The 55654-nt window shown below is 58.6% G+C and carries 53 protein-coding genes and 11 tRNA genes (2 of these 64 only partly in view); 37 read left to right on the forward strand and 27 right to left on the reverse strand.

Annotated elements, in window-relative coordinates:
• Positions 1 to 287, forward strand: partial view of a hypothetical protein gene (locus tag ACZ9W6_RS04860; protein ID WP_465189954.1) — the 3' portion only. 58 nt of this gene lie to the left of the window's left edge; only the last 287 of its 345 coding nucleotides appear in the window; its start codon lies beyond the left edge, outside the window; it ends in the stop codon at positions 285 to 287.
• A gap of 43 nt (positions 288 to 330) precedes the next feature.
• On the opposite strand, the gene ACZ9W6_RS04865 is transcribed toward ACZ9W6_RS04860, so the two are convergent.
• On the reverse strand, positions 331 to 903 hold the full coding sequence (locus ACZ9W6_RS04865; protein WP_465189955.1) for a hypothetical protein: 573 nt from the start codon (positions 901 to 903) through the stop codon (positions 331 to 333).
• 5 nt (positions 904 to 908) lie between these two features.
• Positions 909 to 1769 carry a formyltetrahydrofolate deformylase gene (gene purU / locus ACZ9W6_RS04870; RefSeq protein WP_465189956.1) on the reverse strand — a complete coding sequence of 287 codons (861 nt, stop codon included), beginning with the start codon at positions 1767 to 1769 and terminating at the stop codon, positions 909 to 911.
• 342 nt (positions 1770 to 2111) lie between these two features.
• Here purU and ACZ9W6_RS04875 point away from each other — a divergent pair.
• From ACZ9W6_RS04875 to ACZ9W6_RS04895, 5 genes are all read left to right on the forward strand, one after another.
• Positions 2112 to 2188 (forward strand) — tRNA-Pro (locus ACZ9W6_RS04875).
• Between the two features lie 16 nt (positions 2189 to 2204).
• Positions 2205 to 2281, forward strand: a tRNA-Arg gene (locus ACZ9W6_RS04880).
• A gap of 30 nt (positions 2282 to 2311) precedes the next feature.
• Positions 2312 to 2387 (forward strand) — tRNA-His (locus ACZ9W6_RS04885).
• A 46-nt stretch (positions 2388 to 2433) separates the two neighbouring features.
• A tRNA-His gene (locus tag ACZ9W6_RS04890) sits at positions 2434 to 2509 on the forward strand.
• Positions 2510 to 2645: 136 nt separating this feature from the next.
• Positions 2646 to 3320 carry a GntR family transcriptional regulator gene (locus tag ACZ9W6_RS04895; protein WP_465189957.1) on the forward strand — a complete coding sequence of 225 codons (675 nt, stop codon included), beginning with the start codon at positions 2646 to 2648 and terminating at the stop codon, positions 3318 to 3320.
• Between the two features lie 31 nt (positions 3321 to 3351).
• On the opposite strand, the gene ACZ9W6_RS04900 is transcribed toward ACZ9W6_RS04895, so the two are convergent.
• Complete coding sequence (locus ACZ9W6_RS04900) at positions 3352 to 4530, reverse strand: ABC transporter substrate-binding protein (protein ID WP_465189958.1); 1179 nt, start codon at positions 4528 to 4530, stop codon at positions 3352 to 3354.
• A gap of 76 nt (positions 4531 to 4606) precedes the next feature.
• On the opposite strand from ACZ9W6_RS04900, the gene ACZ9W6_RS04905 reads away from it, so the two are divergent.
• Together ACZ9W6_RS04905 and ACZ9W6_RS04910 are read left to right on the forward strand one after the other, a co-directional pair.
• Positions 4607 to 7255: a PAS domain-containing sensor histidine kinase gene (locus ACZ9W6_RS04905; protein ID WP_465189959.1), complete on the forward strand. Its 2649-nt coding sequence runs from the start codon at positions 4607 to 4609 to the stop codon at positions 7253 to 7255.
• Positions 7245 to 7880: a response regulator transcription factor gene (locus ACZ9W6_RS04910; protein ID WP_465189960.1), complete on the forward strand. Its 636-nt coding sequence runs from the start codon at positions 7245 to 7247 to the stop codon at positions 7878 to 7880. The genes ACZ9W6_RS04905 and ACZ9W6_RS04910 overlap by 11 nt, the downstream gene beginning before the upstream one ends.
• Positions 7881 to 7967: 87 nt before the next feature.
• On the opposite strand, the gene ACZ9W6_RS04915 is transcribed toward ACZ9W6_RS04910, so the two are convergent.
• Together ACZ9W6_RS04915 and ACZ9W6_RS04920 are read right to left on the reverse strand one after the other, a co-directional pair.
• Positions 7968 to 8552 (reverse strand): DUF5610 domain-containing protein, encoded by a 585-nt coding sequence (locus tag ACZ9W6_RS04915; RefSeq protein ID WP_465189961.1) that lies wholly within the window; start codon positions 8550 to 8552, stop codon positions 7968 to 7970.
• 73 nt (positions 8553 to 8625) lie between these two features.
• Positions 8626 to 10410 (reverse strand): acyl-CoA dehydrogenase C-terminal domain-containing protein, encoded by a 1785-nt coding sequence (locus tag ACZ9W6_RS04920; protein WP_465189962.1) that lies wholly within the window; start codon positions 10408 to 10410, stop codon positions 8626 to 8628.
• Between the two features lie 132 nt (positions 10411 to 10542).
• Between ACZ9W6_RS04920 and ACZ9W6_RS04925 the strand changes: the two genes are divergently transcribed.
• From ACZ9W6_RS04925 to ACZ9W6_RS04950, 6 genes are all read left to right on the forward strand, one after another.
• Positions 10543 to 11118, forward strand: coding sequence for a DUF2062 domain-containing protein (locus ACZ9W6_RS04925; protein ID WP_465189963.1), 576 nt, complete (start codon positions 10543 to 10545; stop codon positions 11116 to 11118).
• Positions 11087 to 11644, forward strand: coding sequence for an NUDIX domain-containing protein (locus ACZ9W6_RS04930; RefSeq protein ID WP_465189964.1), 558 nt, complete (start codon positions 11087 to 11089; stop codon positions 11642 to 11644). The genes ACZ9W6_RS04925 and ACZ9W6_RS04930 overlap by 32 nt, the downstream gene beginning before the upstream one ends.
• Positions 11631 to 11942, forward strand: a complete 312-nt coding sequence (locus tag ACZ9W6_RS04935) for a PilZ domain-containing protein (protein WP_465189965.1) — start codon at positions 11631 to 11633, stop codon at positions 11940 to 11942. The genes ACZ9W6_RS04930 and ACZ9W6_RS04935 overlap by 14 nt, the downstream gene beginning before the upstream one ends.
• Before the next feature lie 197 nt (positions 11943 to 12139).
• The gene (locus ACZ9W6_RS04940; protein WP_465189966.1) at positions 12140 to 14068 is read left to right on the forward strand and encodes a PrkA family serine protein kinase; all 1929 of its coding nucleotides are present in this window, start codon (positions 12140 to 12142) and stop codon (positions 14066 to 14068) included.
• Between the two features lie 69 nt (positions 14069 to 14137).
• Positions 14138 to 15409 carry a YeaH/YhbH family protein gene (locus tag ACZ9W6_RS04945; protein WP_465189967.1) on the forward strand — a complete coding sequence of 424 codons (1272 nt, stop codon included), beginning with the start codon at positions 14138 to 14140 and terminating at the stop codon, positions 15407 to 15409.
• Positions 15410 to 15446: 37 nt separating this feature from the next.
• Positions 15447 to 16958, forward strand: a complete 1512-nt coding sequence (locus tag ACZ9W6_RS04950) for a SpoVR family protein (protein WP_465189968.1) — start codon at positions 15447 to 15449, stop codon at positions 16956 to 16958.
• Positions 16959 to 17038: 80 nt separating this feature from the next.
• On the opposite strand, the gene dapB is transcribed toward ACZ9W6_RS04950, so the two are convergent.
• Positions 17039 to 17845 carry a 4-hydroxy-tetrahydrodipicolinate reductase gene (dapB, locus tag ACZ9W6_RS04955; RefSeq protein WP_465189969.1) on the reverse strand — a complete coding sequence of 269 codons (807 nt, stop codon included), beginning with the start codon at positions 17843 to 17845 and terminating at the stop codon, positions 17039 to 17041.
• A gap of 21 nt (positions 17846 to 17866) precedes the next feature.
• On the reverse strand, positions 17867 to 18154 hold the full coding sequence (locus ACZ9W6_RS04960) for an outer membrane protein assembly factor BamE (RefSeq protein WP_465189970.1): 288 nt from the start codon (positions 18152 to 18154) through the stop codon (positions 17867 to 17869).
• A 161-nt stretch (positions 18155 to 18315) separates the two neighbouring features.
• On the opposite strand from ACZ9W6_RS04960, the gene fur reads away from it, so the two are divergent.
• From fur to ACZ9W6_RS04975, 3 genes are read left to right on the forward strand one after another with little or no spacing between them, the layout of a single operon-like run.
• Entirely contained in the window at positions 18316 to 18753 is a 438-nt protein-coding gene (fur, locus tag ACZ9W6_RS04965; protein WP_465190117.1) for a ferric iron uptake transcriptional regulator, read from the forward strand.
• Complete coding sequence (gene aat / locus ACZ9W6_RS04970; protein ID WP_465189971.1) at positions 18750 to 19445, forward strand: leucyl/phenylalanyl-tRNA--protein transferase; 696 nt, start codon at positions 18750 to 18752, stop codon at positions 19443 to 19445. The genes fur and aat overlap by 4 nt, the downstream gene beginning before the upstream one ends.
• Positions 19432 to 20154 (forward strand): arginyltransferase, encoded by a 723-nt coding sequence (locus tag ACZ9W6_RS04975; RefSeq protein WP_465189972.1) that lies wholly within the window; start codon positions 19432 to 19434, stop codon positions 20152 to 20154. The genes aat and ACZ9W6_RS04975 overlap by 14 nt, the downstream gene beginning before the upstream one ends.
• A gap of 1 nt (position 20155) precedes the next feature.
• On the opposite strand, the gene ACZ9W6_RS04980 is transcribed toward ACZ9W6_RS04975, so the two are convergent.
• The 7 genes from ACZ9W6_RS04980 to ACZ9W6_RS05010 are packed head-to-tail and all read right to left on the reverse strand — an operon-like array spanning position 20156 to position 25558.
• The gene (locus ACZ9W6_RS04980; RefSeq protein WP_465189973.1) at positions 20156 to 21175 is read right to left on the reverse strand and encodes a quinone-dependent dihydroorotate dehydrogenase; all 1020 of its coding nucleotides are present in this window, start codon (positions 21173 to 21175) and stop codon (positions 20156 to 20158) included.
• Positions 21176 to 21223: 48 nt separating this feature from the next.
• Positions 21224 to 21814 (reverse strand): malonic semialdehyde reductase, encoded by a 591-nt coding sequence (locus ACZ9W6_RS04985; RefSeq protein ID WP_465189974.1) that lies wholly within the window; start codon positions 21812 to 21814, stop codon positions 21224 to 21226.
• Between the two features lie 36 nt (positions 21815 to 21850).
• A complete protein-coding gene (gene motD / locus ACZ9W6_RS04990) occupies positions 21851 to 22648 on the reverse strand; it encodes a flagellar motor protein MotD (protein WP_465189975.1) in 798 nt (265 codons plus the stop codon).
• Positions 22649 to 22666: 18 nt separating this feature from the next.
• Complete coding sequence (locus ACZ9W6_RS04995) at positions 22667 to 23599, reverse strand: S49 family peptidase (RefSeq protein ID WP_465189976.1); 933 nt, start codon at positions 23597 to 23599, stop codon at positions 22667 to 22669.
• Positions 23600 to 23631: 32 nt separating this feature from the next.
• Complete coding sequence (locus ACZ9W6_RS05000; protein ID WP_465189977.1) at positions 23632 to 23982, reverse strand: Rieske (2Fe-2S) protein; 351 nt, start codon at positions 23980 to 23982, stop codon at positions 23632 to 23634.
• Positions 23961 to 24617, reverse strand: coding sequence for an HAD-IA family hydrolase (locus tag ACZ9W6_RS05005; protein ID WP_465189978.1), 657 nt, complete (start codon positions 24615 to 24617; stop codon positions 23961 to 23963). The genes ACZ9W6_RS05000 and ACZ9W6_RS05005 overlap by 22 nt, the downstream gene beginning before the upstream one ends.
• A complete protein-coding gene (locus ACZ9W6_RS05010) occupies positions 24614 to 25558 on the reverse strand; it encodes an RluA family pseudouridine synthase (RefSeq protein WP_465189979.1) in 945 nt (314 codons plus the stop codon). The genes ACZ9W6_RS05005 and ACZ9W6_RS05010 overlap by 4 nt, the downstream gene beginning before the upstream one ends.
• A 508-nt stretch (positions 25559 to 26066) precedes the next feature.
• Here ACZ9W6_RS05010 and ACZ9W6_RS05015 point away from each other — a divergent pair.
• The 9 genes from ACZ9W6_RS05015 (at position 26067) to crcB (ending at position 30338) form a co-directional block, all read left to right on the forward strand.
• Positions 26067 to 28982, forward strand: a complete 2916-nt coding sequence (locus ACZ9W6_RS05015) for an Rne/Rng family ribonuclease (protein WP_465189980.1) — start codon at positions 26067 to 26069, stop codon at positions 28980 to 28982.
• Positions 28983 to 29076: 94 nt separating this feature from the next.
• Positions 29077 to 29152 (forward strand) — tRNA-Asn (locus ACZ9W6_RS05020).
• 49 nt (positions 29153 to 29201) lie between these two features.
• A tRNA-Asn gene (locus ACZ9W6_RS05025) sits at positions 29202 to 29277 on the forward strand.
• 49 nt (positions 29278 to 29326) lie between these two features.
• Positions 29327 to 29402: transfer RNA gene (locus tag ACZ9W6_RS05030), tRNA-Asn, on the forward strand.
• Between the two features lie 48 nt (positions 29403 to 29450).
• Positions 29451 to 29526: transfer RNA gene (locus ACZ9W6_RS05035), tRNA-Asn, on the forward strand.
• A gap of 49 nt (positions 29527 to 29575) precedes the next feature.
• A tRNA-Asn gene (locus tag ACZ9W6_RS05040) sits at positions 29576 to 29651 on the forward strand.
• A gap of 49 nt (positions 29652 to 29700) precedes the next feature.
• A tRNA-Asn gene (locus tag ACZ9W6_RS05045) sits at positions 29701 to 29776 on the forward strand.
• A gap of 50 nt (positions 29777 to 29826) precedes the next feature.
• A tRNA-Asn gene (locus ACZ9W6_RS05050) sits at positions 29827 to 29902 on the forward strand.
• A gap of 58 nt (positions 29903 to 29960) precedes the next feature.
• The gene (gene crcB / locus ACZ9W6_RS05055) at positions 29961 to 30338 is read left to right on the forward strand and encodes a fluoride efflux transporter CrcB (protein WP_465189981.1); all 378 of its coding nucleotides are present in this window, start codon (positions 29961 to 29963) and stop codon (positions 30336 to 30338) included.
• Positions 30339 to 30447: 109 nt separating this feature from the next.
• Here the strand turns inward: crcB and alaS are convergent, their stop codons facing one another.
• From alaS to recA, 3 genes are all read right to left on the reverse strand, one after another.
• Positions 30448 to 33078 (reverse strand): alanine--tRNA ligase, encoded by a 2631-nt coding sequence (gene alaS, locus ACZ9W6_RS05060; protein ID WP_465189982.1) that lies wholly within the window; start codon positions 33076 to 33078, stop codon positions 30448 to 30450.
• Positions 33079 to 33348: 270 nt separating this feature from the next.
• Positions 33349 to 33810 carry a recombination regulator RecX gene (gene recX, locus ACZ9W6_RS05065; protein ID WP_465189983.1) on the reverse strand — a complete coding sequence of 154 codons (462 nt, stop codon included), beginning with the start codon at positions 33808 to 33810 and terminating at the stop codon, positions 33349 to 33351.
• Positions 33810 to 34871: a recombinase RecA gene (gene recA, locus ACZ9W6_RS05070; protein ID WP_465189984.1), complete on the reverse strand. Its 1062-nt coding sequence runs from the start codon at positions 34869 to 34871 to the stop codon at positions 33810 to 33812. The genes recX and recA overlap by 1 nt, the downstream gene beginning before the upstream one ends.
• Before the next feature lie 240 nt (positions 34872 to 35111).
• Here recA and hrcA point away from each other — a divergent pair, with 240 nt between their 5' ends.
• The 7 genes from hrcA (at position 35112) to gstA (ending at position 41585) form a co-directional block, all read left to right on the forward strand.
• Positions 35112 to 36128 carry a heat-inducible transcriptional repressor HrcA gene (hrcA, locus tag ACZ9W6_RS05075; RefSeq protein ID WP_465189985.1) on the forward strand — a complete coding sequence of 339 codons (1017 nt, stop codon included), beginning with the start codon at positions 35112 to 35114 and terminating at the stop codon, positions 36126 to 36128.
• Between the two features lie 90 nt (positions 36129 to 36218).
• Complete coding sequence (gene mltB / locus ACZ9W6_RS05080) at positions 36219 to 37250, forward strand: lytic murein transglycosylase B (protein WP_465189986.1); 1032 nt, start codon at positions 36219 to 36221, stop codon at positions 37248 to 37250.
• A gap of 53 nt (positions 37251 to 37303) precedes the next feature.
• Positions 37304 to 39307 (forward strand): DNA polymerase III subunit gamma/tau, encoded by a 2004-nt coding sequence (gene dnaX, locus ACZ9W6_RS05085; protein WP_465189987.1) that lies wholly within the window; start codon positions 37304 to 37306, stop codon positions 39305 to 39307.
• A 6-nt stretch (positions 39308 to 39313) separates the two neighbouring features.
• Positions 39314 to 39652, forward strand: coding sequence for a YbaB/EbfC family nucleoid-associated protein (locus ACZ9W6_RS05090; RefSeq protein WP_465190118.1), 339 nt, complete (start codon positions 39314 to 39316; stop codon positions 39650 to 39652).
• A 74-nt stretch (positions 39653 to 39726) separates the two neighbouring features.
• On the forward strand, positions 39727 to 40242 hold the full coding sequence (locus ACZ9W6_RS05095; protein ID WP_465189988.1) for a GNAT family N-acetyltransferase: 516 nt from the start codon (positions 39727 to 39729) through the stop codon (positions 40240 to 40242).
• Positions 40239 to 40841, forward strand: a complete 603-nt coding sequence (gene recR / locus ACZ9W6_RS05100) for a recombination mediator RecR (protein WP_465189989.1) — start codon at positions 40239 to 40241, stop codon at positions 40839 to 40841. The genes ACZ9W6_RS05095 and recR overlap by 4 nt, the downstream gene beginning before the upstream one ends.
• Positions 40842 to 40976: 135 nt before the next feature.
• Positions 40977 to 41585 carry a glutathione transferase GstA gene (gstA, locus tag ACZ9W6_RS05105; protein WP_465189990.1) on the forward strand — a complete coding sequence of 203 codons (609 nt, stop codon included), beginning with the start codon at positions 40977 to 40979 and terminating at the stop codon, positions 41583 to 41585.
• Positions 41586 to 41604: 19 nt separating this feature from the next.
• On the opposite strand, the gene ACZ9W6_RS05110 is transcribed toward gstA, so the two are convergent.
• Positions 41605 to 41730 carry a hypothetical protein gene (locus ACZ9W6_RS05110; RefSeq protein WP_465189991.1) on the reverse strand — a complete coding sequence of 42 codons (126 nt, stop codon included), beginning with the start codon at positions 41728 to 41730 and terminating at the stop codon, positions 41605 to 41607.
• Between ACZ9W6_RS05110 and ACZ9W6_RS05115 the strand changes: the two genes are divergently transcribed.
• Together ACZ9W6_RS05115 and ACZ9W6_RS05120 are read left to right on the forward strand one after the other, a co-directional pair.
• Complete coding sequence (locus tag ACZ9W6_RS05115; protein WP_465189992.1) at positions 41729 to 43627, forward strand: bifunctional 2',3'-cyclic-nucleotide 2'-phosphodiesterase/3'-nucleotidase; 1899 nt, start codon at positions 41729 to 41731, stop codon at positions 43625 to 43627. The two genes, ACZ9W6_RS05110 and ACZ9W6_RS05115, sit on opposite strands and share 2 nt — an antisense overlap.
• A 335-nt stretch (positions 43628 to 43962) precedes the next feature.
• Positions 43963 to 44988 (forward strand): serine hydrolase domain-containing protein, encoded by a 1026-nt coding sequence (locus ACZ9W6_RS05120; RefSeq protein ID WP_465189993.1) that lies wholly within the window; start codon positions 43963 to 43965, stop codon positions 44986 to 44988.
• A 105-nt stretch (positions 44989 to 45093) separates the two neighbouring features.
• On the opposite strand, the gene ACZ9W6_RS05125 is transcribed toward ACZ9W6_RS05120, so the two are convergent.
• The 5 genes from ACZ9W6_RS05125 to ACZ9W6_RS05145 form a co-directional block, all read right to left on the reverse strand.
• On the reverse strand, positions 45094 to 45639 hold the full coding sequence (locus ACZ9W6_RS05125) for a DUF6630 family protein (RefSeq protein WP_465189994.1): 546 nt from the start codon (positions 45637 to 45639) through the stop codon (positions 45094 to 45096).
• 118 nt (positions 45640 to 45757) lie between these two features.
• Complete coding sequence (locus tag ACZ9W6_RS05130) at positions 45758 to 46051, reverse strand: hypothetical protein (RefSeq protein WP_465189995.1); 294 nt, start codon at positions 46049 to 46051, stop codon at positions 45758 to 45760.
• 145 nt (positions 46052 to 46196) lie between these two features.
• Positions 46197 to 46640: a hypothetical protein gene (locus ACZ9W6_RS05135; protein WP_465189996.1), complete on the reverse strand. Its 444-nt coding sequence runs from the start codon at positions 46638 to 46640 to the stop codon at positions 46197 to 46199.
• Between the two features lie 142 nt (positions 46641 to 46782).
• Positions 46783 to 47613 carry an HNH endonuclease gene (locus ACZ9W6_RS05140; RefSeq protein ID WP_465189997.1) on the reverse strand — a complete coding sequence of 277 codons (831 nt, stop codon included), beginning with the start codon at positions 47611 to 47613 and terminating at the stop codon, positions 46783 to 46785.
• A gap of 127 nt (positions 47614 to 47740) precedes the next feature.
• Entirely contained in the window at positions 47741 to 48394 is a 654-nt protein-coding gene (locus ACZ9W6_RS05145; RefSeq protein WP_465189998.1) for a GntR family transcriptional regulator, read from the reverse strand.
• Positions 48395 to 48654: 260 nt separating this feature from the next.
• Between ACZ9W6_RS05145 and ACZ9W6_RS05150 the strand changes: the two genes are divergently transcribed.
• Both ACZ9W6_RS05150 and ACZ9W6_RS05155 read left to right on the forward strand, forming a co-directional pair.
• Positions 48655 to 49992, forward strand: a complete 1338-nt coding sequence (locus ACZ9W6_RS05150; RefSeq protein WP_465189999.1) for a glutamine synthetase family protein — start codon at positions 48655 to 48657, stop codon at positions 49990 to 49992.
• Positions 49993 to 50035: 43 nt separating this feature from the next.
• A complete protein-coding gene (locus ACZ9W6_RS05155; protein WP_465190000.1) occupies positions 50036 to 51400 on the forward strand; it encodes an aspartate aminotransferase family protein in 1365 nt (454 codons plus the stop codon).
• 88 nt (positions 51401 to 51488) lie between these two features.
• On the opposite strand, the gene ACZ9W6_RS05160 is transcribed toward ACZ9W6_RS05155, so the two are convergent.
• From ACZ9W6_RS05160 to ACZ9W6_RS05175, 4 genes are all read right to left on the reverse strand, one after another.
• On the reverse strand, positions 51489 to 52787 hold the full coding sequence (locus tag ACZ9W6_RS05160) for a CitMHS family transporter (protein WP_465190001.1): 1299 nt from the start codon (positions 52785 to 52787) through the stop codon (positions 51489 to 51491).
• 221 nt (positions 52788 to 53008) lie between these two features.
• Entirely contained in the window at positions 53009 to 53551 is a 543-nt protein-coding gene (locus tag ACZ9W6_RS05165; RefSeq protein WP_465190002.1) for a hypothetical protein, read from the reverse strand.
• A gap of 195 nt (positions 53552 to 53746) precedes the next feature.
• Entirely contained in the window at positions 53747 to 55033 is a 1287-nt protein-coding gene (serS, locus tag ACZ9W6_RS05170) for a serine--tRNA ligase (protein WP_465190003.1), read from the reverse strand.
• Between the two features lie 3 nt (positions 55034 to 55036).
• Positions 55037 to 55654: the 3' end of a replication-associated recombination protein A gene (locus tag ACZ9W6_RS05175; RefSeq protein ID WP_465190004.1), read on the reverse strand. It continues 702 nt past the right edge of the window; the window shows 618 of its 1320 coding nt (coding positions 703-1320); its start codon lies off the right edge, out of view; its stop codon occupies positions 55037 to 55039.

Below are 55654 nucleotides of genomic sequence, written 5' to 3' on the forward strand. Positions count from 1 at the left end.
GATGTGATGGCTGGCTATTGCTGATGTATGGTCAGCCGGCCTGCGGTGCCTGTCGTGGCTGGTACCGCTGCGTGCCGCAATGGCTGCCGGCTGGATGGTCGCTGGCTTATGTAGATGTCGTTGCTGATGCCGCTCAGGCGGCGCGGCACGAGATTTTCCATCTGCCTGCCTTCATGCTTTATCGTGATGGCGAGTTTCATGCGCAGCTTGAGGCGCCGATGGCTCAGCAAGCCTGGCTGGAAGTCTTGCAGGCTGCCTGTGCTGCCCCGGCACAGGAAGAGCCGTGAGGCAGCAAAAAAAAAGAGCCCGGATTATCCGGGCTCTTGTCATTCAGGGGTTCTGTTCTTGTTGCTGCTCTATCGCGGCCTTCAGTTCTTGCGGAATATTGACCAGCCCCATATTGGTGGCGCTGCTGATCATCAGGAAGGATAGTGCCAGCGCCAGTGGCGTAAACAGCAGCATGCCCAGCACGATGCGCCGTCTGGCCTGCTGGCTGCCAAAGGCGAGGGCGCAGACGGTGATCCACACGCTGGCAAGGCTGATGGTCATATTGGCGATCATGGCCATATCGTCAGGCAGCCAGCTGCTTAGAGGCTCCAGCACCTGGATGGCGCTGGCCACCACCAACGTGCCCAGCAGGGCGGGTGGTGACATCATGCCACCACGCTGCAGCCACCAGTGCATGAAGCGCGACAGCAGCCAGATCTCGGTGCCGATATACAGGCTGAAAAACAGTACGAGATTGAGCGGTTCGCCCATGCCGGACGGTGCGCCGGCTGCGGCGGTAACGCCCAGTGCCAGAATGCCCAGCAGTAAATGGCTTGCCGGGTACTGGTATTGATCCAGTGGCTTGAACTGCATGCGCAGCATGGCAATGGCGTCGTTGATCAGTGGCTGACTCATGGTTCTCAGTCGAAAATAACGGTCTTGTTGTTGTAGGCAAGGATGCGGTTTTCCAGATGCCAGCGCACTGCGCGCGACAGAACGATGCGTTCGAGATCACGGCCTTTCTGGATCAGGTCGTCGACATCGTCGCGGTGCGAGATGCGGGTGACTTCCTGTTCAATGATAGGTCCGTCATCCAGCACTTCGGTCACATAGTGGCTGGTGGCGCCGATCAGCTTCACGCCGCGGGCAAAGGCGCGATGATAAGGCTTGGCACCATCAAAAGCCGGCAGGAAACTGTGGTGGATGTTGATCACGCGGTGCGGATAGCGTTCGACAAACTTTTGCGACAGAACCTGCATATAACGAGCCAGTACGATCAGATCAACGCCGGCTTCTTCCAGTAGTGCCCATTGCTGTGCTTCGGCTTCGACCTTGTTTTCCTTGGTCACATTAATGACGTAATAAGGGATGCCATGGAATTCGGCCAGGCGGCGACAGTCTTCGTGGTTGGAGATGATCAGCGGGATTTCGCAGTCCAGCTCGCCAATGCTGTGGCGATGCAGCAGGTCAACGAGGCAGTGTTCGTACTTGGAGACAAAGATCGCCATACGTGGCTTGCGCACCGACAGCGAGACTTCCCATTGCATATTGTGTTTTTCGGCGATGGGAGCGAAAGCTGCCGCAAAGCTTTCCATTGGCAGGCTGAAGCCATGCAGATCCCATTGCACCCGCATCAGGAACAGGTTTTCCACGGCGTCCTGATGCTGGTCGGCATGCAGGATGTTGGCGTTATAGGTCAGCAGAAAGTTGGCAATGGCAGCGACCAGCCCGTGGCTGTCGGGGCAGCTGATCAGCAAGGTGGCAGAGTGACGGTTACTCATGATTTGCTCTTCAATAAAAGTATGGTTATGTGGTGTTGCCGGCAAGCTGGGGTGGCAGGTGTGACCTGTCTTGTCTTGCCTGTCGCACTGCAGCGAACTTGATCTCCAAGAGTGGCGGAATCTCGTGTCGAGTGCAACTGTGTGTCGTGCTCGGGAGGCCTTGCCGTGAGGCTATCGGGCGCAGGTCATCACTTTGGCTCAAGGTTGGCCGCAAGCTTGTGCGGTGCAATGTGTTGTGGGTGAGTCAGCGCTTTCTGGGTGCGGTTTCTCGCTGAAATGAAAAAATTGCATTGTAGGTGTTGACAGGGGGTAAGGGGTCACGTATATTTCGCCTCCTGTCGTCGGGGCGTAGCGCAGTCTGGTAGCGCATCTGCTTTGGGAGCAGAGGGTCGTGAGTTCGAATCCCACCGCCCCGACCACTTTCACACCGATAGAGCGTCCGTAGCTCAACCGGATAGAGCACCGGCCTTCTAAGCCGGGGGTTACGGGTTCGATTCCTGTCGGGCGCGCCAGACACTTGTGAAGGTGGCAGACATTTTGTGGTGGATATAGCTCAGTTGGTAGAGCCCCGGATTGTGATTCCGGTTGTCGTGGGTTCGAGTCCCATTATCCACCCCATCAATTTTGCATGTGGCTTTATGGCGGCATGCTTCACCGCTCAGTGGTGGATATAGCTCAGTTGGTAGAGCCCCGGATTGTGATTCCGGTTGTCGTGGGTTCGAGTCCCATTATCCACCCCAGATTAAACCCCGCTTCGGCGGGGTTTGTCTTTTTTACGCGCCGCTTTGGTGATTTCACTGTTTTTAAGCTTGTTGTCAGGGGAAATCACCGTATAATCGAATACATTTGCATGTATCCGATAGCCAGAGCGTGACCATGACCATCCTGCAGCCGATCAAGCGACAAACCCTGACCAGTGCCGTAACCGAGTCTTTGCGCCAGCGCATTCTGTCTGGCGAATTTGCCGATGGACAGCAATTGCGGCAAGAAGCCCTGTCCAATGAGTACGGTGTCAGTCGCGTGCCGGTGCGTGAAGCGCTGCGTCAGCTGGAGGCCGAGGGTTTGATCCAGATTATCGACCACAAGGGTGCGCTGGTATCCAAATTGTCGCTGGATGATGTACTGGAGCTGCTGGAGATTCGCGCGATGCTCGAAAGCGAGCTGCTACGGGCGGCCATTCCCTGTCAGGACGCGGCCGATCATGCAGCCGCGGCAGAAACCTTGCATGAATTCGAAGAAGCACTGAAAGGGAATGACATCCGCCATTGGGGCGAGTTGAACTCGCGTTTCCATCTGGCGCTGTATCGCGCTGCCAAGCGCCCGAATACGCTGGCACTTATCGAACAGCTGCATAACAAGACAGATCGCTATACCCGCATGCAGATCCTGTTCACGCGCACCATGGAGCAGGCGCACCAGGAACATACCCAGTTGCTGCAGATGTGCCGGGATGGCAAGGCCGATGAGGCTGCCGACTTCATCCGCTTCCACATCCTGTCGGCGGGGCATGCCCTGGAGGCCTATCTGAGCTCAGCCGAGAAGCGTGTCTGATCTTCCGGATTGAATACAAAACGCCATCCATTTACGGGTGGCGTTTTTTCATGGCCTCATCTGGGTAGGCATAGACGATGCGACCTTGCCTCAGTTCGCCGATAACCGGGGTTTTCATGTCGATTGCCTCATGGTTATCGGGTGAGAAAGGGCGCTGATAGCTGGTGATAACGCCCTCGACTGGCATCTTCAGATCTTCCAGTGCACTCACAATCGCCTTGCCTTCGGTTTTTCCTGCCTGACGGATGGCTGCGGCCAACAGTTTCATGCTGTCGTAGCCCTGTGCGGCAGACATGGGTGAAGGTATGCGGCTGCCGCCATGCATGGTCAGGTAATTTCGGACGAAGCGCTGGTGTGTCGGGTTTGGGCTATCACTGATGAATGTCTGAATCATGCGCGCACCTTCACCATTCGGCCCGGCATTGTCGATAAAGTTGGACATGGACAGTGTCCAGCTGCCGATCAGGCGTGGACGCCAATCCATCTGCGCCAGCGAGTTGGCAATCTGCGTCAGCTCGGGGCCGATGGCATAGGTGAGAATGGCCTGTGCTCCACTGTCTTTGGCAGCTTGCAGCTGTGGCAACATGTCGCGCTCGCCAAGGCGGAACTGCCCGACAAATACCGGTGACATTCCGTAGCTGTGCAATGCCTTTCTCAGCTCGTCCTCACCCTGTCGGCCGTAATTGGTCTGGTCGCGAAAAATGGCGAGCTTGTTCAGCTTTTGCCGGCGAGCCTCTCGCACGATCAGTGGTGCCTGACGGCCATCGGATAGCGCGACGCGGAACACAAAATTCTGTGGGTATTGCGGCGGCAAGAACTGCTGGGTAATACGCGATGCTGTTCCGCCGGCCGTGATGGCAGGAATGCCAGCGCGCTGGTAATAAATTTGTGAGCTGAGCGCCACACCACTGTTAACGAAACCGATGGTGGCAGCCACGCGTTGCTGGACAATCAGCTCTTGCGCAACCTTGATGCCGCTATCTGACTGGCCGCGATCATCGCGCTCGATCAACCGGATCTGGCGGCCGTTGATACCGCCTTGCGCATTGATTTCCTGGGTAGCCATGCGCACGCCATTGCGCATGCTGATGCCCATCGGGGATGAGCCGCCGGTGTAGGGGCCGGACAGGCCAATGAGGATGTCGTTCTGGCTGGCAGCGACTGGTTGCGTCATTGCCATCAAGGCCAGCAAGGAGATGAGGGCTTGCACGCTGACTGGATGATCGGTAAAACGCCTTTATTACCACATTCCTGACGGTTTTGCTGCCTGTCTGGCCGCCAAGTTCATGAGAAACCTGCAATTTTATCAATCATTGCGTCGTAGTCGTTATTACCGGCTGATGCCCAACAGTACCATTGTGCTGTTTTTCCTGACCATGGCCGTGATGCTGTGGACGCTGGATGCCAGGGAGAGCGAGCAGATGCGTGTCGACCTGGCCAAGGACACGCTGTGGGCTGAACAGACGCTGCGGCTGCGCATGGATGAGCAGCGCAACGAACTGATGCGGCTAAGTCGCGACATTGGGCGCGAAGCCATCGACGAGGGCGAGTTCCTGATTCAGGCCTCGCAATTGCTGGCGAATACGCCGGAAATGTCGGCAGCCGTCTGGGTGGACAACAGCTTTATCGTGCGCTGGATTGCGCCTTACGAGGAAAGCGAGCTCAGCTATGGCTCCAGTCTTAGCGGGCCTTCTGCGACGGCTTTTCTGACGGCGCGCGATGAGGGGCGGGTGGTTATGGGGCGCCCTTACCAGCTGGATTCCGGCGAGTGGCGTTTTGACTTGATGGTGCCCGTGTATCGTGACACCCAGTTTCGCGGCATGGTGGTCGGGATTTATCAGGCGAATGCCTTTATCCGCCGCGCCCCGCCCAGCTGGTTCACCGAAAAGTATTTTCTCGAGCTCGAATCAGCTGGCAAATTTCTGGTACGCAATGCACAAAGCCAGCCTTCATCGCGACTGTCGCATCGTATTGCACTAGGCCAGAGTGGCCTCCAGCTGGTGGTCAGGCCGGTGCGAGGGGATCACGACAAGAGCCGCCAGCTGCAGCTGGGGCTGATCATCGGCCTGTCATTGTTGACCCTGCTCAGTCTGTTAAGCCTGTCGCGCCATATCCAGCGACGGGTGGCGGCCGAGCGTGAGCGTGATCGTGTATATGGTTTGTCACGCGAGTGGCTGGGGGTGATGCGCGAGGATGGCTATCTCTTGCAAGTGAACCCGGCTTTTGTGGCGGGCTTGGGTTATCAGAGTGCGCAGATTCAGGGCACCTCCTTGTTGAACTACCTGCATCCACAAGATCGCGAGCCAACGCTAGGCCTGATCCGGCAGCTGATGGAGGCAGGTAGTGTCGACCGTTATGTCGAAACCCGCGTGATCAACAAGGCCGGCGAGGCGCGCTTCATCGCTTGGGCGATGAGTCCCTTGCCCGATAGTGGCGTGATTTATCTGTCTGGCCGCGACATCACCAGCGAAAAACAGAGTGAAGAGGCCTTGCGGCACGAATCGATGTTCCGCAAGGCAATGGAAGATTCACTGGTTGTCGGTATTCGGGCGATTGACCGCAATGGCCGCATTACTTATGTGAACCCGGCTTTCTGTCGTATTACCGGCTTTGCCGAAGATGAGCTGATCGGCGTGTCGCCACCTTATCCTTACTGGTCGCCCGATATAGCCAGTTACAACTCGGAGTCACTGCGTCAGACGCTGGCGGGTGAGCAGACCCAGCAATTGTTTGAATCCATCATGCGGCGCAAGAGTGGCGAGACCTTCTACGCACAAATGCTGATTTCGCCATTGATAGACGCTGATGGCGAACAGACCGGCTGGATGGCGGCCCTGACCGACATGACCGAGCAGCGGCAGGCGCAGCAAATGCTGGAGGCGGCCAACGAGCGTTTCATCGCCGTTATCGAAGGCCTGGATGCGGCAGTGGCCGTGGTGCGCAGCGAAACCCAGCAGCTGCTGTTCTGCAATCATCGCTATCGGCAATGGTTGGCCGCACCCGACAATGTCGATGGCAGCGAGTGCTGCGATCTGCGTCTGCATCATCTGTTGCAGCATGCCGTGACTGATCAGGAATTATGGCTGGATGATCTGCAGCGCTGGTTCTTGCTGCGCAACCGGCCGGTGCGCTGGGTGGATGGCGAGATGGCGCAGATGCTGATCCTTACCGATATTTCCGAGCAGCATGAAGCCGAGCAGCGTTACGAAGAGCAGATGGCCAAGCTGCAGGCAACCTCGCGTCTGATTACCATGGGCGAAATGGCGTCAACGCTGGCGCACGAGCTGAATCAGCCCTTGTCGGCGATTGCCAACTACCAGGCCGGTTGTGTCGAGCGTTTGCGCCAAGGACGGGCGACGCCGGAGTCATTGATACCAGTGATGGAGAAAATTACAGCCCAAGCCGAGCGGGCCGGCAAGATCGTACGTCGGGTGCGCGAATTCGTGAAGCAGAGCGAACCGGTGCGCAAGCGTTGTCTGGTCAACGAGATTATCGAGGCCTCGTTGTCGATCGCCGAAATCGAGGCGAGGCGCCTGGGTTCGACAATCCGCGTAAGCCTCGCAGAAAATCTGCCGGCCTTGCTGGTAGACCCGATCCTGATCGAGCAGGTGCTGTTGAACCTGATCAAGAATGGTATGGAGGCGATGCAGCAACTGCCGGTGAATGAGCGCGAATTGCTGATCAGCGTGCAAAAACAGAGTGCCAGACGAGTAGAGGTAGCGATTGTCGATCGCGGCCATGGCGTACCGGACGAAATCAAGAGTCATCTGTTTGATGCATTCTTCACCACCAAGAGCGAGGGGATGGGCATGGGTCTGAACATTTGCCGCTCGATTGTCGAGTTTCATCAGGGTCAACTCTCAGTGGAAGATCATCCGCTAGGTGGTACCATTTTCCGATTCACATTGCCGGTAGACGACACTCATGACAGCTGATGCTCCTATCATTCATATCGTTGATGACGACGAGGCTTTTCGCGATTCGATGTTGTGGTTGCTGGAAAGTCATGACTACCAGGTAATCGTGCATGACAGTGCCGAGAGCTTTCTGGCGGATTTTCGACCGATGGCTCGCCCCGGTTGCCTGATTCTTGATATTCGTATGCCCGGGATGAGCGGGCTGGAACTCTATGAAGAACTGCAGGCGCGGCAAAACCGTTGGCCGGTGATTTTTATTACTGGCCATGGCGATGTGCCAATGGCGGTGCAGGCGGTCAAGCGTGGTGCTTATGATTTTCTGGAAAAGCCCTGTAGCCAGGAGGCTTTGCTGACGGCTATCAGCAGTGCATTGCAACTGGCGCTCAGCCGGGTGCAGGATGCGGTGCAGGCGGATGATTGCGAAAGTCGCTTGCAAAGCCTGACAGCGCGTGAGCGCGAAGTGCTGGAGCGGGTGATCGAAGGCAAGATGAACAAGGTGATTGCCGATGATCTGGGCATCAGTATCAAGACGGTTGAGGCTCACCGCGGCAAGATGATGGACAAGATGGGCGTACGTTCCATTGCCGATCTGGTGCAGCTGGTGGTGAACTATCGACAGCAGAAGGGTGCAAATACTGCCTGAGGCAGGCTGGTGATTGTCGCTGTATATAAGTGAAAAGCCGTTGCGGCCAAGGTTGGCCGCAACGGCTTTTTTCATGAGGAGAGCCGGTCAGGCAGCCTGCGCAGTTTCTGGCGTTTTTTCCTTGTCCTGCTTTAGCGCATCCAGCTTGCTTTTCAGGAAGTCATCAAAGCCCTTGCTGACCAGATCATAGGTTTTCTGGATGCCGCTTTCAACATCACCCTCAAGTACCTTCAGGCCTTTGAGGATGTCTTTAGCCTCGTTGAAGCCCTTTTCAAAGCCGCCGCGAACCAGCTCGGTGAAATCCTTGGCCAGCGTTTCGGGGTCTTTGTCAGGGTGTTGCTTGGCGTAAGCATCGTAAAACGCCGTGGCACCATCCAGAATACGCTTGGCGGTGGCTTCGGCGGAGTTGTCTTGCTCGTCCGCAGCCTTCTGCAGTACGTTTTCACCGGTTCCACCGGCCAGCAATTCATTGATCTTGTCGAGAGCGGCACGCCAGACCAGACCTTGGGCATCGTTGCCCGCGCTGATATTGACGTCCATTGTCGCGACGATGCCGGCGTTGAGATCGTCCTTGGGGCGCATGTCCTGATAGGCTGCTCTGGCTTTGCTATTGGCCTGGGCGGCGCTGTTTTGCTGGACGGCTTGGGAGTTGGTGCTGCTGCTTATCTGCATGATGGCTCTCGGGCAAACGCGGTCATGTCAATGTTATAGACCGGTTTGCCCGATTTGTCGCGCGTGGTGTCGATCAGAAGGCGAAGTGATCGGCATCCAGTTGCATCAGTGGTTGGGCGCCGGCCTTGATGCTGGCTTTCAGCGATTCTACCTCGGTAAACAGCTTGGAGAAGTAGAAGCGTGCTGTCGCAATCTTGGCTTCATAGAACGGATCCTTGCCGGCTTCCAGCTTGCTGTAGGCCACCTCGGCCATGCGCGCCCACAGCCAGCCATAAGTCAGGTGGCCGATCAGACGCAGATAGTCGGTAGCGGCGGCGCCGGCTGCATCGCGATCCTGCATGGCAGCCATGCCGATCCCCATGGTGACATCGCCGATTTCTTTCAGCAGTTTGCCAAGCGGCACCACAAACTCGGCCAGCTGGGCATTGCTCTCGTTAGCCTTGCAGAACTGGTGAATCTGCTTGGTGAACTTACGCAGCTTGGCACCTTGGTCCAGCAGTACCTTGCGGCCGAGCAGGTCGATAGCCTGAATGCCGTTGGTGCCTTCGTAGATTTGCGAAATGCGGCAGTCGCGCACCAGCTGTTCCATGCCCCATTCACGGATAAAGCCGTGGCCGCCGAATACCTGCATGCCAAGGTTGGCCGCAGTGTAGCCGTTGTCGGTCATGAAGGCCTTGGCGACAGGTGTCAGCAGTGCAACCAGATCGGCAGCTTCGGCACGTGCGTCGGCATCGCTGTGTTTTTCTTCGATATCCAGCTGCAGGGCAAGGAAGGCGGCCAGTGCACGACCGGCTTCGGTATAAGCCTTTTGCGTTAGCAGCATGCGGCGAACATCCGGATGCACGATGATGGGGTCGGCCGGCTTTTCCGGGAATTTGGCACCCGCCAGCGCACGCATCTGCAGACGTTCGCGCGCATAGGCCAGTGCACCCTGGAAGGACGCTTCGCCAAGGCCCAGGCCTTGCATGCCGCAGCCGAGGCGCGCGGCGTTCATCATGGTAAACATGCAGGCAAGGCCTTTGTTGGCTTCGCCAATCAGATAGCCTTTGGCGCCGTCCAGGTTGATGACGGCGGTGGCGTTGGCCTTGATGCCCATCTTGTGCTCCAGGCTGCCGCAGTACACGCTGTTGCGGCTGCCGTCAGCGTGGAACTTGGGCACGATGAACAGCGAAATGCCTTTTACATCTTTGGGTGCGTCGGGCAGGCGTGCCAGTACCAGATGAATGATGTTGTCGGACAGATCGTGCTCGCCGGCGGAGATGAAAATCTTGGTGCCGGTAATGTTGTAGCTGCCATCGCCATTCGGCTCGGCTTTGGTTTTCAGCAAGCCAAGATCGGTGCCGCAATGCGGCTCGGTCAGGCACATGGTGCCGGTCCAGCTGCCGTCTACCAGGCGTGGCAGATAGGTGTTCTTTTGCTCTTCGGTGCCATGGGCGTGAATCGCCGAATAAGCGCCATGCGAAAGACCGGGATACATTGACCACGCAACGTTGGCCGCGCATTGCATTTCCATTACCGGGAATGACAGCGATTTGGGCATGCCCTGACCGCCAAAGGCCGGGTCGCAGTCCAGTGCCGGAAAGCCGAGTTCGCAGTATTGCTGGTAGGCCTCGCGAAAGCCCGCGGGTGTCGTTACCGAGTGGGTAGCAGGGTCAAACTGACAGCCTTCTTCATCGGCCTGGCGGTTCAATGGTGCCAGTTCGTTTTCACAAAACTGGGCGGCGGCTTCGAGATAGGAAGTGAAGATGTCCTGGGTGGCCTCCTCGTAGCCCGGCAGGGTGGATAGCGTATCCTGAACATGGAACACTTCGTTCAAAACAAAGTCGAACTCGCGCAATGGGGCTTTATAAGCTGGCATATCTGTCTCCGTGGCTCTATCGGTTTATGTCGGGCTGACGATGGCCAGCCGTGAGCATGTCGGGGGTGTGTGCGGGCTAGTTTGCCAATAATGCCGAAAATAAGTCAAACGATTGTTTGAAAGTGGGGTGAGATGGGAGTCAAACGCTGGTTGTTGAAACGCGTGCCTGATCCGATGAAATGGGTGCAATCCTCAGCTATTCTCGGGCCGCTGCGGCCGTGGCTTGCCCATGCCGAGCTATGGAGCCTGCAGCGGCGCAAGGTGGCCATGGCTGTGGCGGTCGGTATGTTTGCCGGCCTGATGCCCGGCCCGACGCAGATGTTGGCCGCAGCTGCACTGGCGTTGCTTTTGCGCATCAATCTGCCGATTGCGATGATGTGTACCTTGTATACCAACCCGTTCACCTATCTGCCGCTGTATCTGCTTGCCTACGAGCTGGGCAAGTTGTTGCTAGGGGTAAATGATGGTGCGGTATTGCCACCGTGGCCGGCGTTCACCCCGCATGATCCAGCGCAGTGGCAGCAAGCCGTACTGGACTGGGTGCTGCAGCTGGGCTGGCCCTTGCTGGTGGGCGTGCCGGCATTGGGCTTGAGCCTGGCGATCCTTGCTTATGGTATCGTTATGCTTGTATGGCGCTGTGCTGTGGTGCGGCAATGGCAAAAGCGAAAGGGCAGGCGTGGATCTCACAGAAAAGAAGCTGGCAGGTGAGCAGGTATTCACCGGTGGGTTTATCAAGGTACAGCGCGATCAGGTAGCATTACCGGACGGCACCGAGGCCTGGCGGGAATTCATCCTCCATCCTGGTGCAGTTGCCATTCTGGCGCTGACTGACGATAACGAGCTGGTGCTGGAGAAACAGTATCGCTACCCGGTGGGGCAGACTTTTATCGAGATCCCCGCCGGCAAGATTGATCCGCATGAGCCGCCACTGCAAACCGCCAAGCGGGAGCTGCTGGAAGAAACCGGTTACCGCGCCCGCGTCTGGTTTTATCTGGGTAAAGCCTATCCGTGTATCGGCTATGCCGATGAAGAGATTCATTATTATCTGGCGACCGGGCTTGAGGCCGGAGCTCGCGAGCTTGATGATGGCGAGTTTCTCGAGGTGTTTACGGCACCAGTGGCAGAGGCGATGAAGATGACGCTTGATGGACGCATTGCTGACAGCAAGAGTATTGTCGGCTTGCACTGGTTGGCCGCATGGCAGCGCGGAGAGCTGGATTGTGAAGCCCTTTGACACGCACTACGAGAGACGGGGTGGCAAGCGCATGCAGATGGGCTGCCGTGCCAAGCTGAAGTCGCGCCATACCGGCGAGACTTTCTACGGTGAGTGCGTCGATTTATCGATTGATGGCATGGCGCTGCGGTCAACTTTTGTGCCGCAATTTGGCGAGCGTCTGGACGTCGTCGTACTGGTGCCACCGGTATCCGGGCTGCCGGGCAAGCCGTTTGAGGCACTTGTCGAGGTGCGTCGCTGCAATGAAGTTGAACGGGGTCGTTTGTATGAAATAGGCGTCAAGATTCTGAAGCGCTGATTTATCCAGATCGAGTGGTAAGGCCGAAAAATAAAAGTCACCTGAATGGTGGCTTTTTTTCTTGCGGCATGAATCCCTGTGCTATACCCAAAAAAACAGCAGCACAAAGCAGTCTCACCACTCATTTTCTGGCAAGGGGGCAACGGTGCAAGCGGCACCGCTGATGGCCTGCTTGCCTCCTCCAGGAGGGATAAGTCATGAGCCAAGACATCTTCAGCAGCTTTGCATCCCGTTACGACCGTACCCGCGAAGAAGAGCTGACCATCCAGGAATATCTCGAGCTCTGCAAGAAAGACCCGACAGCTTACGCCACAGCCGCCGAGCGGATGCTGATGGCAGTCGGCGAGCCTGAGGTGGTCGATACCCGCCATGACTCCCGCCTGTCACGGATCTTCAGCAACAAGATCATCCGCGTCTACCCGGCATTCCGTGACTTCTACGGTATGGAAGAAGTGGTCGAACAGGTCGTGTCCTACTTCCGTCACGCCGCACAAGGGCTGGAAGAGAAGAAGCAGATCCTGTATCTGCTGGGCCCGGTGGGTGGCGGCAAGTCGTCCATTGCCGAAAAACTCAAGGAGCTGATGGAGCGGGTGCCTTTCTATGCCATCAAGGGCAGCCCGGTCAACGAGTCACCACTTGGCCTGTTTTCGTACGATGAAGACGGCCCGATTCTGGAAGAACAATTCGGCATTCCGCGACGCTATCTGCGCGGCATCCCTAGCCCGTGGGCGGTGAAGCGCTTGCACGAATTCAATGGCGATATTAGCCAGTTCCGCGTGGTCAAACGCTATCCTTCGGTATTGCGTCAGATCGGTATTGCCAAGACCGAGCCGGGTGACGAAAACAACCAGGACATCAGTTCGCTGGTGGGCAAGGTGGATATCCGCAAGCTGGAAAGTTACGCCCAGGATGATCCGGATGCTTACAGCTATTCCGGTGGGCTGTGCCTCGCAAACCAGGGTCTGCTTGAGTTTGTTGAAATGTTCAAGGCGCCGATCAAGGTATTGCATCCACTGCTGACCGCAACGCAGGAGGGCAACTTCAAAGGTACCGAAGGCTTTGGCGCAATCCCGTTTGATGGCGTGGTGCTGGCGCACTCGAACGAGAGTGAGTGGAAAGCTTTCCGTAATAACAAGAACAACGAGGCCTTCCTCGATCGTATTTATATCGTGAAAGTACCGTATTGCTTGCGTGTGACGGACGAGACACGGATTTACGACAAGCTGATTCGCAACTCTTCGCTGGGTGGGGCACCTTGCGCACCGGGTACGCTGAAGATGATGGCGCAGTTTGCCATCTTGTCACGGCTGAAAGAGCCGGAAAATTCCAGCCTGTTCAGCAAGATGCAAGTTTATGACGGCGAAAACCTGAAAGACACCGATCCTAAGGCCAAGTCTCACCAGGAATATCGCGACTTTGCCGGCGTGGACGAAGGGATGAGCGGGCTGTCGACACGCTTTGCCTACAAGATCCTGTCCAAGGTGTTCAATTTTGATCACACCGAGGTTGCGGCCAACCCTGTGCACCTTTTGTATGTGCTGGAGCAGCAAGTCGAGCGGGAACAGTTTCCGGCCGAGCAGGAACAGAAATACCTTACCTACATCAAGGAGTTTTTGGCGCCGAAGTATGTTGAATTCATCGGCAAGGAAATCCAGACGGCCTATCTTGAAAGTTATAGCGAGTACGGGCAAAACATCTTTGATCGTTATGTGACCTTCGCCGACTTTTGGATTCAGGATCAGGAGTACCGCGATCAGGATACCGGCGAAAGCTTTGACCGCAATTCGCTGAATGCCGAACTCGAAAAAATCGAGAAGCCGGCAGGGATTTCCAATCCGAAAGACTTCCGCAACGAGATCGTGAATTTTGTGTTGCGGGCAAGAGCAAACAATGCCGGCAAGAACCCGGCCTGGACCAGCTACGAGAAGCTGCGCACCGTGATCGAGAAGAAGATGTTCTCGAATACCGAAGAGTTGCTGCCGGTGATCAGCTTCAATGCCAAGGCCAGTGCTGACGAGGCCAAGAAGCACGAAGATTTTGTCAATCGCATGGTCAGCAAGGGTTACACACCGAAGCAGGTGCGCTTGCTGTGCGAATGGTATCTGCGTGTTCGCAAGTCGTCCTGAGCAGTAAGCGGGTAGACGTTGGCCGCATGCGGCCAACGTCTGTGCCGTCAACAAGGCTAGGAGACCATCATGTCGAACATCATCGACAGAAGACTGAACGGCAAGAACAAGTCCGCCGTCAACCGCGAGCGTTTTCTGCGTCGCTTCAAGGCACAGATCAAGGAGGCAGTAGGCAAGGCCATCAAGGGGCGCAGCATTACCGATATTGATAGCGGGGAAAGCGTTTCGATTCCTGTAAAGGATATTTCCGAGCCGGTATTCCATCATGGTCGTGGCGGGGTGGCCGACCATGTGCATCCGGGTAATGAGGAATTTATCCGTGGCGACCGCTTCAACCGGCCTCAGGGCGGCGGTGGCGGAGGTGGTGGCGGCAAGGCCAGCAACGAAGGCGAGGGTGAGGACGACTTTGCGTTTCAGCTGTCACGCGAAGAGTTCATGAATGTCTTCTTTGAAGATCTGGCACTGCCGAATCTGGTCAAGACCCAGTTGATGGGGATCGAGGAAATGAAGCCGGTACGTGCCGGATATACCAATGATGGTACGCCGGCAAATATCAGCATCGTACGCAGCCTGCGTGGTGCGCTGGCGCGCCGTGTGGCCATGGCTGCGCCGACGCTGGGCAAGTTACGCGAGGCGGAAGAGGAGCTTGATACGCTGCTGGAGTCGGATGAGGACCATGCTTTCGAGATTCGTGAGCGGCGCAAACGTATTCATGCCTTGCGCGAGAAAATCAATCACATCCCGTTCATTGATCCCTATGACTTGCGCTACAACAACCGGGTCAAACAGCCGAAACCGACCAGCCAGGCAGTAATGTTCTGCATCATGGATGTGTCTGGCTCTATGGATGAGTCGAAAAAGGATATGGCCAAGCGTTTTTTCATTCTGCTGTATCTGTTCTTGCAGCGGAATTACGAAAAGATCGAGGTAGTGTTCATTCGACATCACACCAGTGCGGTCGAAGTGAATGAGCATGACTTTTTCCACTCGCGCGAGTCAGGCGGTACGGTCGTGTCATCGGCGCTGAATCTGATGAGCGATATCCTGCAGAAGCGTTACGCCAACAAAGACTGGAATATTTATTCGGCGCAAGCCTCTGACGGGGATAACTGGGATAGTGACTCGGCCAATTGCGGCAAGATTTTGCATGACAAACTGTTGCCTTGGTGCCAGTACTTTGCCTATATCGAAATTACCCAGGGCGAGCCGCAGAATCTTTGGTACGAGTATCTGCGCGTGGCAGACCAAAACAAGCATTTCGCCATGCAGAAAATCAGAACGCCATCGGACATCTATCCGGTATTCCGCGAGTTGTTCAAGCGTCAGCCGGCAACACGCTGAAAGGTTGGCCGCATAGTCCGGCCGGAGAGGGGGCATCATGAAACCGATTTCAAGCGGTTCGGAGTGGACCTTCGAGCTGATAGACGAATACGACAAGGCTATTCGCGAAATTGCACATGGCGAATTTCAGCTGGATACCTACCCGGTGCAGCTGGAAATCATTACTGCCGAGCAGATGATGGATGCTTACTCTTCGGTGGGTATGCCGGTCAATTACCATCATTGGAGTTTCGGCAAGCATTTCGTCTCGACCGAAAAAGGCTACAAGCGTGGTCAGATGGGCCTGGCTTATGAAATCGTGATCAACTCGAATCCCTGCATTGCTTACTTGATGGAAGAAAATACGGTAACGATGCAGGCCTTGGTCATCGCACATGCGGCCTATGGCCATAACAGCTTCTTCAAAGGTAATTATCTGTTCCGTACCTGGACGGATGCCTCGGCAATTATCGACTATCTGGTGTTTGCTAAGCAGTACATCACGCGTTGTGAGGAGCGTTATGGCATTGATGCAGTTGAGGAGTTACTGGATTCGTGCCATGCATTGATGAATTACGGGGTGGATCGTTATCAGCGCCCGCAAAGATTGTCGCTGGCCGAAGAGCAGGCACGTCAGGCCGACCGCGAAAACTATCTGCAGATGCAGGTGAATGATCTGTGGCGCACCATCCCCAAGCGCGAGCGCGATGATACGGCAAGGGCTGCACCGCGCTTTCCGGCGGAGCCGCAGGAGAATCTGCTGTATTTCATCGAGAAGTCAGCGCCGCTGCTGGAGCCATGGCAACGTGAAATCGTGCGTATCGTGCGCAAGGTTGCCCAGTATTTTTACCCGCAGAGACAAACGCAGGTGATGAATGAGGGTTGGGCTACGTTCTGGCACTACACTTTGCTGAATCGCCTGTATGAGAAGGGTCTGGTGACTGACGGTTTCATGCTCGAGTTTCTGCAAAGTCATACCAATGTGGTGTATCAGCCGCCGGTGCAGGCGCGCTGGTATAACGGTATCAATCCGTATGCGCTGGGCTTTGCCATGTATCAGGATATCAAGCGCATTTGCGAAAACCCGACGGATGAAGACAAGGAGTGGTTTCCGGATATCGCGGGCCAGCCGTGGCGACCGGTGCTCGAGTTCGCCATGCGCAACTTCAAGGACGAGAGTTTCATCTCGCAGTATTTGTCACCCAAACTGATCCGGGACTTCCGCCTGTTCTCGATTCGGGATGATGATCAGGATGACAAGCTGGAGGTGTCGGCGATACATGATGCTGCGGGCTATCGTGCTATCCGTAATATGCTTTCAGAGCAATACAACCTGGGTTCGCGTGAGCCGAATATCCAGGTCTGGTCGGTGAACGTGCGTGGGGATCGTAGCCTGACTCTGCGTCACAGCCGACATCGCCGCAAGCCACTGGATGAGGGCAGTGCCCGCGAGGTGCTTAAGCATGTAGCGCGCCTATGGGGTTTTGATGTGAAGCTTGAAAGCGTGGAGGAGGATGGCAAGGTATGCCAGTCCTTCGAGTGCAAGCCCGAAGTGCAGGCGGCAGTGTGATGTTGAGGCGGTAGCGTGATAAACGTAAGGTAATGAAAAATGGCCAGTCGCGACTGGCCATTTTCTTTTACGACGCGGGCTTAGTTCAGCCCCAACACATCCTGCATGTCAAACAGGCCGTGTGGCTTGGCTGACAGCCAGTGAGCAGCTCGCACTGCGCCATTGGCGAAGGTTGCGCGGCTTGATGCCTTGTGGGTGATTTCCACGCGTTCGCCAAGAGCGGCAAACAGTACGGTGTGGTCGCCCACGACGTCGCCTGCGCGCACGGTGGCAAAGCCGATTGTGCTAGGGTCGCGCTCGCCGGTTACGCCTTCGCGGCCATAGACGGCGCACTCTTTCAGGTCGCGGCCCAGTGCGTTGGCCACAACTTCACCCATGCGCAAGGCTGTGCCGGATGGCGCATCCACCTTGAAGCGGTGATGGGCTTCTGTAATCTCGATATCGTAGCCTTCGTTAAGAACGCGAGCCGCCATATCCAGCAGTTTGAAGGTCAGATTGACACCGACGCTGAAGTTGGCCGCAAAGACGATGCCGATTTTTTCGGCCGCCTGTTTGATGGCTGCTTTGCCGGCGTCATCAAAACCGGTAGTGCCGATAATCATCTGCACATTGTTTGCTACGCAGGCTGCCATATGCGCCAGGGTGCCTTCCGGGCGGGTGAAGTCGATCACTACATGAGCGCCGTCAAGGGCGGCTGCGAAATCGGTGCTGATGCTGACGCCGGTCTGGCGACCCATGAACAGGCCGGCATCCTGGCCGATGAAGGGGGAGTCTGCCTGGTCAATCGCCGCGTGCAAACGTGCGTCGGGCGAGGCGAGTACGGATTCGATCAGTGTTCGGCCCATGCGGCCGCTGGCACCGACGATGACAATATTGAGGCTTGACATCAGGGTAGTCCGGAAAAGATGTTAAGGGTTGGCTGGAACGTTGGCCGCAAAGGCATTGCCTTCGACCCGGCTCACCACATCCTTGTTAAAGTAGACCGTCAGGTTTTTCTCTTCTGGAGCCTTGCCCTGACGTTCGATGCGATAGAGATAGTCCCAGCGATCTGCATGGAACATGTCGTTGAGCAGTGGCGAGCCCAGCAGGAAGCGCACTTGCGAACGGCTCATGCCCGGCTTGACGCGGCTGACAGCCTCTTCGGTCACATAGTTGCCTTGCTGGATCACCATGCGGTGCGCGGTAAACCAGTTCATGGGGTTGATGCTGGAGCAGCCTGCCAGCAGGGCGCTGGACAGCAAAATTACTGAAGTCTTTTTGAACATCGCGTAACCACACCACCGTACGGGTTGGGGAATCCACTAAAAGGTTTTATCATACTGTAAGACCACTTACCAAAGATACCTGAAACCCAATGATGAACAAAGCCAGCCATCTGAAAGACATCGGTTTGAAAGCTACCGGCCCGCGTTTGCGGATCATGGAGCTGTTCGAAACGAGCAATGAACGCCATATGTCGGCCGAAGATGTCTACAAGAAACTGATTGCAGAAGACGCTGATATCGGTCTGGCAACCATCTACCGTGTACTGACCCAGTTCGAGCAGGCCGGCATCCTGATTCGCCATCATTTTGAATCCGGCAAGGCGGTATACGAGCTGAACGAGGGCGGCCATCATGATCATATGGTTTGCTATCGTTGCGGCAAGGTAACCGAGTTTTTCGATGAAAAAATCGAAGAACTGCAAAATGCGATTGCAGAGCAGCATGGCTTCCGCATCCAGGAGCACTCGCTGTATCTGTATGGCGAATGTGCCGAGTGCTGCGGCAGTGAGCGCAAGTCTTATCGTCGATGATTCCCTGGCTGGGTAAATCCCTGCACTTTCCACCAGTTACTCAGGCCTTGGCCGAGCCCGACGGTTTGCTGGCAGCTGGTGGAGATCTCTCAGTTTCCCGTCTCTTGCATGGCTACCGCCATGGCATCTTTCCGTGGTTTTCCCCCGGCGAGCCGATATTGTGGTGGAGCCCGTCCCGGCGCATGGTTTTGTTGCCGGGTGACCTGCATGTGCGCCGCTCGCTGGACAAGGTGCTGCGCAACAAGCCCTATCTGGTCACTTCAGACAGCAAGTTTGCCGAGGTGGTAAAGGGCTGCGCCGCGCCACGCGCGGGTCAGCACGGAACCTGGATTACCAGCGAGATACAGGCCGCCTATACTGAATTGCATCTTGCCGGCCATGCGCATTCCTTCGAGGTCTGGATGGATGGTGAGCTGGTTGGTGGCTTGTATGGTGTGCAGCTGGGTGCCGTTTTCTTTGGCGAATCGATGTTCTCGCGTCGGACGGATGCCTCCAAGATTGCCTTTGTTCATGCGGCAAAATGGTTGTTCGCAAACGGTATCGAGTTGATGGACTGCCAGTTTCATACCGATCACCTGGCCACGCTGGGAGCGCATGAGATCGGCAGGGATGAATTCTTGCGGCGTGTTTCAGCTGGTGTCGCACAAAAAATTGTCTGGCCTGCGCAGGGGTATGAGCATGAGTCACCGTGATCAGGATGCCGTTGCTGTCGTGCATTTTTATGCGACCGCGCCTTATGGCTGCAGTTATCTGGACGGGCGCTTGGCGCGCTCGCAAGTGGCGGTGCCGGCAGAGGCGATTGATACGGTGGTTTACAGCCAGCTGATTGCACTGGGCTTTCGCCGTAGTGGTGCATTTACCTATCGCCCATATTGCGATGCCTGTAATGCCTGCGTGCCGGTGAGAGTCCCGGTTAACCGTTTTGTGCCCGATAGAAGCCAGCGCCGTGCCGAGAAGCGTCACCAAGGCTTGCAGGCCAATATTTTGCCCTTGACCTTCGTTGAGGAGCATTTCGATCTTTACCGACGCTACCAGCAGGCACGCCATGATGGCGGTGGTATGTCTGAGGATGACCCGGTGCAGTATGCGGAATTTATCCTGAAGAGCCGGGTGGAGAGCTTGCTGGTGGAGTTTCGCGAGCAAGGCGTATTGAAGATGGTCAGCCTGATCGACCGTCTGGCTGATGGCTTGTCAGCGGTATATACCTTTTTCGAGCCCGATGATCGTGCCGCCTCTTATGGCGTTTACAACGTGCTGTGGCAGATAAGACTTGCCCGGCAACTGGGCTTGCCCTATCTCTATCTTGGCTACTGGATCAGCGAGTCACCCAAGATGTCGTACAAAACCCGTTACCAGCCACTGGAGCGGCTGGATAACGGGTTGTGGCGCGAGTTCGCTTGAATCAGCGTTTGGCCAGAGCGTTGGCGCATTCGCTGATCAATTGCGGGCCGCGATAAATCAGGCCGGAATACAATTGCACCAGCGTCGCGCCCGCCTCGATCTTCTCTTTGGCATCTTCGCCGCACAAAATACCGCCCACACCAATAATCGGCAGTGCACCGTCCAGGTGATGTGCCAGGTTGCGAATCAGTGTTGTCGAGCGTTCGCGAACTGGCGCACCAGACAGGCCGCCGGCTTCGTTTTCCAGCGGATGGCCGGCAATTTCGCTGCGTGACAGGGTGGTGTTGGTGGCGATGACGGCGTCCAGCTTGTTATCAACCAGCAGGCGGGCGATTTCTGCGGTCTGTTCGCCGTCCAGATCCGGTGCAATCTTGACGGCCAGTGGCACGTAACGGCCGTGCTGGTCTGCCAGTCGCGACTGGCGATTCTTCAGTGCTTGCAGCAGGTCACCGAGCTCATCCGCCTGTTGCAGCTGACGCAGATTCTTGGTGTTCGGCGAAGAAATATTGACCGTGATGTAGCTGGCGCATTCATAAACGCGATCCAGGCAGATCAGGTAATCGTCTTTGGCGTTTTCAATGGGTGTGCTGGCATTCTTGCCGATATTGATGCCCAGAATGCCCTGAAAGCGGCTGTTGCGGACATTCTGCAGTAGCGCATCCACCCCTTTGTTGTTGAAGCCCATGCGATTGATGATGCCTTGATGCTCAGGCACACGGAACAGGCGCGGCTTGGGGTTGCCATCCTGTGGCTTGGGGGTGATGGTGCCAATCTCGATAAAGCCGAAGCCCAGGCCAGCAAGTGCGTCGATGTGATCGCCATTCTTGTCGAGGCCGGCGGCAAGGCCAACCGGATTGGGAAAGGTAAGACCCATGGCTTTCACCGGGTTGCGGCCAACCTTGCCGGACAGCAGGCTGCTCAGTTGCAGGCGATGTGCCGTATCCAGCAGCGAAAGCGTGGTCTCGTGGGCCTTTTCGGCATCGGTCTTGAACAGCAAAGGGCGAAGCAGCGGGTAAAGCATCAGGTTCTCCGGGCGGCCATCTTGGCCGCCTGTCTTGTTGGTATCGGTTTACAGAATCTGGCAGGCGTCAGCAAAGGCAAAGCGTGGCGAGCGCGCGAACAGCTTGCTGGCATCGCCATAGCCCAGATTGATCAGGAAGTTGGCTTTCACCGTGCTGTTCGCAAAGAAGGCGGCATCCAGTGCGGCCTGGTCAAAGCCGGACATCGGACCGCAATCCAGACCCAGAGCGCGAGCGGCCATGATCAGGTAAGCGCCTTGCAGGGCGCTGTTGCGCTCGGCGGTTGCCTTGATGGCCGCATCGTTGCCGGCAAACCAGCTACGCGCATCGGCATGCGGAAACAGGAAAGGCAGTTGTTCGTAGAAGGCCATGTCCATAGCGACAATGACAGTTACCGGCGCACTCATGGTTTTCTCGACATTGCCTTCTGACAGGCAAGGCTTGAGCTTGGCCTTGGCCTCGGCACTGCGCACGAAAACAAAACGTGCTGGCGAGCAGTTGGCGCTGGTCGGAGCCATCTTCAGCAGGTCAAACAGCTGTTGCAGTGTTTCGTCGTTGACTGCGCGATCTTGCCAGGCATTGTGGGTGCGGGCGTTATTGAACAGCTGATCCAGGGCGCTATCGCTCAGATGGGTAGACATGGATGTTTCTCCTCGGTTTTTGTTTGGTTCTGCGGTTTATGGCGTTGGTTTGGCTGTGCCTGCCGTGATTTCATCCAGCGAAGAGGGTTCGCCATTGCGGGCAATCACGGTGATGGCCACGCGGCGGTTTTGGGCGCGGCCCTCAGCAGTCTCGTTGGCCGCAACCGGCATGGTTTCGGCGCGGCCAACGGCGACGAGGCGTTCAGGCGCGATGCCTTGCTCCATGAACAGGCGGACGATGCTGCCGGCGCGCGCGGCGGATAATTCCCAGTTGGACGGAAAGTAGGCATTGCGAATCGGAATATTGTCGGTAAAGCCTTCGACGCGCACTTCATTCGGCACTTGTGCCAACTGCTGGGCAACGGCAGCCAGAATCTGTGGCGAGTTGCCGCTAGGCAGGGCTTGGCCCACCGGGAAAAGGGCCGAATCCTTGATCTCGATATGAATGCCATCCTCGCCCTGGCGCAGGGTGGCAAGACCATCTTTCATCAAGGGATCCAGGCTTTTTGCGACGTTTTCGCTGAGTTTTTGCAGGCGTTCGCGTTCTTGCAGCTTTTGCTGGCCCTTGACTGCGGTGGCGATCGGTTTGGTATTCGGCACTTCGATCATGGTGTTGGCGCTGCCGGATGGCGGCGTCACCTGAATGGCGAGGTCGCCGCTGCGGAAGGCATCAATCATGGCGCTGGACAGTACGCGATACTTGCCCTCGTTGACTTGGGAAATCGCGTACATCACCACAAAAAAAGCGAACAGCAAAGTAATGAAGTCGGCGTAGGAAACCAGCCAGCGTTCATGGTTTTCGTGCTCTTCTTCCTGCTTGCGTCGTCGTGCCATTTTAATGATGCTCCGCTATCAGTGCAGCTGGGTGCTGAACATGTCACGCACGCCAGTGCTCAGGCTGACACCGATGCGACGGGCAAAACGGCTGGCCAGATCGTCGGTCGGCGTGTAGTCAACCAGTGTTTCTGCCTTGATCTGTTCGCGGGCAACCGAGCCGACCGAGCCCAGACCATCGCTGAGGCCTAGCGCGATGCTGCTGCTGCCCAGCCAGACGCGGCCACTGAACAGAGTGTCGTCACCTTTCAGACGTTGGCCGCGGCCCTGTTTCACCACAGCGATAAACTGCTGGTGAATCTCGTCAAGCAGTGACTGGTGTATGACTTCCTGTTCCGGCTTGAGTGGCGAGAACGGGTCGTTCATCGCCTTGTTGCTGCCGGCAATGGCCAGGCGGCGTTCGATGCCGAGTTTGTCCATCGCACCGGTAAAACCGAAACCGTCAGACACGACGCCGATCGAGCCGATGATGCTGGCCTTGTCGACAAAAATCTTGTCTGCCGCCGCGGCGATGTAATAGCAGCCCGAGGCGCAAACCTCTTCGACCACCACAAATACCGGAATTTTCGGATGTTGCTGTTTGAGGCGGCGGATCTCGTCATTGGCAATGCCGGCAAGTACCGGGCTGCCGCCGGGGCTGTTGGCCTGAATGATGATGCCCTTGGTAGCAGGGTCGTCATAAGCCATGTGCAAGCCTTCGATCAGCTTGTCGGTGATGCGGTTTTCGCTGTCGATGGTGCCATCAAGACTGATAACGGCGGTGTGCTCGCCGCTGAGGTCAACGCTTTCGCCCGGCCGCTCGTATATTGCGAGGGCGATAACGCTAATGACCACGCCCAGCCAGGCAAGGCGGAAGAAGTTTTTCCATTGCCGGCTGCGTTTTTGTTCCTGCAGCGAGGCGCTGGCGAGTTTTTCAATCAGTTGGCGTTCCCACTTGGGATCATTTTCCATGATGAGCTCTATGAGTGGCGATTAATGCCGAGTCAGGACGGTAGCAAACAATATATTTGGCCATTACGTTCGATAATCGTCAATGCCGACAGGCTGCGACCGCGGCACGGGCCAGCGAGGCAAAGTCCGGTTTGTGGCTGATAAAGCGCCCCGTGCATGCTGCAGATCAGATAGCGTTTTTCATGATCGAGCAGCTTGCCCGGCTGCCAGTCAAGTTCTACTGGCACGTGCTGGCAACGATTGATATAGCCATAAACCTGTCCGTCGAAACGGATGACAAAGGCAGGGACTTCCTCGTGCGTCAGCTGAAGCCGGAAAGGAAATCCATCGCCCTTGTCGAGTAGCGCGCTGCTGGCGCAGATCAGCAGTTCGGTATCAGCCATTTATAGACGTCTTCGAATCGATCACAAATCTTCAGCGGATCAAAGCTGGCCAGGGTTTCGCTGTCATGCGCGCCATAGCTGACAGCCAGTGCGCTGGCGCCAGCATGACGAGCCAGCAGCATGTCGTGGCTGGTATCTCCCACCATCAGGGTGCGTGCTGGCTTGCAGCCGCCGAAGTCGCAGATTTCCAGCAGCATTTGCGGGTGCGGCTTCGATGGGCATTCGTCAGCGGTGCGCGTGGTGATGAAGTGGTGGCCCAGCCCGGTTTCCTGTAAGGCATGATCAAGGCCGCGCCGGCTCTTGCCAGTAGCAACCGCCAGCATATGGCCGGCGTTTTCGAGTGCGGCCAACCCTTCGCGCACGCCGGCAAATAGTTCGATCACCTCGTCCTGGCTGACGAACTGCTGGCGATAGGCGTCGGCGAGTTCGGGATAGCGCGCCGGCGGCAGGGTGGGGCAGGCTTGCAGCAGCGCTTCGCGCAAGCCGAGACCGATTACGTGGCTGGCGGCCTCGCGGCTGGGGATGGGCTCGCCAAGCTGGGCGCAGGCACGCTGGATAGCCTGTGCAATATGCGCGGTCGAATCCATCAGCGTGCCGTCCCAGTCGAAGACAATCAGGTCGAAGGCTTGGCTCATGCTTTGGGCAGGCTCTCCAGATAGCGGGTCAGTTCGGCGGGTAGCGGGGCGTGCAGCTTCAGCGGCTCGCCGGTCAGCGGGTGTGGCAGCTCAAGGTTGGCCGCATGCAGGAACATGCGCTTGAGGCCGGTTCTTTGCAGCTCGCGATTGGCGGCAAAGTCGCCATATTTCTCGTCGCCGGCAATCGGGCAGCCGTTGGCTTGCATGTGGACGCGAATCTGGTGGGTGCGGCCGGTGCGCAGCAGGGCCTCGACCAGCGTGCAGCCGCGATAGCGTTGCTGCACGGTGAAGATTGTATGGGCATAAATGCCTTGTGCCTCATCCACGCGCACCATGCGTTCGCCGCTCGGCGTGTGGAAACGATGCAATGGCAGCTTTACATTGCGGACATCGCGCGGCCAGTCGCCAAGCCCAAGGGCGAAATAGCGCTTTTGCGGCACGTCATTGCGGATCATGTCGTGCAGTTTGACCAGCGCCGAGCGTTTCTTGGCGATCATCAACAGGCCCGATGTTTCGCGGTCCAGGCGATGAACAAGCTCCAGATAACGCGCCTCCGGGCGTGCTTTGCGCAACTGTTCGATCACGCCAAACGACACGCCGCTGCCGCCGTGCACGGCGATGCCGGCCGGCTTGTTGATGACAAGCAGGGCATCGTCTTCGTAAATGACGGGGAACTCGTGGCGCGGGATGTCGCCGCCTTTTTCGGGTGCTTTCTCGGCAATCCGAATCGGTGGAATGCGAATTGCGTCACCGCTTTTCAGCTTATGCTGAGCGTCAGCACGACCCTTGTTAACCCGTATCTCGCCAGAGCGGATAATGCGGTAAATATGACTCTTCGGCACCCCCTTCAACAGGCGGGTAAGGAAGTTGTCGAGTCGCTGATCGTGGCCGTTTTCATCAACGGTTACGAAAGTGACGGAATCTTTGCGTATGTCTGTCATAAGGCTTATACTCCGTTGGCTCATTCGCCTGAAGCTAGTGCGATGTGTAGCACACCGGAAATGGGTCGCGAACAATAATGTTTGTGGCGCTGCTGCGCAACAAGAACCGGCCGGCAGGACTCGGTCCTGACCTGACGCCAGTTGCAACCGGGCGCAGCCAAAGGTTATCTCGCTCACCGAAAGTAGCGATGTTAATGCATTTGCATGCATGACGCACTCACGCCAGTATTCCTTCCATGACGCCAAGCCCGTTGTGGAATGCGCAGCAAAGTTTGACCCGGCGCGGTCTCCCGAATCCTTTGCCGTCCTGTTGGTGACAAAACAGGGCGCAAGCTGATGCCCGAATAAAAGCGGTGCACGGGCCGTGTGATAAAAAGAAGTAGGCTGAAAACCTCGTAGTCTAGCGCTCTTTACAATTACTTCTTGATGGTATGCGCTCATTTCACTCATTGAGCCGTCAAATACTTGCTGTACCCCTTGCGTGAGTGCCACGCGCAGGGACGTTTACATGAAACGCATGTTGTTTAATGCAACGCAGGCCGAAGAGCTTCGCGTTGCTATTGTCGATGGGCAAAAACTCATCGACCTCGATATCGAGACCGTAGGCAAAGAGCAGCGCAAGGGCAATATCTACAAGGGTACCATTACCCGTATCGAGCCTTCGCTGGAAGCCTGTTTTGTTGATTACGGTACCGATCGCCACGGCTTCCTGCCATTCAAGGAAGTTGCCCGTTCCTATTTCCAGAATTACGAAGGTGGCCGTCCGCGCATTCAGGATGTTTTGCGTGAAGGCATGGAAGTTGTCGTGCAAGTCGAAAAGGACGAGCGCGGCAACAAGGGTGCGGCGCTGACAACCTATGTCAGCCTCGCCGGGCGCTATGTCGTGCTGATGCCAAACAACCCGCGCGGTGGTGGTGTTTCGCGCCGCATCGAGGGTGAAGAGCGTCAGGAGCTCAAGGACTTGCTGGCTCAGCTCGAAGTGCCTAACGGCATGAGCCTGATCGCCCGCACTGCCGGTATCGGCCGCTCGCTGGAAGAACTGCAGTGGGACCTCAACTACCTGCTGCAACTGTGGCGTGCAGTTGATAATGCAGCTACCGCACAGAAATCGCCATTCCTGATTCTGCAGGAAGGCAGTCTGGTCATTCGCGCCATTCGCGATTACTACCAGCCTGATATTGGCGAAATTCTCATCGACACCGAAGAGATCTACGAGCAGGCTCGCCAGTTCATGAGCCACGTGATGCCCAATAACGTTGGCCGCGTGAAGCTTTACAAGGATCCGGTGCCGCTGTTCTCCCGCTTCCAGATCGAGCACCAGATCGAAACCGCCTTCTCGCGCAGCGTAACCCTGCCGTCCGGTGGTGCGATCGTGATAGACCATACCGAAGCCCTGGTATCGGTGGATGTGAACTCGGCGCGCGCCACCAAAGGTGCCGATATCGAGGACACGGCTTTCCGTACCAACCTCGAAGCAGCCGAAGAAATCGCCCGTCAGCTGCGTCTGCGTGACCTCGGTGGCCTGATCGTCATCGATTTCATCGACATGGAAAACCAGAAGAACCAGCGTGACGTGGAAAACCGTCTGCGCGAGGTGCTCAAGCATGACCGTGCCCGCGTGCAAATGGGCAAGCTGTCGCGCTTTGGTTTGCTGGAATTGTCGCGTCAGCGTCTGCAGCCAAGCTTGGGTGAAACCAGTCATGTGCCATGCCCGCGTTGTCATGGTATCGGCTTCATTCGTGGTATCGAATCGTCCGCCTTGCACATCCTGCGCATCATCCAGGAAGAGGCAATGAAGGAAAATACCGGTGCTGTGCATGCGCAAGTGCCGGTGGATGTGGCGACCTTCCTGTTGAACGAAAAGCGTGCCGAGATCTACTCGATCGAAGCGCGTCTGGATGTGTCGGTGGTGCTGATTCCTAACCTGCATCTGGAAACGCCGCACTACAAGATCGTGCGCGTTCGTCATGACGATCTGGCTGAAGTTGGCGATGCGCCGAGCTATCGTCGTGTCGAGATGCCTGAAGATGAAGCTGCTGTGCCGTTCGGTCAGGAAAAGCCGAAAGCCGAGCGTCTTGAGGCTGCTGTGAAGGGTATTACTCCGGCTCAGCCTGCCCCGCAAGCGGCACCGCAGCCTGCTGAACCGGTTGCGCCAGTGGTCAGCGAGCCAGGTCTGGTTGCCAAGGTCGTTGGCTGGTTCAAGGGCCTGTTTGCCGAGGCGCCGGCTGCAGAAGTGAAGCCTGCAGCAGTTGAAGAGAAGAAACCAGTGCGTGGCCCGCGTGCCCAGCGCAACGAGCGTCGTCAGGGCGCGGGTCGTCGCGAGCGCGAAGAGCGTCAGGGTGAGCGTCAGCCGCGTGAAGAGCGCCAGCCTCGCGAAGAGCGTGCGCCGCGTCAGGATCGTCGTAATGACGAGCGTCGTAACGAAGTGCGTGATGAAGCGGCTGTTCAGCCGCGCCAGGAGCGTCAGCCACGTGAAGAGCGTCAGCCGCGCCGCGAGCGCGATCAGGCAGCATCCCGTCAGGAGCAGCCGCGTCAGGAGCAATCTCGTCCTGAGTTGACACCAGAGCAGTTGGCCGCGCGTGAGCAGCGTGAGGCGGCTCGTGAGCAGCGTCGTCGTGAGCGCGAGCAGCAACGTTTGGCGGCGCGCGAGCAGCAACAGGCTGAGGCGACAGCGCAGGCTGAAGCAGTTGTGTCTGCCGAGCTGGCGCAAGATCCTGTGCAGGCTGTGGCTGCCGAGGGCGAGCAAATGCAGGCTGGCGAGCGTGAAGGTCGCGAGCCGCGCGAGCGTCGCCGTCGTCGTCGCAATCGTGATCGTCGTGAAGAGCAGCTGCAAGACGGCGTAGTGGCCGAGCAGGATGAGGCAGTTGAGCCTGTGCTTGCTGCGCCGGTCGTTGCTGAGGCGGTTGCCGAGATGCCGGTTGCGTCGCCTGTGCTTGAGGCGGCTTCTGCGGTAGTCGAGGCCGTTGCCCCGCAAGCAGATGCGCCAGTTGCTGTGGTTGTGCCGGCTGTCGAAGCCCCTGCGGTTGCCGAAGTGGCTGAGCCCGTGGTGGTGGCTGTTGTATCTGAAGTGCAAGCTACGCCAGTTGTGGTGGCTGAGGCGGAGCCGGAGGCTGTGGCTGCTGTCGAAACCGAGCAAGTCTCGACTGTGGCGCTTGCTGAGGCTGTAGAGCCGGTAGTTGCGCCGGTCGAAGAGCCAGCTGTTGCCGCTGCGCAGCCAGCCTTGGTGCAGGTTGTCACCGAGAGCAAGCCGGTGGATCTCGGTGGCCTGGTGATGGTTAGTACCCGTCCGGCCAGCGAGCTGCCTGTGGTGGCCGAGCCTGAGCCTGCTGCGGCTGGCAAGCGCCGTCGCGAAGTAGTGCGTGCCGAGGCCGAGTTGCCGTCCGCTGTCGAGATGGTGCAGGTGCAGACGCGTAATGATCAGTAGTAAATAAACCCGCATGGTCTGGCCCGATTTTGTTAAAAATCGGGCTTGACTATGCTGGCGGCAGTGTCTAAACTGCGCACCTCTTTACGGCAATTCCCTGATAGCTCAGTCGGTAGAGCGACGGACTGTTAATCCGCAGGTCCCTGGTTCGAGTCCAGGTCGGGGAGCCAAAAATCTGGAAGGTTGGCCGCAAGGCGAGTCTTCAAACAAGTTGTGTGTTCCCTGATAGCTCAGTCGGTAGAGCGACGGACTGTTAATCCGCAGGTCCCTGGTTCGAGTCCAGGTCGGGGAGCCAAAATCCGGAAGGTTGGCCGTAAGGCGAGTCTTCAAACAAGTTGTGATGTTCCCTGATAGCTCAGTCGGTAGAGCGACGGACTGTTAATCCGCAGGTCCCTGGTTCGAGTCCAGGTCGGGGAGCCAAAATCTGGAAGATTGGCCGCAAGGCGAGTCTTCAAACAAGTTGTGTGTTCCCTGATAGCTCAGTCGGTAGAGCGACGGACTGTTAATCCGCAGGTCCCTGGTTCGAGTCCAGGTCGGGGAGCCAAAATCCGGAAGGTTGGCCGTAAGGCGAGTCTTCAAACAAGTTGTGATGTTCCCTGATAGCTCAGTCGGTAGAGCGACGGACTGTTAATCCGCAGGTCCCTGGTTCGAGTCCAGGTCGGGGAGCCAAAATCTGGAAGGTTGGCTGTAAAGCAAGTCTTCAAACAAGTTGTGATGTTCCCTGATAGCTCAGTCGGTAGAGCGACGGACTGTTAATCCGCAGGTCCCTGGTTCGAGTCCAGGTCGGGGAGCCAAAAATCTGGAAGGTTGGCCGCAAGGCGAGTCTTCAAACAAGTTGTGATGTTCCCTGATAGCTCAGTCGGTAGAGCGACGGACTGTTAATCCGCAGGTCCCTGGTTCGAGTCCAGGTCGGGGAGCCAAAACACCAAAAGCCCGCTGATAGCGGGCTTTTTCGCATGTGTACGCAAAGGAGAAGCCATGTTCGGACAGATGCTGGCTATCGCGGTCGGGGCGGTGCTGGGTGCGTGGTTGCGCTGGGGCTTGTCCTTGTCGCTGAATCGCCTGTTTCCGCTGATCCCGCCGGGGACTTTGCTGGCCAACTGGATTGGTGCCTATCTGATCGGTTTGCTGGCTGGCTTGTTTGCGGCCAACCCGCATTGGCTGCCCGAGTGGCGTGCCTTGTTGCTGACCGGTTTTCTCGGGGCCTTGACGACGTTTTCGACGTTCTCGCTGGAAATAATTTCCCTCGTGCAGCATTCGCGCTATGGCGAGGCCTTGCTGGCGTCGGCGCTGCATCTGTTCGGTTCGCTCTTGCTGACGGCATTCGGCTTCTGGTGTGCACGTTTGCTGGCCTGAGTTCAGATCCTGGCTGGCGATAGAGATGGCTGCCAAGCCCTCATCAGCCATTGCAGCGTACAAATAAAAACAGCCCGTCGGTGACGGGCTGTTTTGCTTGCTGTGGCGATTATTTGCCTGCCAGCCAGTCTTTGGTGCTGGCCAGTGCGGCAGCCAGATTTTCCGGCTGGGTACCACCGGCTTGCGCCATGTCCGGACGACCGCCACCCTTGCCGCCCACTTGCTGGGCGACGTGGTTGACCAGCTCGCCAGCCTTGAAGCGACCGGTCAGGTCTTTGGTGACGCCGGCAATCAGCGAGACTTTGCCGTCTGCCTTGCTGCCCAGTACGATCAGCGCCGAACCCAGCTTGTCTTTCAGCTTGTCCAGTGTGTCACGCAGGGTGGCGGTGTCGGCACCTTCGAGTTCGGCAGCCAGCAGCTTGACGCCGCCAATCTCGATAGCCTGTTCGGCCAGGCTGTCGCCAGCCGAAGCCGCCAGCTTGCCTTTCAGGCTGGCCAGTTCTTTTTCCATTGCCTTCATGTCGGCTTGCAGCGCGCCGATCTTGCCCAGTACGTCGTCGGTGCTCTGCGCCTTCAGGCCGGCAGCGGCGGCTTTCAGCAGCGCATCCTGTGCCTGGACGTAAGCAACCGCACCTTCGCCGGTTACGGCTTCGATACGACGCACGCCGGCCGCGACACCGCCTTCGGAGACGATCTTGAAGAAGCCGATGTCGCCGGTGCGGCCAACGTGGGTGCCGCCGCACAGTTCGGCAGAGAATTCGCCCATCGACAGTACGCGCACTTCGTCGCCGTACTTCTCGCCAAACAGTGCCATCGCGCCGGCACGGACGGCGTCGTCAAACGACATCACACGAGCCTGCACATCATAGTTGGCCGCAATCACGTGATTGACCACGCGCTCGAGTTCGGCGATTTCTTCGGCGGTGACCGGCTGGCCGTGGGCGAAGTCAAAGCGGGTACGTTCGGCATTAACCAGCGAGCCTTTCTGGGCAACGTGGGTGCCCAGCACCTTGCGCAGTGCAGCGTGCAGCAGGTGAGTCGCCGAGTGGTTGCGTGCAGTGGCCTGGCGCTTGTGCAGGTCGATGGTAGCCTGCACCACGTCGCCGACTTTCAGCTCGCCACGGGCCAGACGGCCGGTGTGGCCGAATACTGCGGATTTGATTTTCTGGGTGTCGGCAACATCAAACAGCGCGCCAACGCCGCCGGCAACGGAGATCTCGCCGACGTCACCCACCTGGCCACCACCTTCCGCATAGAAGGCGGTGTTGTCGAGTACGACGATACCTTCATCGCCTGCGGCCAGGTTCTGTACCGGCTCGGTGCCCTTGTACAGCGCAACAATCTTGGCATCCACGCTGTTATTGCTGTAGCCGTGGAAGGTAGTGTCGATGCCGTCGTAGCTGACATTACCGGCGACCTTGAAGGCCGAGGCGGCGCGGGCGCGGGTACGTTGCTCTTCCATCGCGCACTCGAAGCCGTCCATGTCGACTTCGATATTGCGCTCGCGGCAGATGTCGGCAGTCAGGTCGACAGGGAAGCCGAAGGTATCGTACAGCTTGAAGATGGTGTCGCCATCCATGCGGGTCTTGCCGCCTTCGAGCGCAGCATCTACCAGCGCCATGCCGGTTTCCAGTGTTTCGGCAAACTTGATTTCTTCGGTGCGCAGCGCGTCTTCGATCACGGCCTGCTTCTGGCGCAGTTCCGGATAGGCATCGCCCATTTCGGCAACCAGGTCAGCCACGATCTTGTGGAAGAACAGGCCTTTCTGGCCCAGTTTGTAACCGTGGCGGATAGCGCGGCGTGCGATGCGGCGCAGCACGTAGCCGCGGCCGTCGCTGGACGGCAGGATGCCGTCGGCGATCATGAAGGAGCAGGCACGGATGTGGTCGGCAATCACTTTCAGCGATGGCACGTCCTGGCTGTAGGCAATGCCGGTTTCGCGCGCGGCGGCTTTCACCAGGCAGGCAATACCGTCGGTTTCGTAGTTGGACTTTACGTGCTGCAGCACGGTGGACAGGCGCTCGAGGCCCATGCCGGTGTCGACGGACGGCTTCGGCAGCGGGTGCAGGGTGCCGGTCTCGTCGCGGTTGAACTGCATGAAAACGTTGTTCCAGATTTCCATGAAACGGTCGCCGTCTTCGTCCGGGCTGCCCGGTGGGCCGCCGGCAACGTCTTCGCCATGGTCGAAGAAGATCTCGGTACATGGGCCGCACGGGCCGGTGTCGCCCATGGTCCAGAAGTTGTCGGAGGCGTATGGCGCACCCTTGTTGTCGCCGATGCGGACGATCTTGTCAGCCGGCAGGCCGACGACCTTGTGCCAGATGTCATAGGCTTCGTCGTCGGTAGCGTAAACCGTCACCATCAGCTTGTCTTTTGGCAGGGCCAGCCACTGGTCGCCGGTCAGGAATTCCCAGGCAAAGGTGATGGCGTCATGCTTGAAGTAATCGCCAAAGCTGAAGTTGCCCAGCATTTCAAAGAAGGTGTGGTGACGGGCGGTGTAGCCGACGTTTTCCAGGTCGTTGTGCTTGCCGCCTGCGCGCAGGCATTTCTGGCTGGTGGTGGCGCGGGTGTAGTCGCGCTTTTCAAAGCCGAGGAACAAGTCCTTGAACTGCACCATGCCGGCCACGGTGAACATCAGGGTCGGATCATTGCCCGGAATCAGGCTGCTGGAAGCCACCACCTGGTGGTTTTTACTGGCGAAGAAGTCGAGAAACTTCTGGCGGATTGCTGAGGTTTTCATTGTGCGGATTCAATAATTTGAGTGAATTCGGACTGCAGCCGCATACCGTGTGCTGCAAGGCAAAAAAAGCGATGCCCGATTGTGGCAAGCGGCTGGCCGGCTGGCAAGTGTCGCGTTCGGGCGGGTGTGCAGTCGCGCTGCAGCAAGGTGTCGGCTGGCGCAAGGTGTGCAGGGTGTCGGCTGGCGCAAGGTGTGCAGGGTGTCAGGCGCGTGGATGGGGCGGTTAGGCCAGTGTTTTGGCCGGTGATCCTGGCCGGCATCCGGCGCGATTCAATACTCTTCGTCCGGCAGGCCTTGCAGTACCTTGCGGATGATTTCGGCCGAAAAACCGCGGCTTGCGAGAAAACGGGTCTGTTTCAGCCGTTCTTTCTGGTCGGCAGGTGCCTCGCCGAATTTGCGCTGCCAGATCTCGCGGGCGGTAGTCAGGTCATCCTGTGCGGCCAGGGTTTCCTTGATCAGCTCGCGCTCGACGCCGCGTTCGCGCATTTCCTGGGCGATGCGCAGGCTGCCGTATTTGCGGCCGCGAGCATTGGCAAACTGCTCGGCAAAGCGGCTGTCGGATTGCCAGAGGTTGGCCGCAAGGCTGTCGAGCAGGGCCTCGAGCTCTTCTGCCGATTCGGCAAACGGCGCGAGCCGCCGCTTCAGTTCCAGCCGCGTGTATTCGCGGCGGGACAGAAGGTCGACGGCTCGGACCTGGAGGCTTCTGACCGGTTTGGGGCGGTCGCTGTTCATCAGGCGTCGAACGGATCGTCCGCCAGTTCGTCACCATCCGGCTGACCTTCGGTGATCTCGACTTTGACGCCGACTTTTTCGCGGATCTGGCGCTCGATTTCCTGGGCGATGGCCGGATTGTCTTTCAGCCAGCCACGGGTATTGTCCTTGCCCTGGCCGATCTTCTGGCCCTTGTAGGCATACCAGGCGCCGGACTTGTCGATGAAACCGTGCTCCACGCCCATATCGATGATTTCGCCTTCGCGGCTGATACCTTCGCCGTAGAAAATATCGAAGATGGCTTCGCGGAACGGTGGCGATACCTTGTTCTTCACCACCTTGACGCGGGTTTCGTTGCCGATGACCTCGTCGCCCTTCTTGATGCCGCCGATACGGCGGATATCCATACGCACCGAGGCGTAGAACTTCAGCGCATTACCGCCGGTGGTGGTTTCAGGGCTGCCGAACATCACGCCGATCTTCATGCGGATCTGGTTGATGAAGATCACCAGGGTGTTGGTGCGCTTGATATTGCCGGTCAGCTTGCGCAGCGCCTGGCTCATCAGGCGGGCGTGCAGGCCGACGTGGTTGTCGCCCATTTCGCCTTCGATTTCGGCCTTAGGCACCAGCGCGGCCACCGAGTCGACCACGATGATGTCCACGCCGCCGGAGCGAACCAGCATGTCGGCGATTTCGAGCGCCTGTTCGCCGGTGTCCGGCTGGGAGATCAGCATCTCGTCAACCTTGACGCCCAGCTTTTGCGCGTAGGACGGATCGAGCGCGTTTTCGGCGTCGATATAGGCGCAAGTGCCGCCCAGTTTTTGCGCTTCGGCCACCACCTGCAGACACAGGGTAGTTTTACCGGACGATTCCGGGCCGTAGATCTCGACGACACGGCCGCGTGGCAGGCCGCCTACGCCTAGGGCGAGGTCAAGGCCGAGCGAGCCGGTGCTGATCACCTGCAGGTTGTCATGCACCTGGTTGTCGCTCATGCGCATGATCGAGCCCTTGCCGAACTGCTTTTCGATCTGGGCCAGGGCGGCCGCGAGGGCCTTGCTCTTGTCTTCGGTGCGTTCTGCCATGCTTGCTCCGTATCGGTAAACCGGTAATGTTCAGGATGAATTTGATTATGTACGTTTTCAGGTGGCCTGCCAAATCTAATTTGCCGGACGGCCTTGCAGCTTGTGGCTGGCGTACACATATCCTGTTGTGAATCCGCGGATTATCGCACAAACCGCCTTGCGGCCAACGTTGCATAAATGCCGAATGCCGGCAGGCGTGCCGGCTATGAAGCAACCGCCAGCCATGACAGAATGAACAATATGCTGAACGAACGCACACAATTTTTGCTGAAAGTGCTGGTCGAGCGTTATATCGCCGACGGCCAGCCGGTGCCATCCAGAACACTGGCGACCGTGTCGGGGCTGGAGCTGTCGCCGGCCTCGATCCGCAATATGTTGGCCGATCTCGAGCAACAGGGCCTGATCGCCTCGCCGCACACCTCGGCCGGGCGGGTGCCGACGCCGCAGGGCTACCGGCTGTTTGTCGATCGCCTGCTGACCATAGGCCAGCTGGATGAGGCGACCCTGCATGGCATGCAGCATGCGATGCAGCCGGACAGCCCGCAGCGCATGCTGCAGACCGCCTCGCAAATGCTGGCCGATCTCACCCAGTTTGCCGCCGTGGTACTGACGCCACAGCGTGCCGACGGTGCGTTTCGCCAGATCGAATTCTTGCGCCTGTCCGAGCGCCGCGTGCTGATGATTCTGGTAACGCTGGACGGTGATGTGCAGAACCACCTGTTTCACACCCCGCGTGACTACGAAAGCCACGAGCTGATAGCTGCGGCCAACTTCCTCAACGAGCACTACGCCGGCCAGGCCTTGGCCGAGGTGCTGGCTCGCATGGAGCAGGAGTTGTCCAGCTTGCAGGGCGATATCAGCGCGCTGATGACGGCGGCGCTGCGCATCAGCCAGCAGCAGCTGGGCGAGGACGAGGTGGTGATTGCCGGCGAGAGCCATCTCTTGCATGTGCATGACTTCAGTCACGACCTGCAGCGCCTGCGCGAGCTGTTTGATACCTTCCAGCGCAAGACCGAGCTGATGCGCCTGCTGGAGCAAAGCCGCGGTGCGCAGGGGGTGAACCTTTTCATCGGCGAGGAGTCCGGTGTCATGACGCTTGGCGATTGCAGCGTGGTGACTGCGCCGTATCACCGCAACGGCCAGCTGGTCGGCACTCTCGGTGTCATCGGCCCGACGCGCATGGCCTACGAGCGGGTGATTCCGATTGTCGACATCACCGCGCGGCTGCTGTCGGGCGCGCTCAGCTATCAGGATTAGCCCCGGTTTTATTGCCGCCCGCCATTTGCGTTAAGCTGCCACCGAATCTGCTGCCTTGCGGCCAACTTTAATCATTGACCTGGAGACGGCATGTCCCGATTTTCCCGTTTTGTTGCTGGTGCCTGCACCGTCATGGCCGGCCTCGCCGCCATGCCGGCGCTGGCGGATGCCGGCTTTCTTGCTCGCGCCGATGTGCAGCGCTATATCGACGAACAAGTCGCCGGCGGCCAGCTGAACCGTGCCGAGATGGAGGCGGTGTTCGCCAATGTCGAACTCAAGCCCAATATCATCCAGATCATGGACCGCCCCTCGACCGCGCGGCCGTGGTACCAGTTTCGCCAGAGTTTTTTCACCGACAAGACCATCAACCAGGGCGTAGCGTTCTGGCAGCAGCACGCCGCCACGCTGGAGCGTGCCGAGCAGGTTTATTGTGTGCCGCCCGAGATGGTGGTGGCCATCATCGGCATCGAGACGCGCTATGGCCAGGTGACCGGCAGCTTCCGTCTGGCCGATGCCTTGTCGACGCTGGCCTTTGACTACCCGCGCCGCGCCGCGTTTTTCCGTGACGAGCTGACGGCGTTTTTCCGCCTCGCCCGCGAGGAAAACATCAATGCGCTGACACTGAAGGGCAGCTACGCCGGCGCGATGGGCATTCCGCAGTTCATGCCGTCCAGCTTCCTGAAGTGGGCAGTCGATTTCGATGGCGATGGCCATCGCGATATCTGGAATAACCCGGCCGACGCCATTGGCAGTGTCGCCAGCTACTTCCAGCTGCATGGCTGGCTGAAAGGCGACGATGTGGTGATTCCGGCCGAGGTCACACCACAGGCCGACATCGAGGCGCTGAACAAGGACAAGTTCAACCTGCATTACACGGTGAAAGAGCTGAAAGCCCGTGGTGTGGTGCCGCTGGCCGACGTCAGCGACAAGGCGCTGGCCGTGCTGGTGCCGCTGGAGGTCTCGCCAGGCATCACCCGTTACTGGCTGGGCCTGAACAATTTCTACGCCACCACGCGCTACAACAAGAGCACGCTGTATGCGATGGTGGCGCACGAAATGTCGCAGGAAATCCGCGCGCGTTATCTGCAGGCCAAGTTTGCGCCGGCACCTTTGGCCCCGTGAACTGACCAGCTTGTGCCTGCCACAAGGCGGCACAAGCTGCTAGAATCGCCGCCATGACTTATCAAGTGCTCGCCCGCAAGTGGCGCCCGAAACGCTTTGCTGACCTGGTTGGTCAGGAGCATGTAATCCGGGCGCTGTCCAATGCGCTGAAAGAATCACGCCTGCATCACGCCTACCTGCTGACCGGTACGCGTGGTGTCGGCAAGACTACCATCGCCCGCATTCTGGCCAAGAGCCTCAATTGCGAGCAGGGGCCGACGGCCGAGCCGTGTGGCGTCTGCCAGGCGTGTACCCAGATTGACGGCGGTCGCTTTGTCGATCTGCTCGAGATCGACGCCGCGTCCAATACCGGCATCGACAATATCCGCGAGGTACTGGAAAACGCCCAGTACACGCCGACCATGGGCCGCTACAAGGTCTACATCATCGACGAAGTGCACATGCTGTCCAAAAGTGCCTTCAATGCGATGCTGAAGACCCTCGAAGAGCCGCCTGCCCACGTCAAGTTCATCCTTGCCACCACCGACCCGCAAAAAGTGCCGGTAACGGTGCTCAGTCGTTGTCTGCAATTCTCGCTGCGCAATATGACGCCGCAGCAGGTGGCCAGCCATCTTGCGCATATGCTCGATGTCGAAGGCGTGCCCTACGAAAGCGGCGCGCTGGCCTTGCTTGGCCGTGCGGCGGCTGGTTCGATGCGTGATGCGCAGTCCTTGCTGGATCAGGCAATTGCCTATGGCCTTGGCGAAGTGAAGGAAGACGGCGTGCGCGCCATGCTGGGTGCGGTCGACAAACGTTATCTGTTTGCCTTGCTGGCAGCGCTGGCGGCCGCTGATGGCGCCCGGCTGATCGACGAGGTCGAAACCTTGGCCGCACGCGGCATCGGTTTTGACAATGCGCTGGCCGAGCTGGCCAATCTCTTGCACCAGATTGCGCTGGCGCAGACGGTGCCGGCAGCGATTGCCGAGGACGAGCCCGAGCGCGAAGTGCTGTTTGCGCTGGCTGGCGAGCTGTCACCCGAAGACGTACAGCTGTACTACCAGATCGCGCTGCATGGCCGGCGTGATCTGGCACTCGCGCCGGACGAACACGCCGGCTTCTCGATGACCATGCTGCGCATGCTGGCCTTTCATCCGGTACAAGGTGGCAGCCTGATGACGGCCAACCCGACGCCCGCCGCCGCGGCTACAAGGTCTGCGCCCGCGCCACAGGCGGCAAAGCCGCTTGATAGCGCTGCCGCGCCGGCCGCCGCCAGTCGCAGCAAGGCCTTGCTGGCGAGTCTGTCCAGCCCGAAAGCGGCGCGCAGTCTGCCCGAGCGCTCAGCTGCCGGCAGCGAGCCTGCCACCGCGCCCGAGCCGGAACCCGAGCCTGCGCGCGTTGCGCCAGCGCTTGCGCTTGCGGCCAACCCTGGTCGTCAGCCGGCTGAACGCGAGCCCGCACCGTGGGAGGATCAGCCGCTAGTACAGCCGGCGCCGCCGTCGCCAGCTGCCGCGCAAGTGACCGCGGTTGCCCCGCCGGTCGCCGTGCCTGAAGAAGCCGACGACGAGCGCGAGCCGGAAGAAGTGCTGGAAGTCCAGCCGGTCGAAGACGACAGCGAGCTGGCTTCCTATATGAGCATGCAGGCCGAGGCCGATGCGGCGCTGTACGAGGCCGCACCGCCGCCCCAGAGCAGCTTTGACGGTGACTGGCATGCGCTGATCACGCTGCTGGGCCCACGCATGGGCACCGCGCGCATGCTGGCCGAAAACGCGGCACTGAAAAGCTGGAATGGCCAGACTTTCGAACTGGCCGTGCCGGAATCTTTCCGCAGTTTTGCCAGTCGCGACTATCAGGAAAAACTGCGTAACCTGCTGACGCAACACCTGCGCCAGCCGGTACAGATCAGCGTGACGGTCGAGGCCTTGACGGTGGAAACACCGGCAATGCTGGCCGCACGCGGCAAACGTGAACAACTGGCCGAAGCGCGGCAGTTGTTCCAGAACGACAAGCTGGTGCAGCAACTGGTGCAGGAAATGGGCGCCACCTTGCTGCCCGAGACCATACAACCCGTTCAGGAGTAAATGAAGATGTTTGGTAAAGCCGGTATCGCCGGGCTGATGAAGCAAGCCCAGCAAATGCAGGAAAACATGAAAAAGGCGCAGGAAGAACTGGCCAAGGTCGAAATCGAAGGCCAGGCCGGTGCCGGTCTCGTCAAGGTGGTGATGACCTGCAGCCATGACGTCAAGCGTGTCAGCATCGACGACAGCCTGCTGGAAGACGCCAAGGAAGACAAGGAAATGCTGGAAGACCTGATCGCTGCCGCCTTCAACGACGCCAGCCGCAAGGCCGATGCTACCAGCCAGGAACGCATGTCCTCGTTCACCGCCGGCATGAACCTGCCTGCAGGCATGAAATTCCCGTTCTGATCTTCAGCGCGTGAAACGTTGGCCGCAATGCTGTCATGGCTTGCGGCCATTTGCTTGTCACCGGAAAGCCCGCCATGCTGCACTATCGCGCCGCCCGTCCGGCTGATCTGGATGCCATCTACCGCATCTATCAGCACCCGGGCGTCTTGCCTTATCTGAGTGTCGACGGCATGAGCCGCGACGACTTCGCTGCCTATCTCGCCACGCTGCTGGCTGACGGCCAGTTTCATGCTGTCGAAGACGGCGGCGAGCTGGTCGGTTTTTACCGCACGCTGCGTTACGACGGCCGCGCCAGCCATGTCGCCTATCTGGGTACGCTGGCGGTGGACCCGGCGCGGCAAGGGCAGGGCATTGCCCGGCAGATGGTCGAGCATGCCGTCAGCCAGCTGTTTGCCGCCGGCGTGCAGCGCGTGCAGCTGATGGTCGAGGCCGACAATCCGCGGGCGCAGGCGTTATACCGCCAGCTCGGTTTTGTGCATGAAGGCACCCAGCGGGCCGCCTACAAACGTGGCGACGACTATATCGATGAATGGCTGATGGTGCGTTTTGCCCCCGGCTTTGTTGCGGCCAACCTTGAGGAAGCCCCATGAAAAACCCGCCCTCGCTCGATCAGCTGATTTCGGCGCTGAAAGTGCTGCCCGGAGTCGGCCCCAAATCGGCGCAGCGCATGGCGTTTCACCTGCTGCAGCGCGACCGCGCCGGTGCCGACAAGCTGGCGCGCGCGCTAGACAAGGCCTTGCTGAGCCTGCGCCATTGCGAGCGTTGTCACACCTTCAGCGAGGTGCCGCTATGCAATGTCTGTGCCGATGAAACGCGGCGGCAGGACTTGCTGTGCGTGGTCGAGATGCCGGCCGACCTCTTGATGCTGGAGCAGACCAAGAGCTACGACGGCCTGTATTTCGTGCTGATGGGGCGCTTGTCACCGCTGGATGGCGTCGGGCCGAAAGATCTCGATCTGGAAAAACTGGTCGCCCGCGCCAGCGACGGCAAGGTGCAGGAGGTGATCATCGCCACCAATTTCACCGCCGAAGGCGAGGTGACGGCACACCTGTTGGCCGAGCTGTTCAAGCGTCAGGGGCTGAAAGTCACCCGTATCGCACGCGGCATGCCGGTGGGTGGCGAGCTGGAATATGTCGACCCCGGCACGCTGGCGCAGGCGATGTACGAGCGGCGCACGCTGGGCGATTGAGCCTGCCTGTTGCAGCCGTGGCCGCGACGGGCAGGGCGCACACTGTGTTCTGCCATCCTGTCTTGTTACGGTCATTTGACGCGCCTATGCTCGGTGAGTCGCCGTAACCTTGCGGCCAACCTTTCAGGAGTCGTCATGAAGCTTTATTTCTCCCCCGGTGTCTGCTCGCTGTCCCCGCATATCGCCCTGGCCGAAGCCGGCCTCGCCTACGAAACCGAAAAGGTCAATCTGCGCGCCGAGCCACGGCTGACTGCCAGCGGCGACGACTACCGTGCCATCAACCCCAAGGGCTATGTGCCGGCCTTGCTGCTGGATAATGGCGAACTGCTTACCGAGGGCCCGGCCATCGTGCAGTACATTGCCGATCTCGTACCGGAAAAACAGCTGGCACCAGCCAATGGCACACTAGCCCGCTACCGTCTGCAAGAGATGCTGAACTTCGTCTCGACCGAGGTGCACAAGAACTTCTCGCCGCTGTTTAACAGTCAGGACGACGCTGTCAAAGAGGCTGCCTGGCAGCGCCTGAGCCAACGCTTTGACTTGCTGTCGGGCTGGCTGAGCCAGCGTGACTACCTGCTGGAGAGTGGCTTCAGCGTGGCGGATGGCTATCTGTTTGTCTGCCTGTCGTGGCCCAAGAATGCTGGCCGCAATATCGACAATTGGCCGGTATTGCAGGCATACAGCGCTCGCATTGCGGCCCGTCCGGCCGTGCAGCAGGCATTGAAAGAAGAAGGCCTGCTCTGAGTCTTTGCCGCCTGCCATGTCAGCGTGCTTGCCGCTTGCGACTGACATGGCTTTGCGGCACACTTGCGCCCCCATCGCCGCCCAGTCGGGCGGCGTGTCCCACGCGACCGGCATCAATGCCGGCATACAGCACGAGAAACACCATGAAAACCCGCTATTTCGCCGCCAGCCTGCTGGCACTGGCCGTCAGCACCGCCTGGGCTGCGCCGGTCAAACTGCGCCTGTTGGCCACCTCCGACCTGCACATGAACCTGGTCAACTACGACTACTACCAGGACAAGAGTACCGACGAATTCGGCCTCGCCAAGACTGTCAGCCTGATCAAGGCCGCGCGTGCCGAGGCCGCCAACAGCCTGCTGATCGACAACGGCGACCTGCTGCAGGGCAGCCCGATGGGCGACCTGGTGGCCAAGATCAAGCCACTGAAAAAAGGCGAGCGTCACCCAGCCTATGTGGTGATGAACGCGCTGAAATACGATGCCGGCAATATCGGCAACCACGAATTCAACTTCGGCCTGCCTTTCCTGAAAAACTCGCTGAAGGGCGCCGGCTTTCCGTATGTGTCGGCCAACGTCAGCGACGCCAAGACCGGCAAGCCGCTGTTCCAGCCTTACACCCTGCTCAAGCGCCAGCTGAAAGACGAAAACGGCAAGGTGCAGAAAGTCACCATCGGCGTGATCGGTTTTGTGCCGCCGCAGATCATGATGTGGGACAAGGCCAATCTCGAAGGCAAGGTCGTCGCGCATGACATCCTCGAAAGCGCGCGCCGCTATGTGCCGGAAATGAAGAAAAAAGGCGCGGACATCATCGTGGCCGTGCCGCACAGCGGCTTCGAGAAAGGCGAGCAGCCACGCTTTGCCGAAAACTCGGTGGCCGGCCTCGCCGAAGTGCCGGGCATTGATGCCATCCTGTTTGGCCACGCCCATGCCGAATTCCCGTCCGCCAGCTTTGCGGCCTATCCGAAAGTCGATATCACACGCGGCACCATCAATGGCGTGGCTGCGGTGATGCCGGGCCGTTGGGGTGATCATCTGGGCGTGGTAGACCTCTCGCTGGACAAGGTAGACGGCCGCTGGCAGGTGCAGGGCAGCCAGTCGGCGCTGCGCCCGATTTTCGACCGCAAGAACAAAAAGCCGCTGGTTGGTGCCGACCCGATGGTGCAAGAGCTGATCGGCCATGTGCACGAAGACACCCTCAGCTATGTGCGTGGCCGCGTGGCAGAAACCACCGCGCCGATCTACAGCTACTTTGCGCTGGTAGCGGATGATCCGTCGGTGCAGCTGGTGTCGCAGGCCCAGCTCTGGTACGCGCGCCGCGCCGTACAGGGCACCGAATACGAAAAGCTGCCGCTATTGTCTGCTGCCGCGCCATTCAAGGCTGGTGGCCGTCAGGGCTGGAGCTACTACACCGATATCCCGGCCGGCCCGCTGGCCATCAAGAATCTGGCTGACCTCTACATCTATCCGAACACCGTGAAGATCGTCAAAGTCAGCGGCCGTGACGTGCGCGAATGGCTGGAACGCTCGGCCGGCCAGTTCAACCGCATCGACCCGAAAGGCGCAGCGGTGCAAGAGCTGATCAACGCTGACTTCCGCTCTTACAACTTCGACACCATCGACGGCGTGAGCTACCAGATCGATGTCACTCAGCCATCGCGCTATGACATGGACGGCAAGTTGGCCGCAGCCGACGCCCGCCGCATCGTCAACCTCAGCTATCAGGGCAAGCCGCTGGATGACAGCCAGACCTTCCTGGTGGTGACCAACAACTACCGCGCCAGCGGTGGCGGCAACTTTGCCGGCCTGAATGGCAAGCAGATCGTCGTCGATGCGCCGGACGAGAACCGCGAAGCACTGGCGCAGTATCTGGCCAGCGAAGGCAAGGTGAACCCGAGCCGCGACAACAACTGGCAGATCCAGCCGGTAGCCGGCGTCAGCCTGCGTTTTGCCACCGGTGCCGGTGCCAAGGCGCTGCTGCCGCGTCATCCGGAATTCCAGCTGCTGGATGCCACCGCCGACTCGCTGAGCCTGGCCATCAAATAAGACAGCAGGGCAGTGACTGCCCGTGCCGAAGTGACAAAACGCCGCGATTGCGGCGTTTTGTCTTAATTGCGGCGTTTTGTCTTATAGGGTTGGCCGCATGTCGGCATGCGGTCTGAAGCACAGCAAAGCACGCTGGTAAAACTTGCTGTGCTGGCAGATAGCTGCGCGTGATCTTGCTGTTGGCGGTGAAATCTTTGCGTATTCCTGTGGCTATTGAAACTTTTGGGCATTGGCAGTCACGAATGGCTGTGACTGGTATCAAGGCCGGCAAAACAGCCCGCCCTTGTGCAGCCAGCATCCGCAAACTCACTCAGCCAAGGCTCACGCCTCCGATAATGAACACCGTGATTGATAAACGCATTGACGATCTGCTATCCCGCCACTACCCGCCACAAGCCCCCGGTGCAGTGGTGATGGTGGCCGAGGCCGGCAAGCTCATTCACCGCCAAGCCTATGGCCTGGCCGACGTAAGCCGGCAGCAAGCGCTGCAGCCGGCGATGATTTTCCGCATTGGCTCCCTCAGCAAGCAATTCACCGCGGCCGCGGTGATGCTGCTGATCGAGCGTGGCCTGCTGTCTCTGCATGATGATATTGGCCGCTTTCTGCCCGACTATCCGGCGCAAGGCCACCGCATCACCGTAGAACATCTGCTAAACCACACCTCGGGCATCCCGTGTTATACCGAGCTGGATGAGTTCGACGAGCTGATGGCAACACCTCATACCGTTTGGGCCTTGATCGACCTCTTTAAATCAGCCCCGCTGCAATTTGCCCCGGGTAGCGGCTGGTCATACAGCAACTCGGGCTATTGCCTGCTTGGTGCGATTATCGAGGCAGTATCGGGGCAGTCGTATGCCTCATTTATGGCGCAGCAGGTCTTTGCGCCGCTGGGGATGAACGCCACGGCAGTCGAGGGCGATCAGCCAGCGCTGGCACGTGTCAGCGGCTATTCGGTTGAAGATGATCTTGTCTGCGAGGCCGCGCCCATCGACATGTCGGTGCCGTTTGCCGCTGGCGATTTGCTGTCGAATGTCGACGACCTCTTGCGCTGGGAAAACGCTATTGCCACAGGCCGCCTGCTCGGCGCGAGCGCCTGGCAAAAAATGTTTAGCCCCTGCCAGCTTGCAGACGGCAGCGCCGGCAGTTACGGCTTCGGCTTCGAGATTCAGGATTTCCAGGGCAATCGGCTGATCGACCACGATGGCGGTATCAATGGCTTCGCCAGCTATATGGCACGAGTGCCAGAGCAAGGCCTCTTTCTGGCCATCCTCACGAATTGCGATGCGCTGGCGCCTGATCCGCTTGAAGTAGGCAGAGCCATACTCGCCGAGTTGCTTGCGGGCGACCGTGCCAGCCAATAAGGCCGGCTGACAGGCAAGGTTGGCCGCAAGGCCGGCGGCACCTTGCTGATGCTGGCGAAATGTCAGCGCGGGTATCGCACTTGGCGAGTCCGCCAGTCAGGGTGGCTACTGCTCGTTTTCGTGATCAAGCTTCACCAGTGTCAGCCCCAGCTGCTTGCCGGCGCGGATAAAACGGCGTAGCCGGGCAGACGGGCAGATTAAGCCGCGATACTCGTCCGAACCCTGATCCCACAACACCACGCTAAAGCCGTGCGCCTGCAGCCAGACATCGTAGTGCACCAGCTGCTGCCACACCGTGGCATCTTCGTCTGGCGCCGCCGGTGAAAACTGGGCGGCAATGCCGTGGCTGCCGGCCAGCGCATTGCCTTGCACCACCACTTCGTCCACATCCCGCCAGTCAATGCGAAAGCCGAGGCAATAGCCGGCCTCATCAAGCCGCGCGAGGCAAGTCGCAAGATTGTGCTGGATATCGGCCTCATCCGACTTGAGCAGAAAATCCGCCTGACTGGCCTTCTCCGCAGCAGGCAAGGGCGCAAGCACGGTGGCCACAAACCATTTTTTCTCTCTGGCGAAATAGATGGCAAACGGAATCAGGACGGGTGAAAACAGCAGCGCCAAAGCCAGAATGGCCAGTTTTTTCAGGATGGACATGGGTGAAGTCAGTAGCGGCCGGGTAGGTTAGCAAAACGGCAGGGTAGCTCAGCCAGCAGGGGCGATGCACCCAGCACATCCCATCTGACCGTTCTTGCGGCCTTTTGAGGGGTGAACGTCAGAATATTGCCTCGGCAGCGCGGCTGAGCATAAACAGCCCAAGCGCGGCGAAAGCGAGAACCTTGCTGGCGCGGGGCATAGGCTCAGAGAGTGCCGCACGCATGTTTCCTCGAACAAGCAAGGGATTCAGCAACACCGCCGCGAACAAGGCCGACATGGACGCTGCGGCAAGAAAGCTACCGGGGCTGAGTGGCTTTTCCGTGAGCATGGCGGCGATACCCAGTGCGCTGATTACAGCGAGGAGTACGCAGGCAGCTTTTTGCCGCCAAGTGAGTGAGTGCCATTCGAGCATTTGGGATTTCCTTCGATAGGTGCTGAAGAGTGGGGATCAAGTCCGGGCAGGTTGGCCGCAAGGCCATACCCGTGAGGTGCAGCTAATGCTGTTGAAGGGGGGGGGGCGGGTATCGCCGTGGGCGAACCCGCTCTACGGGGCTTTGTTATAACTCGCTATAGGAGATTATGATTTTTAATTTTTCATTTATATTTTTCATCTCTTTATGAATTTCGAACGGTATGTCGTTCCGAGGGGGAATTCTTGGTGCATCTTTGACTACATGATGCGCGATCCAGTTGAGGGAGCGACATGAACTTGTCAGATCATCTATGCTAGGTAAGCGCAAAATAAAAGCAAAAAATCTATAAAAAGGAATGGCCTGTCTATGTGCAAGGATTGATGATGACATGAACCGGATTTCTTGTTGTATTTCTTCAGAGGCTTGCGCATTCGTTATTTTTGCTTGCTCACGTAGAAATAGTGCAGACAATTCACCAATTTTTATTTTAAAGGCAACAATCGGTTCTAGTACCAGTTTAAGTAGGAATTGGCTGATTGCGAAGATTGATACACCAGTTAGAATTGCCAGCATCAATGAGTCTTTCACATTAGTCTCCATGAGTTGAAACGGCGGAACTCAGCAGGTAAGGAGGTGCGTCCACAAGGCCATACCCGCCAGGTGCTGGTAATGTTGTCGGCGGGTATCACTGTTGGTGAACTCACCTTACGAAATCGTCATCAAAAATTGATTAAATGGCACTTTTATCAGCAGTGAAAGCCAGCTCTTTTAACTTTTCATTGAATTCAACCCTGTCTTTCGCGTAGTGCGCACGACGATGGCAGTTTGGGCAAACTGCAACAACATTCTGAGGGTGATCTGGGCCGCCATCGGCAAGGCGATGTACGTGGTGGCACTCCAAAAAGGGCCCTTTTTTTGTTTGGAATGGAGCCGCTGATCCACAGCCCTCACACAAGCCTCTGGATCGAGCAATTACATAAACTTTAAGTGCTTGAGCGCGATAATATGCGGTTTCTTTTTTTTCTCTTGCACTAGAACCAGGTGCAGCTTTTCTTAAAGCAGCATCTCTAAGTTCTTTTATGGACTTACTTTTTAAAGCTTTTAGATTATTTGATCTGTAGGCGGCTTTGGGTTCTGAAGTCTGATTTTTCTCAGGAACGGAATCTATGTCTAGATGAAATACAATTACCGTACGGTCTTGGCCGTTGCGATCAGGTCTGATTTCTTGATGGTAATCAAGGCAGTCCGCAGTTCCGAGGAAGCGAACATGCGCCTTTCTTGTGTACTCAAAAACGTAGATTATTTTCTTGCTCTTAGCATGTTCGAGGATGGCCTTGTTGCCGGCCTCCATTTTCATATCACCGATTTGCCCTTCACCGGTATACCAAAAGATACCATCATCTCTGTATTCGTCTCGATACCCGTGCTGCTCGCCGGCATCAGATGTGAATATAAAAATCCCTGGAAAATCTTTCGGTGTAGATATTCCACCTTGAGACTGTCCTTTGTATCTTTCGTGTATTTCGGATTTTCGGTTGTACTCTTTTCCAATTTCGAACACGCTACTTCCTTGTGCTTTGTCATGTGAGTGTCGCAGCATGATATTTCGGTAAGTGTCCGACTGGCAAGGCTTAGCAGCTGGCTACAGCTTAATGTAAGCCTCCTGGCAAGACTGCACCAGGTCCCCATCACCCCTCCACACACAACTTCCTCAGCGCCTCGCCAGCCGTCGCCAGGTCTTGCGCGATGGCGGCGCGTACGCCGTTGGCGTTGCCTTGCAGCAGGGCGCTGATCAGCTCGCGGTGGGCGTCGTTCATTTGCGGCCAACCTTGTTCGTCGTGGATCAGCTGGTTGGATATCGGCCCGACATACAGCCAGACGTGTTCGATCAGCTGCAGCAGCAGCGGCGAGTCGGCGGCCTGGTATAGCGCCAGATGAAAGGCCTCGTTGGCGTCGAGATAGGCTTTGACATCGCGCCGGGCGACGGCGGCATCCATTTCTTCGCATAGCCTTGCCAGCTGCTGGCGGCCGGCGGCATCGAGTTTTTGCGCGCCCAGCCAGGCGGCCTGGCCTTCCAGCAGGATGCGGTTTTGCAGGATGTCGTCAAAGCGCGCCACGCTCAGGCGCGGTACTTGCACGCCGCAATTGGGGATGTTTTCCAGTGCTTTTTCTGCGGCCAACCTTTGCAGGGCGGCGCGGACCGGCATCGGGCTGACGCCGAATTCGGCGGCCAGTTGCTGGATTTTCAGCCGCTCGCCGGGCAGCCAGCGGCCCAGCATCAGGCCGTGGCGCAGCTGGTCGTAGACGGCATCCTGCAGGCTGAGGGCTTGATCGGTTTTCATGATGGTGGCGTGGAGTCAGTGTTGCGGCCAAGCATAACAGAGCCGTTCTGGCGGGGCGAAAGATTTGATCAAACCTTGACGGTGATATTTGATCAAATCTATCTTGCAGGCAGCGCGCTGTTTTTGACTGCGTTTTTCTGCTGCAAGGCAGGGCGGGTGGCCGCCAAAACGACTGTGCCGGTTGAGCTTGGTGCGGTGGTTTTGGCAGCCGCTTGGCAGCCAGGGACGGGAGCCGAAGGCCAAACCAGAGGTGAACGACCATGAAGCAAGAGCTGGCGGACTTTATCCGCGAACATCAGATCCACGAAGTCGAATGCGTGATTCCGGACATGACCGGCGTGGCGCGCGGCAAGATCGTGCCGAAGAATCTTTTCCTCGCCGAAGACAGCATGAAAATGTCGAAGGCGGTGCTGAACATTACCGTAAACGGCGAGTTTGCCGATTTCGAACGCTTTGCCGGGGCTAACGACCCGGATATGGTGTGCCGGCCAGACCCGACAACCATCCGCATGGTGCCGTGGGCGATAGAGCCGGTGGCGGTGGTGATTCACGACTGTGAAGACTTTGACGGCCGGCCGGTGGGCATTTCGCCGCGGGCGGTGCTGCGCCGTGTGCTGAAACTGTACGAAAACAAGGGCTGGCGGCCGGTGGTGGCACCGGAGATGGAGTTTTACCTGATCCGCCAGAATGACAATCCGCACGAGCCGCTGCGCCCGCCCTCGGGCCGCGCCGGCCGCTCGGAGGTTGGCCGCCAGTCGTTTTCGATTGATGCGGTGAATGATTTTGACCCCTTCTTTCAGGAGCTGTCGGCGTTTTGCGAGGCGGCTCGGCTGAATGTCGAGACGCTGATTCACGAAGTCGGTGCCTGCCAGATGGAGATCAATTTCAGCCACGGCGATGCGATGGAGCTGGCCGATCAGGTGTTCCTGTTCAAGCGCGCGGTGCGCGAGACGGCGTATCGCCACAATATCTTCGCCACCTTCATGGCCAAGCCGATGGAGAACGAGCCGGGCAGCGCCATGCACATTCACCAGAGCATCGTGCGCATGGATGATGGCGGCAATATTTTCTCGGACGAAGACGGCACGGCCAGCGAGCTGTTTTTCCATCACATCGGCGGTATGCAGAAATACCTGCCGCTGGTAATGCCGATGCTGGCTCCGTATGTGAACAGCTATCGCCGCCTGAGCCGCCACACCGCCGCGCCGATCAATGTGCGCTGGGGCTACGACAACCGCACCTGCGGCATTCGCGTGCCGCCATCCGGCCCGGCCGCGCGCCGCGTCGAAAACCGCGTGCCGGGCGTGGATGTGAATCCCTATCTGGCGATGGCGGCAACGCTGGCCTGCGGCTATCTGGGCATGATGGAAAAGCTGGAGCCGAGCGCGCCGATGAGCGACAGCGCCTACAACCTCGATTACGAGCTGCCACGCTCGCTGGAAGACGCGGTCGAGCTGATGGCCGCCTGTGAGGAGGTATCGGCCATTCTGGGCGAGGAATTCGTGCAGGCTTTCTGTGCGGTGAAAGAGAAGGAATTCGAAACCTTCCATCGCGCGATTACCGCCTGGGAACGCGAGCATCTGCAACTGCACGTCTGACATGGCTGGCGGCCAACCTTGGCCGCAGGCAGAAGGGGAACACATGACTACCCGTCACGGAATCGACTGGCACAAGGCGCAGGCCCTGTTTGCCGAAGAGCAGCAATTATTTGTCAGCCGCATGCCCAAATCGCGCGAGCTGTCGCAGCGTGCGGCCCGGCATCAGCTGTTTGGCGTGCCCATGCACTGGATGCGCGACTGGTCCACGCCATTCGCGCTGTATGTGGCGGAGGCGCGCGGTGCGCGTTTCAAGGATGTCGATGGTCACGATTACGTGGATTTTTGTCTGGGTGACACCGGCGCGATGTTCGGCCACAGCCCACAGCCAGTGGCCGATGCCATCATGCGCCAGGCGCAGCGCGGGTACACCGCGATGCTGCCCAACGAGCACGGCGTGTGGGTAGCCGAGGAGCTGGCGCGGCGCTTTGGCCTGCCGTACTGGCAGTGGGCGCTGTCGGCGTCCGACGCCAACCGCTTTGCCATCCGCTGGGCGCGCGCGATTACCCGCCGCCAGCAGGTGCTGATTTTCAATGGCTGTTATCACGGCACCGTCGATGACGTGTTTGTCGATCTGGTTGATGGCCAGCCGCAGACGCGCGACAGCGTGCTGGGGCAGGTGTACGACATCACGCAGTACACGCGCAGCATCGAATTCAATGATCTGGCGGCACTCGAAGCGGCGCTGCAGGACGGCGAGGTGGCTTGCCTCCTGGCCGAGCCGGCGATGACCAATATCGGCATGGTGTTGCCGGAGCCGGGTTACTGGGCGGCGGCGCAAGCGCTGTGCCGGCGCTACGGCACGCTATTGCTGATCGACGAAACCCACACCATCAGCAGCGGCCCCGGTGGTTATACCCGGGCCGAAGGTTTGCAGCCCGATATCTTTGTGGTCGGCAAGCCGGTGGCCGGCGGCGTGCCGTGCGCGGTGTATGGTTTCAGCGCCGAGGTCGCCCGCCGCGCCGAAGCAGCCAAGGCCGAAGCGCCGCCCGGCCACAGCGGCATCGGCACCACGCTGACGGCCAACCTGCTGGCGATGGCGGCGATGCGGGCGAATCTGGCCGAGGTGATGACCGATATCGCCTACCAGCATATGTTCGGTCTGGCCGAAAGGTTGGCCGCAGGCTTGCGCGACATCATCCGGCGGCAGAGTTTGCCGTGGTGCGTGACGCAGATCGGCGCGCGGGTGGAGTTCCAGTTCACGCCGGTGCCACCCAAAAACGGCAGCGAGGCGGAGAAGATTCTCGATGGCGAGCTGGAGCACATCGTGCATCTGTATCTGCTCAATCGCGGCCTGCTGATTACACCCTTCCACAATATGCTGCTGCTGTGCCCCGATACGCGGCAGAGCGATGTCGACCGGCTGTTGCAGTGCTTTGGCGAGTTTGTCGGCAAGGTGCGTCAGGCATGAAAAAAGCCGGAGCAGGCAGGCCCGTTCCGGCAAAGGGAGTACAACACGACGGAGTCGGCAGCCATGACGGCTGCCGTCAGAGGCTGCATTAACCGCGCAGCAGCGGGAAAGCACCCGTGAGGATGGCGGCGACCAGCATCAGCAGGCAGATGCCGGTGGCCCACAACAGCGTGAAGCGCTGATGCTCGCCAAACTCGATCTTGATCAGCCCCAGCAGCAGATAGGTCGAGGCCACCAGCGGGCTGAGCAGGTGTACCGGCTGGCCGATCAGCGAGGCACGCGCCATTTCGGCCGCGGTAAAGCCGTACTCGGCGGCAACCTTGGCAATCACCGGCAGGATGCCGAAGTAGAAGGCATCGTTGGACATGAAGAAGGTAAACGGCAGGCTGGCCAGTGCGGTAATCACCGCCAGATACGGGCCGACGGTTGGCGGCAGCACGGCGAGGAAGCTCTCGGCCATCGCCTCGACCATGCCGGTGCCACTGAGGATGCCGGTGAAAATGCCGGCGGCGAAGATCAGCGATACCACCCCCAGAATGCTGTCAGCGTAGGCGGCAATGCGCTCGCGCTGCATTTTCGGGTCCGGATAGTTGATGACCAGCGCAATCGCAAAGCCCAGCATGAACAGCACCGGCAGCGGCAGCACGCCGATGACCAGCGTGGTCATCAGCGCCAGCGTCAGGCCGGCGTTGACCCACAGCAGCTTCGGACGGCGAATGGCGGCGTGGTCGTCGATGTGTTCGACGTGGTGGTCGGTGTTGCTCAGGTCGATGATGCCGACGCGCTGGCGCTCGCGCAGGCCAAAGATCGCGGCCATGCCGATCACACCCAGTGCGCCGACGATCATCGCCGGAATCATGGGCAGGAAGATGTCGCTAGGCTCGACATGCAGGGCACTGGCGGCGCGGGCAAGCGGGCCACCCCACGGGGTGAGATTCATCACGCCGACAGCCAGCATCACCACACAGGCCAGCATCAGCACATTCAGGCCCAGACGGCGGTACAGCGGCAGGAAGGCCGACACGGCAATCATATAGGTGGTCGAGCCATCTCCGTCGAGGCCGACAGCCAGTGTCAGCACGGCGGTGCCGATCAGCACGCGCAGCGGGTCGCCTTTTACCGCACGCAGGATGGCGTGCACGATGGGGTCGAACAGGCCGGCATCAATCATGATGCCGAAGTAGAGAATGGCGAACATCAGCATGACGCCGGTCGGTGCCAGCTTGCGGATGCCATCGAGCATCATCGGGCCCATGTCGGCCGCAAAGCCGCCGATCAGCGCAAAGATTACCGGCACCACGATGAGGGCCAGCAGGGCGGACAGGCGCTTGCTCATGATCAGATACATGAAGCAGGTCACCATGCCGAAGCCAAGAAGGGTAAGCATGTACATCCTTTCTCTGTGTTGGTCTTTTACTTGCCGTTTAGGCATTTTTGTAATGACTGAGGCTGCTTTATAAGCAATGAGCCTGTCAGCAAGCTTTCAAGCACAGAAAAAGGCAGAAAAATACTCATGGCATTTATGGGTGGCAGGCATGAAAAAAGCCGGCAGGCGACGAGGTCGCCAGCCGGCTTTTGCCACGGAGAGTGACAGCCGGGAGAAACGGCTTACTGTGGCTGATACGGCAGCGAGGAGTGATGCAGCACCACGCGCACCACGCCATCCACTTTCTTGAAGGCCCAGGTCTTGTCGACGGTTGTCACCTGGCCCTTGTCATTGGTCATCACCACATTACCCATGGTCAGCGCCATATTGCCGTTCAGGTGCAGGCCGCTATTGCGGATCTCGCACTTTTCCCAGCCCTTCAGCGCAAAGCCCTTGTCGTTCGGGAAGGCAGGGTTATTGCCAACGAAGTAGGCGAGGGCACCGGCGTTGTCATTGCGGAATACCTGCTTGCCGTGGGTCAGTGTCGGCTTGAACAGCACGGTGCCTTGCTTGTAGCCATAGGCGGCATCCAGCACTTTTTGCGCGAGTTCGGTGGCTTTTTGCTGGCCGTGCGCCTTGTATTCCTTGCTGATGGCGACCAGCGCGCCGCACCACGCATTTTGCGCGGCCAGGGTTTCGGCTTCGGTGATGTTGGCGGTGTTGGCGTTGGCCGCAGTGGCGGTTAGCAGGCCGGCAGTAGCCAGCAGGGCAGCTTTGAATTTCATGATATCTCCGAGTGTGCTCCGGCTTTACCGGCCGGTATTGTTGTTTGCCTGAGTGGCCATGCTCGGAGTGTGGCTGCTTGGCATAAGTTCTAGCCAATACGGGTATCTTGCAAGATTGTGGCGGCAGAATGCAAAAAAGCAGGCACGAGGCCTGCTTTCTTGTTTTGCAGGAAATATCCTGCCATCGCCAGCTGTTTAGCCGCCGATCTTTTCCTTGCCGCCCATATACGGACGCAGTACTTCCGGAATGGTGATGCTGCCGTCGGCGTTCTGGTAGTTTTCCAACACCGCCACCAGCGTGCGGCCAACTGCCAGGCCGGAGCCGTTCAGGGTGTGCACGTAGCGGTTCTTGCCTTCGGCATCCTTGAAACGCGCCATCATGCGGCGGGCCTGGAAATCACCCATATTCGAGCAGGAGCTGATCTCGCGGTAGGTGTTCTGCGCTGGCAGCCACACTTCGAGGTCGAAGGTCTTGTGCGAGCCGAAACCCATATCGCCGGTACACAGCGCCATCACGCGGTACGGCAGGTTCAGCGCCTGCAGAATGGCTTCAGCGTGGCCGACCATTTCGTCCAGCGCGGCAAAGGAGTTTTCCGGCTGTTCGATACGCACCATCTCAACCTTGTCGAACTGGTGCTGGCGGATCAGGCCGCGGGTGTCACGACCGTAGGCACCGGCTTCGGAACGGAAGCAAGGCGAGTGGGCAGTCAGCTTCACCGGCAGTTCTTCGTGCTTGAGCACCGATTCGCGTACCAGGTTGGTCAGGCTGATTTCGGAAGTCGAAATCAGGTACTGCGGCTGGGTAGCGGCTTCGCCACCACGCTCGACGCGGAACATGTCTTCGGCAAACTTCGGCAGCTGGCCGGTGCCGAACAGCACATCGCTGTTAACGATGTACGGGGTGTAAGTCTCGCTGTAGCCGTGCTTGTCGGTATGGGTGTTCAGCATGTACTGCGCCAGTGCGCGGTGCAGGCGGGCGATATCGGCACGCAGTACGGTGAAGCGTGCGCCGGACAGCTTGGCGCCGGCTTCGAAATCCAGGCCATGAGTCGCGCCGACATCAACGTGATCCTTCACTTCAAAGTCGAAGGCGCGCGGGCTGCCCCAGCGGCGTACTTCCACGTTGCCGGATTCATCCTCGCCCGCCGGTACCGATTCGTGCGGCAGGTTAGGGATGGTCAGCATCCAGTTATCCAGACGGCTCTGTACCGCGGCAAAGGCTTCTTCGGCGGCTTTCAGTTCGTCGCCCAGGCTGGCAACCTGCGCCATGATGGCGGACACGTCTTCGCCATTTTTCTTGGCAATGCCGATTTGCTTGGAGGAGCTGTTGCGCTGGGATTGCAGATCCTGCATGCGGGTTTGCAGGGATTTGCGTTCGGCTTCCAGCGCATTGAAGGCGTCAACCTCCAGCGTGTAGCCACGGGTGGCCAGACGGGCGGCCACTTCCTCGATATTGCTGCGCAGCAGTTGGATATCCAGCATTTTTCAGTCCTGTTTCTTGGTTTGTGCTTGTTGGTCCAGCTCTCTTAAAAAAGCCAGCTTGTCGGCAATCTTGCTTTCGAGACCGCGTGGCACCGGTTCGTACCAGCGCACATCCTCCAGCCCTTCGGGCAGATAAGTCTCGCCAGCGGCATAACCGTGCGGCTCGTCGTGGGCGTAACGGTAGTCGTGGCCGTAGCCCAGCTCTTTCATCAAGCGGGTTGGTGCATTGCGCAAGTGTACCGGTACCGGGCGCGAGTTGTCTTGTGCCACGAAGGCGCGCGCAGCGTTATACGCCTTGTAACCGGCATTGCTCTTGGCGGCGACGGCCAGATAAATCACTGCCTGCCCCAGTGCCAGCTCGCCCTCGGGGCTGCCGAGACGCTCGTAGGTGGTGGCGGCGTCATTGGCAATCTGCATGGCGCGCGGATCGGCCAGGCCAATGTCTTCCCATGCCATGCGCACGATGCGCCGCGCCAGATAACGCGGGTCGGCGCCGCCGTCCAGCATGCGCGTCAGCCAGTACAGTGCAGCGTCAGGGTTGGAGCCGCGTACCGATTTGTGCAGCGCGGAAATCTGGTCGTAAAAGGCATCGCCGCCCTTGTCGAAACGGCGCGCGTTGAC

Source organism: Vogesella lacus (genome assembly GCF_979366295.1).

Coding starts and splice junctions, on each gene's coding strand:
- ACZ9W6_RS04865 (WP_465189955.1), bottom strand. CDS start 903: ATGAGTCAGCCACTGATCAACGACGCCATTGCCATGCTGCGCATGCAG.
- purU (WP_465189956.1), bottom strand. CDS start 1,769: ATGAGTAACCGTCACTCTGCCACCTTGCTGATCAGCTGCCCCGACAGC.
- ACZ9W6_RS04895 (WP_465189957.1), top strand. CDS start 2,646: ATGACCATCCTGCAGCCGATCAAGCGACAAACCCTGACCAGTGCCGTA.
- ACZ9W6_RS04905 (WP_465189959.1), top strand. CDS start 4,607: ATGAGAAACCTGCAATTTTATCAATCATTGCGTCGTAGTCGTTATTAC.
- ACZ9W6_RS04910 (WP_465189960.1), top strand. CDS start 7,245: ATGACAGCTGATGCTCCTATCATTCATATCGTTGATGACGACGAGGCT.
- ACZ9W6_RS04915 (WP_465189961.1), bottom strand. CDS start 8,552: ATGCAGATAAGCAGCAGCACCAACTCCCAAGCCGTCCAGCAAAACAGC.
- ACZ9W6_RS04920 (WP_465189962.1), bottom strand. CDS start 10,410: ATGCCAGCTTATAAAGCCCCATTGCGCGAGTTCGACTTTGTTTTGAAC.
- ACZ9W6_RS04925 (WP_465189963.1), top strand. CDS start 10,543: ATGGGAGTCAAACGCTGGTTGTTGAAACGCGTGCCTGATCCGATGAAA.
- ACZ9W6_RS04940 (WP_465189966.1), top strand. CDS start 12,140: ATGAGCCAAGACATCTTCAGCAGCTTTGCATCCCGTTACGACCGTACC.
- ACZ9W6_RS04945 (WP_465189967.1), top strand. CDS start 14,138: ATGTCGAACATCATCGACAGAAGACTGAACGGCAAGAACAAGTCCGCC.
- ACZ9W6_RS04950 (WP_465189968.1), top strand. CDS start 15,447: ATGAAACCGATTTCAAGCGGTTCGGAGTGGACCTTCGAGCTGATAGAC.
- dapB (WP_465189969.1), bottom strand. CDS start 17,845: ATGTCAAGCCTCAATATTGTCATCGTCGGTGCCAGCGGCCGCATGGGC.
- ACZ9W6_RS04960 (WP_465189970.1), bottom strand. CDS start 18,154: ATGAACTGGTTTACCGCGCACCGCATGGTGATCCAGCAAGGCAACTAT.
- fur (WP_465190117.1), top strand. CDS start 18,316: ATGAACAAAGCCAGCCATCTGAAAGACATCGGTTTGAAAGCTACCGGC.
- aat (WP_465189971.1), top strand. CDS start 18,750: ATGATTCCCTGGCTGGGTAAATCCCTGCACTTTCCACCAGTTACTCAG.
- ACZ9W6_RS04975 (WP_465189972.1), top strand. CDS start 19,432: ATGAGTCACCGTGATCAGGATGCCGTTGCTGTCGTGCATTTTTATGCG.
- ACZ9W6_RS04980 (WP_465189973.1), bottom strand. CDS start 21,175: ATGCTTTACCCGCTGCTTCGCCCTTTGCTGTTCAAGACCGATGCCGAA.
- ACZ9W6_RS04985 (WP_465189974.1), bottom strand. CDS start 21,814: ATGTCTACCCATCTGAGCGATAGCGCCCTGGATCAGCTGTTCAATAAC.
- motD (WP_465189975.1), bottom strand. CDS start 22,648: ATGGCACGACGACGCAAGCAGGAAGAAGAGCACGAAAACCATGAACGC.
- ACZ9W6_RS04995 (WP_465189976.1), bottom strand. CDS start 23,599: ATGGAAAATGATCCCAAGTGGGAACGCCAACTGATTGAAAAACTCGCC.
- ACZ9W6_RS05000 (WP_465189977.1), bottom strand. CDS start 23,982: ATGGCTGATACCGAACTGCTGATCTGCGCCAGCAGCGCGCTACTCGAC.
- ACZ9W6_RS05005 (WP_465189978.1), bottom strand. CDS start 24,617: ATGAGCCAAGCCTTCGACCTGATTGTCTTCGACTGGGACGGCACGCTG.
- ACZ9W6_RS05010 (WP_465189979.1), bottom strand. CDS start 25,558: ATGACAGACATACGCAAAGATTCCGTCACTTTCGTAACCGTTGATGAA.
- ACZ9W6_RS05015 (WP_465189980.1), top strand. CDS start 26,067: ATGAAACGCATGTTGTTTAATGCAACGCAGGCCGAAGAGCTTCGCGTT.
- crcB (WP_465189981.1), top strand. CDS start 29,961: ATGTTCGGACAGATGCTGGCTATCGCGGTCGGGGCGGTGCTGGGTGCG.
- alaS (WP_465189982.1), bottom strand. CDS start 33,078: ATGAAAACCTCAGCAATCCGCCAGAAGTTTCTCGACTTCTTCGCCAGT.
- recX (WP_465189983.1), bottom strand. CDS start 33,810: ATGAACAGCGACCGCCCCAAACCGGTCAGAAGCCTCCAGGTCCGAGCC.
- recA (WP_465189984.1), bottom strand. CDS start 34,871: ATGGCAGAACGCACCGAAGACAAGAGCAAGGCCCTCGCGGCCGCCCTG.
- hrcA (WP_465189985.1), top strand. CDS start 35,112: ATGCTGAACGAACGCACACAATTTTTGCTGAAAGTGCTGGTCGAGCGT.
- mltB (WP_465189986.1), top strand. CDS start 36,219: ATGTCCCGATTTTCCCGTTTTGTTGCTGGTGCCTGCACCGTCATGGCC.
- dnaX (WP_465189987.1), top strand. CDS start 37,304: ATGACTTATCAAGTGCTCGCCCGCAAGTGGCGCCCGAAACGCTTTGCT.
- ACZ9W6_RS05090 (WP_465190118.1), top strand. CDS start 39,314: ATGTTTGGTAAAGCCGGTATCGCCGGGCTGATGAAGCAAGCCCAGCAA.
- ACZ9W6_RS05095 (WP_465189988.1), top strand. CDS start 39,727: ATGCTGCACTATCGCGCCGCCCGTCCGGCTGATCTGGATGCCATCTAC.
- recR (WP_465189989.1), top strand. CDS start 40,239: ATGAAAAACCCGCCCTCGCTCGATCAGCTGATTTCGGCGCTGAAAGTG.
- gstA (WP_465189990.1), top strand. CDS start 40,977: ATGAAGCTTTATTTCTCCCCCGGTGTCTGCTCGCTGTCCCCGCATATC.
- ACZ9W6_RS05115 (WP_465189992.1), top strand. CDS start 41,729: ATGAAAACCCGCTATTTCGCCGCCAGCCTGCTGGCACTGGCCGTCAGC.
- ACZ9W6_RS05110 (WP_465189991.1), bottom strand. CDS start 41,730: ATGGTGTTTCTCGTGCTGTATGCCGGCATTGATGCCGGTCGCGTGGGA.
- ACZ9W6_RS05120 (WP_465189993.1), top strand. CDS start 43,963: ATGAACACCGTGATTGATAAACGCATTGACGATCTGCTATCCCGCCAC.
- ACZ9W6_RS05125 (WP_465189994.1), bottom strand. CDS start 45,639: ATGTCCATCCTGAAAAAACTGGCCATTCTGGCTTTGGCGCTGCTGTTT.
- ACZ9W6_RS05130 (WP_465189995.1), bottom strand. CDS start 46,051: ATGCTCGAATGGCACTCACTCACTTGGCGGCAAAAAGCTGCCTGCGTA.
- ACZ9W6_RS05145 (WP_465189998.1), bottom strand. CDS start 48,394: ATGAAAACCGATCAAGCCCTCAGCCTGCAGGATGCCGTCTACGACCAG.
- ACZ9W6_RS05150 (WP_465189999.1), top strand. CDS start 48,655: ATGAAGCAAGAGCTGGCGGACTTTATCCGCGAACATCAGATCCACGAA.
- ACZ9W6_RS05155 (WP_465190000.1), top strand. CDS start 50,036: ATGACTACCCGTCACGGAATCGACTGGCACAAGGCGCAGGCCCTGTTT.
- ACZ9W6_RS05160 (WP_465190001.1), bottom strand. CDS start 52,787: ATGCTTACCCTTCTTGGCTTCGGCATGGTGACCTGCTTCATGTATCTG.
- ACZ9W6_RS05165 (WP_465190002.1), bottom strand. CDS start 53,551: ATGAAATTCAAAGCTGCCCTGCTGGCTACTGCCGGCCTGCTAACCGCC.
- serS (WP_465190003.1), bottom strand. CDS start 55,033: ATGCTGGATATCCAACTGCTGCGCAGCAATATCGAGGAAGTGGCCGCC.